52 protein-coding genes and 1 riboswitch (1 of these 53 cut by a window edge) are annotated in these 56085 nt (G+C 72.5%); of the genes, 18 read left to right on the top strand and 34 right to left on the bottom strand.

Features of this window, described 5'->3' with window-relative positions; translation table 11 throughout:
• Positions 1–756: the 5' end (the start) of a VWA domain-containing protein gene (locus ACIBVL_RS12405; RefSeq protein WP_399096186.1), read on the bottom strand. Its footprint begins 1026 nt before the window's first position; only the first 756 of its 1782 coding nucleotides appear in the window; its start codon is at positions 754–756; its stop codon lies beyond the left edge, outside the window.
• Positions 757–1034: 278 nt separating this feature from the next.
• Here ACIBVL_RS12405 and ACIBVL_RS12400 point away from each other — a divergent pair, with 278 nt between their 5' ends.
• Positions 1035–3092, top strand: a complete 2058-nt coding sequence (locus tag ACIBVL_RS12400) for a PhoX family protein (RefSeq protein WP_399096183.1) — start codon at positions 1035–1037, stop codon at positions 3090–3092.
• On the opposite strand, the gene ACIBVL_RS12395 is transcribed toward ACIBVL_RS12400, so the two are convergent.
• The 4 genes from ACIBVL_RS12395 to ACIBVL_RS12380 form a co-directional block, all read right to left on the bottom strand.
• Complete coding sequence (locus ACIBVL_RS12395; protein ID WP_399096180.1) at positions 3093–5045, bottom strand: FUSC family protein; 1953 nt, start codon at positions 5043–5045, stop codon at positions 3093–3095.
• Between the two features lie 7 nt (positions 5046–5052).
• The gene (locus tag ACIBVL_RS12390; RefSeq protein WP_399096177.1) at positions 5053–6090 is read right to left on the bottom strand and encodes an endonuclease/exonuclease/phosphatase family protein; all 1038 of its coding nucleotides are present in this window, start codon (positions 6088–6090) and stop codon (positions 5053–5055) included.
• Complete coding sequence (locus ACIBVL_RS12385) at positions 6035–6382, bottom strand: hypothetical protein (RefSeq protein WP_399096174.1); 348 nt, start codon at positions 6380–6382, stop codon at positions 6035–6037. The genes ACIBVL_RS12390 and ACIBVL_RS12385 overlap by 56 nt, the downstream gene beginning before the upstream one ends.
• A gap of 104 nt (positions 6383–6486) precedes the next feature.
• Positions 6487–7392, bottom strand: coding sequence for a hypothetical protein (locus tag ACIBVL_RS12380; protein WP_399096171.1), 906 nt, complete (start codon positions 7390–7392; stop codon positions 6487–6489).
• A gap of 144 nt (positions 7393–7536) precedes the next feature.
• Between ACIBVL_RS12380 and ACIBVL_RS12375 the strand changes: the two genes are divergently transcribed.
• Positions 7537–8067 carry an SH3 domain-containing protein gene (locus tag ACIBVL_RS12375; RefSeq protein WP_399096168.1) on the top strand — a complete coding sequence of 177 codons (531 nt, stop codon included), beginning with the start codon at positions 7537–7539 and terminating at the stop codon, positions 8065–8067.
• Positions 8068–8284: 217 nt separating this feature from the next.
• On the opposite strand, the gene ACIBVL_RS12370 is transcribed toward ACIBVL_RS12375, so the two are convergent.
• The gene (locus ACIBVL_RS12370; RefSeq protein ID WP_399096166.1) at positions 8285–8731 is read right to left on the bottom strand and encodes a hypothetical protein; all 447 of its coding nucleotides are present in this window, start codon (positions 8729–8731) and stop codon (positions 8285–8287) included.
• A 166-nt stretch (positions 8732–8897) separates the two neighbouring features.
• Between ACIBVL_RS12370 and ACIBVL_RS12365 the strand changes: the two genes are divergently transcribed.
• Positions 8898–9533 carry an NAD(P)-dependent oxidoreductase gene (locus ACIBVL_RS12365; RefSeq protein ID WP_399097201.1) on the top strand — a complete coding sequence of 212 codons (636 nt, stop codon included), beginning with the start codon at positions 8898–8900 and terminating at the stop codon, positions 9531–9533.
• A gap of 111 nt (positions 9534–9644) precedes the next feature.
• Positions 9645–10883 carry a hypothetical protein gene (locus ACIBVL_RS12360; RefSeq protein ID WP_399096163.1) on the top strand — a complete coding sequence of 413 codons (1239 nt, stop codon included), beginning with the start codon at positions 9645–9647 and terminating at the stop codon, positions 10881–10883.
• A gap of 103 nt (positions 10884–10986) precedes the next feature.
• On the opposite strand, the gene ACIBVL_RS12355 is transcribed toward ACIBVL_RS12360, so the two are convergent.
• Positions 10987–11154 carry a hypothetical protein gene (locus tag ACIBVL_RS12355; protein ID WP_399096160.1) on the bottom strand — a complete coding sequence of 56 codons (168 nt, stop codon included), beginning with the start codon at positions 11152–11154 and terminating at the stop codon, positions 10987–10989.
• 131 nt (positions 11155–11285) lie between these two features.
• Between ACIBVL_RS12355 and ACIBVL_RS12350 the strand changes: the two genes are divergently transcribed.
• The 3 genes from ACIBVL_RS12350 (at position 11286) to ACIBVL_RS12340 (ending at position 14464) form a co-directional block, all read left to right on the top strand.
• Positions 11286–12629, top strand: coding sequence for a helix-turn-helix domain-containing protein (locus tag ACIBVL_RS12350; protein WP_399096157.1), 1344 nt, complete (start codon positions 11286–11288; stop codon positions 12627–12629).
• Positions 12630–12693: 64 nt separating this feature from the next.
• Positions 12694–13485, top strand: coding sequence for an inositol monophosphatase family protein (locus ACIBVL_RS12345; protein WP_399096154.1), 792 nt, complete (start codon positions 12694–12696; stop codon positions 13483–13485).
• Positions 13486–13738: 253 nt separating this feature from the next.
• Positions 13739–14464, top strand: a complete 726-nt coding sequence (locus tag ACIBVL_RS12340; protein WP_399096151.1) for a GAF and ANTAR domain-containing protein — start codon at positions 13739–13741, stop codon at positions 14462–14464.
• Positions 14465–14585: 121 nt separating this feature from the next.
• On the opposite strand, the gene ACIBVL_RS12335 is transcribed toward ACIBVL_RS12340, so the two are convergent.
• Entirely contained in the window at positions 14586–15359 is a 774-nt protein-coding gene (locus tag ACIBVL_RS12335) for a hypothetical protein (RefSeq protein WP_399096148.1), read from the bottom strand.
• Between the two features lie 301 nt (positions 15360–15660).
• Here ACIBVL_RS12335 and thrS point away from each other — a divergent pair, with 301 nt between their 5' ends.
• Both thrS and ACIBVL_RS12325 read left to right on the top strand, forming a co-directional pair.
• Complete coding sequence (gene thrS, locus ACIBVL_RS12330) at positions 15661–16869, top strand: threonine--tRNA ligase (protein WP_399096145.1); 1209 nt, start codon at positions 15661–15663, stop codon at positions 16867–16869.
• Positions 16870–16926: 57 nt separating this feature from the next.
• The gene (locus tag ACIBVL_RS12325) at positions 16927–17883 is read left to right on the top strand and encodes a nucleoside hydrolase (RefSeq protein ID WP_399096142.1); all 957 of its coding nucleotides are present in this window, start codon (positions 16927–16929) and stop codon (positions 17881–17883) included.
• A 112-nt stretch (positions 17884–17995) separates the two neighbouring features.
• On the opposite strand, the gene ACIBVL_RS12320 is transcribed toward ACIBVL_RS12325, so the two are convergent.
• Both ACIBVL_RS12320 and ACIBVL_RS12315 read right to left on the bottom strand, forming a co-directional pair.
• Positions 17996–19075, bottom strand: coding sequence for a HoxN/HupN/NixA family nickel/cobalt transporter (locus ACIBVL_RS12320; RefSeq protein ID WP_399096139.1), 1080 nt, complete (start codon positions 19073–19075; stop codon positions 17996–17998).
• 28 nt (positions 19076–19103) lie between these two features.
• Positions 19104–19295, bottom strand: a riboswitch (cobalamin riboswitch).
• A gap of 60 nt (positions 19296–19355) precedes the next feature.
• The gene (locus ACIBVL_RS12315) at positions 19356–20321 is read right to left on the bottom strand and encodes an LAETG motif-containing sortase-dependent surface protein (protein ID WP_399096136.1); all 966 of its coding nucleotides are present in this window, start codon (positions 20319–20321) and stop codon (positions 19356–19358) included.
• 270 nt (positions 20322–20591) lie between these two features.
• Between ACIBVL_RS12315 and ACIBVL_RS12310 the strand changes: the two genes are divergently transcribed.
• Positions 20592–22244: a glycoside hydrolase family 13 protein gene (locus ACIBVL_RS12310; protein ID WP_399097198.1), complete on the top strand. Its 1653-nt coding sequence runs from the start codon at positions 20592–20594 to the stop codon at positions 22242–22244.
• A gap of 29 nt (positions 22245–22273) precedes the next feature.
• Here the strand turns inward: ACIBVL_RS12310 and ACIBVL_RS12305 are convergent, their stop codons facing one another.
• Positions 22274–23029 (bottom strand): DUF4142 domain-containing protein, encoded by a 756-nt coding sequence (locus tag ACIBVL_RS12305; protein ID WP_399096133.1) that lies wholly within the window; start codon positions 23027–23029, stop codon positions 22274–22276.
• A 193-nt stretch (positions 23030–23222) separates the two neighbouring features.
• Here ACIBVL_RS12305 and ACIBVL_RS12300 point away from each other — a divergent pair, with 193 nt between their 5' ends.
• Both ACIBVL_RS12300 and ACIBVL_RS12295 read left to right on the top strand, forming a co-directional pair.
• Positions 23223–23933, top strand: coding sequence for an MOSC domain-containing protein (locus ACIBVL_RS12300; protein ID WP_399096130.1), 711 nt, complete (start codon positions 23223–23225; stop codon positions 23931–23933).
• A gap of 55 nt (positions 23934–23988) precedes the next feature.
• Complete coding sequence (locus ACIBVL_RS12295) at positions 23989–25167, top strand: M24 family metallopeptidase (RefSeq protein WP_399096127.1); 1179 nt, start codon at positions 23989–23991, stop codon at positions 25165–25167.
• Between the two features lies 1 nt (position 25168).
• Here the strand turns inward: ACIBVL_RS12295 and ACIBVL_RS12290 are convergent, their stop codons facing one another.
• From ACIBVL_RS12290 to ACIBVL_RS12255, 8 genes are all read right to left on the bottom strand, one after another.
• Positions 25169–25858 carry a DUF6445 family protein gene (locus ACIBVL_RS12290; RefSeq protein WP_399096124.1) on the bottom strand — a complete coding sequence of 230 codons (690 nt, stop codon included), beginning with the start codon at positions 25856–25858 and terminating at the stop codon, positions 25169–25171.
• A gap of 165 nt (positions 25859–26023) precedes the next feature.
• Entirely contained in the window at positions 26024–26299 is a 276-nt protein-coding gene (locus tag ACIBVL_RS12285; RefSeq protein WP_399096121.1) for a protealysin inhibitor emfourin, read from the bottom strand.
• A 12-nt stretch (positions 26300–26311) separates the two neighbouring features.
• Complete coding sequence (locus ACIBVL_RS12280) at positions 26312–27349, bottom strand: M4 family metallopeptidase (RefSeq protein ID WP_399096118.1); 1038 nt, start codon at positions 27347–27349, stop codon at positions 26312–26314.
• A 168-nt stretch (positions 27350–27517) separates the two neighbouring features.
• Entirely contained in the window at positions 27518–28033 is a 516-nt protein-coding gene (locus tag ACIBVL_RS12275; protein WP_399096115.1) for a hypothetical protein, read from the bottom strand.
• Between the two features lie 240 nt (positions 28034–28273).
• Positions 28274–28798, bottom strand: a complete 525-nt coding sequence (locus tag ACIBVL_RS12270) for a GNAT family N-acetyltransferase (RefSeq protein ID WP_399096112.1) — start codon at positions 28796–28798, stop codon at positions 28274–28276.
• Positions 28799–28862: 64 nt separating this feature from the next.
• Positions 28863–29645: a M23 family metallopeptidase gene (locus ACIBVL_RS12265; RefSeq protein ID WP_399096109.1), complete on the bottom strand. Its 783-nt coding sequence runs from the start codon at positions 29643–29645 to the stop codon at positions 28863–28865.
• 64 nt (positions 29646–29709) lie between these two features.
• Positions 29710–30681 (bottom strand): glycoside hydrolase family 26 protein, encoded by a 972-nt coding sequence (locus ACIBVL_RS12260; protein WP_399096106.1) that lies wholly within the window; start codon positions 30679–30681, stop codon positions 29710–29712.
• 85 nt (positions 30682–30766) lie between these two features.
• Positions 30767–31267 carry a GNAT family N-acetyltransferase gene (locus tag ACIBVL_RS12255; RefSeq protein WP_399096103.1) on the bottom strand — a complete coding sequence of 167 codons (501 nt, stop codon included), beginning with the start codon at positions 31265–31267 and terminating at the stop codon, positions 30767–30769.
• Positions 31268–31364: 97 nt separating this feature from the next.
• Between ACIBVL_RS12255 and ACIBVL_RS12250 the strand changes: the two genes are divergently transcribed.
• Both ACIBVL_RS12250 and ACIBVL_RS12245 read left to right on the top strand, forming a co-directional pair.
• A complete protein-coding gene (locus ACIBVL_RS12250; RefSeq protein ID WP_399096100.1) occupies positions 31365–32219 on the top strand; it encodes a hypothetical protein in 855 nt (284 codons plus the stop codon).
• Positions 32220–32341: 122 nt separating this feature from the next.
• The gene (locus ACIBVL_RS12245; protein ID WP_399096097.1) at positions 32342–34057 is read left to right on the top strand and encodes a lysyl oxidase family protein; all 1716 of its coding nucleotides are present in this window, start codon (positions 32342–32344) and stop codon (positions 34055–34057) included.
• A gap of 63 nt (positions 34058–34120) precedes the next feature.
• Here ACIBVL_RS12245 and ACIBVL_RS12240 read toward each other — a convergent pair whose 3' ends face one another.
• From ACIBVL_RS12240 to ACIBVL_RS12225, 4 genes are all read right to left on the bottom strand, one after another.
• The gene (locus ACIBVL_RS12240) at positions 34121–34555 is read right to left on the bottom strand and encodes a hypothetical protein (RefSeq protein WP_399096094.1); all 435 of its coding nucleotides are present in this window, start codon (positions 34553–34555) and stop codon (positions 34121–34123) included.
• Positions 34556–34574: 19 nt separating this feature from the next.
• Complete coding sequence (locus tag ACIBVL_RS12235; RefSeq protein WP_399096091.1) at positions 34575–36017, bottom strand: tyrosinase family protein; 1443 nt, start codon at positions 36015–36017, stop codon at positions 34575–34577.
• A 206-nt stretch (positions 36018–36223) separates the two neighbouring features.
• A complete protein-coding gene (locus tag ACIBVL_RS12230; protein ID WP_399096088.1) occupies positions 36224–36973 on the bottom strand; it encodes a hypothetical protein in 750 nt (249 codons plus the stop codon).
• A gap of 325 nt (positions 36974–37298) precedes the next feature.
• Positions 37299–37772 carry a carboxymuconolactone decarboxylase family protein gene (locus ACIBVL_RS12225; RefSeq protein WP_399096085.1) on the bottom strand — a complete coding sequence of 158 codons (474 nt, stop codon included), beginning with the start codon at positions 37770–37772 and terminating at the stop codon, positions 37299–37301.
• A gap of 262 nt (positions 37773–38034) precedes the next feature.
• Here ACIBVL_RS12225 and ACIBVL_RS12220 point away from each other — a divergent pair, with 262 nt between their 5' ends.
• Positions 38035–39456, top strand: coding sequence for an LCP family protein (locus ACIBVL_RS12220; protein ID WP_399096082.1), 1422 nt, complete (start codon positions 38035–38037; stop codon positions 39454–39456).
• 204 nt (positions 39457–39660) lie between these two features.
• Here ACIBVL_RS12220 and ACIBVL_RS12215 read toward each other — a convergent pair whose 3' ends face one another.
• Positions 39661–40872 (bottom strand): sensor histidine kinase, encoded by a 1212-nt coding sequence (locus ACIBVL_RS12215; RefSeq protein WP_399096079.1) that lies wholly within the window; start codon positions 40870–40872, stop codon positions 39661–39663.
• A 39-nt stretch (positions 40873–40911) separates the two neighbouring features.
• Positions 40912–41070 (bottom strand): hypothetical protein, encoded by a 159-nt coding sequence (locus ACIBVL_RS12210; RefSeq protein ID WP_399096076.1) that lies wholly within the window; start codon positions 41068–41070, stop codon positions 40912–40914.
• Between the two features lie 137 nt (positions 41071–41207).
• On the opposite strand from ACIBVL_RS12210, the gene ACIBVL_RS12205 reads away from it, so the two are divergent.
• The 3 genes from ACIBVL_RS12205 to ACIBVL_RS12195 all read left to right on the top strand — a co-directional run bounded on the left by ACIBVL_RS12205 (position 41208) and on the right by ACIBVL_RS12195 (position 44927).
• Positions 41208–41708, top strand: a complete 501-nt coding sequence (locus tag ACIBVL_RS12205; RefSeq protein WP_399096073.1) for a MarR family winged helix-turn-helix transcriptional regulator — start codon at positions 41208–41210, stop codon at positions 41706–41708.
• A 262-nt stretch (positions 41709–41970) separates the two neighbouring features.
• On the top strand, positions 41971–42276 hold the full coding sequence (locus ACIBVL_RS12200) for a hypothetical protein (protein WP_399096070.1): 306 nt from the start codon (positions 41971–41973) through the stop codon (positions 42274–42276).
• Between the two features lie 248 nt (positions 42277–42524).
• Positions 42525–44927 carry a hypothetical protein gene (locus ACIBVL_RS12195; protein WP_399096067.1) on the top strand — a complete coding sequence of 801 codons (2403 nt, stop codon included), beginning with the start codon at positions 42525–42527 and terminating at the stop codon, positions 44925–44927.
• 80 nt (positions 44928–45007) lie between these two features.
• Here ACIBVL_RS12195 and ACIBVL_RS12190 read toward each other — a convergent pair whose 3' ends face one another.
• From ACIBVL_RS12190 to ACIBVL_RS12150, 9 genes are all read right to left on the bottom strand, one after another.
• On the bottom strand, positions 45008–45448 hold the full coding sequence (locus tag ACIBVL_RS12190) for a GtrA family protein (protein WP_399096064.1): 441 nt from the start codon (positions 45446–45448) through the stop codon (positions 45008–45010).
• A gap of 169 nt (positions 45449–45617) precedes the next feature.
• The gene (locus ACIBVL_RS12185) at positions 45618–46994 is read right to left on the bottom strand and encodes an NADase-type glycan-binding domain-containing protein (RefSeq protein WP_399096061.1); all 1377 of its coding nucleotides are present in this window, start codon (positions 46992–46994) and stop codon (positions 45618–45620) included.
• On the bottom strand, positions 46991–47548 hold the full coding sequence (locus ACIBVL_RS12180; protein WP_399096058.1) for a phage tail protein: 558 nt from the start codon (positions 47546–47548) through the stop codon (positions 46991–46993). Before ACIBVL_RS12180 ends, ACIBVL_RS12185 begins: the two co-directional genes overlap by 4 nt.
• A gap of 25 nt (positions 47549–47573) precedes the next feature.
• On the bottom strand, positions 47574–49532 hold the full coding sequence (locus tag ACIBVL_RS12175; protein ID WP_399096055.1) for a putative baseplate assembly protein: 1959 nt from the start codon (positions 49530–49532) through the stop codon (positions 47574–47576).
• Positions 49532–49990, bottom strand: a complete 459-nt coding sequence (locus ACIBVL_RS12170; RefSeq protein ID WP_399096052.1) for a GPW/gp25 family protein — start codon at positions 49988–49990, stop codon at positions 49532–49534. Before ACIBVL_RS12170 ends, ACIBVL_RS12175 begins: the two co-directional genes overlap by 1 nt.
• A gap of 34 nt (positions 49991–50024) precedes the next feature.
• The gene (locus tag ACIBVL_RS12165; protein ID WP_399096049.1) at positions 50025–51932 is read right to left on the bottom strand and encodes a VgrG-related protein; all 1908 of its coding nucleotides are present in this window, start codon (positions 51930–51932) and stop codon (positions 50025–50027) included.
• Complete coding sequence (locus ACIBVL_RS12160) at positions 51932–52657, bottom strand: LysM peptidoglycan-binding domain-containing protein (protein ID WP_399096046.1); 726 nt, start codon at positions 52655–52657, stop codon at positions 51932–51934. The genes ACIBVL_RS12165 and ACIBVL_RS12160 overlap by 1 nt, the downstream gene beginning before the upstream one ends.
• A 22-nt stretch (positions 52658–52679) precedes the next feature.
• On the bottom strand, positions 52680–53105 hold the full coding sequence (locus ACIBVL_RS12155; protein WP_390845793.1) for a phage tail protein: 426 nt from the start codon (positions 53103–53105) through the stop codon (positions 52680–52682).
• A 39-nt stretch (positions 53106–53144) separates the two neighbouring features.
• Positions 53145–54488, bottom strand: a complete 1344-nt coding sequence (locus ACIBVL_RS12150) for a hypothetical protein (RefSeq protein ID WP_399096042.1) — start codon at positions 54486–54488, stop codon at positions 53145–53147.
• Positions 54489–56085 lie beyond the last annotated feature (1597 nt).

Raw genomic sequence — 56085 nt, 5'->3', positions numbered from 1 at the left:
GGCCTCAGCCTCGGCCTCCGGCTCTGTCACGGTCTCGGCCGCCGTTTCCGGCTTGGCCTCCTCCGCCAGGGGTTCGGCCTCCGGAGCGGGCTCGGGGTCGGCCGACTCCGCTTCCGCCGCCGCCTCGGTCACCGGCTCCTGGTCCGCAGCCTCGGCCTCGGGCTCCGCCTCGGCCGCCGGCTCCACCGCAGCCTCGGGCTCGTTCTCAGCCACCGGCTCCACCTCGGGCTCGTTCTCAGCCGCCGCCTCTTCCGCGACAGCCGGCTCCGCCTCCGGCGCGGCTTCCTCCACCGCAGTCGGCTCAGCCACCTCGGCCCGGGCCTCGCCCTCCGCCACCGGCCCCGAATCGGCGTCCGCACCCGAATCCGTGACCGAGTCGGCGTCCACACCCGAATCCGTGACCGAGTCGGCGTCCGTGTCCGCACCCGAATCGGTAACCGAGTCCGAGTCCGCGTCCGCGGTCGCCCCCGTCTCCTCCGACCGGGTCGGCCTGGGGACCGTCACGTTGTCGAAGGCGGCCGAGACGAGTTCGTGTTCGTTGTCCCCGGGGGGCGCCGGGCGGGGCTCGGGGATCTGGGCCGTGGGGGAGGGCGGCGTCGGCTCCGGGGCGGGCTCGGCGGGACGTTCGTGATCCCGCCGCTCCTCCTGCGAAGGAGCCGGTTCCTGCGAAGGAACCTGTTCCGCACCCTCTGCCTCGGCGGTGCGCTCCTTGCGTGAGCGGCCGAATGCGTTCCGAAGGCGAGTGAGAATGCCCATGCGCGCAACCCTTCGCGTGAGTTCGAGCCCGTCAATCCCTGGCCAGGACGGACACGTAAGGTTAGCGGCCCGAAGTGGCGATCTTGGGCAGGGGTGAGTAAGGGGACCAGAGGCGTGTCAACACCGCCTCCCGGCCGACGTGGCGACTTTCCGCCGGCCGCCTCAAGAGCCTTGTGGCTGCCGGGGATTCACTCGCCGTTCACTCCGCCGCCGCGCCCGCGCACATACGTACCCCTACCGTCACGTTCACACCAAGGGAACGCAAGGGGAGTGTAAAGGTGCGCAAGCTGCTGCCGCTGATCGGAACGCCGTCCCAGTCCCACCCGGGCGGACGTTCCGCCATGACCTGTCGTTTCCGGTGCGGTGACGCCTGCTTCCACGAGGTGCCCAACACCAGCGACAACGAGTACGTCGGTGACGTCATCGCCGGCGCCCTGAGCCGGCGGAGCATGATGCGGGCAGCCGCCGTCGTGACCGTGGCGGGCGCGGCGGGGGCCACCGCCGCGCTGCCGGCCGCCGCGACCCAGGGGACGGCGCGGAAGGAGAAATGCTCCGCCGGCGCCCGCGGCCTCCGTTTCACCCCCGTCCCGCCGAACACCGCCGACGCCGTCACCGTCCCCGACGGCTACCGGCAGAACGTCGTCGTCCGCTGGGGCGAGCCCATCCTGCGCGGCGCCCCCGCCTTCGACCCGGAGAACCAGACGGCGGCGGCACAGGCCGGGCAGTTCGGTTACAACAACGACTTCCTAGCCCTCCTCCCCCTCCCGGGCGAGCACCGCCGCCAGATCCTCGTCGCCAACCACGAGTACACCGACGAAATCCTCATGTTCCGGGGGTACGACCCCGCCAACCCGACCCGGCAGCAGGTGGAGGTCGCCTGGGCGGCTCATGGGCTCGCCGCCGTGGTCGTCGAGGAGGACCGTCGGACCGGGGCGCTCACCGCCGTGCCCCGGCACCCCCTCAACCGGCGTGTCACCGCCACCACCGAGTTCCGGCTCACCGGGCCCGCCGCCGGGTCGGACCTGCTGAAGACCTCCGTCGACCCGACCGGCCGCAAGGTCCTCGGCACCCTCAACAACTGCTCGGGCGGCACGACCCCCTGGGGCACGACCCTCCACGGTGAAGAGAACTTCAACCAGTACTTCGCCAACAGCAGCCGGGCGACGGACAAGCGGTACGGCATCGGGACAGGCGCCACGGAGCGCAAGTGGGAGCGGTTCGACAAGCGCTTCGACGTCGCACAGGAGCCCAACGAGGTGCACCGGTTCGGGTACGTCGTCGAGTTCGACCCGTACGACCCGACCTCCACGCCCCGCAAGCACACCGCCCTCGGCCGCTTCAAGCACGAGGCCGCGACGGTCCGGCTGACCGAGGACGGCCGTCCCGTCGTCTACTCCGGTGACGACGAGCGCTTCGACTACTTCTACAAGTTCGTCGGCAGCAAGCGCATGAAGAAGGGGTCGGGCAGGGCCGTCCGCGAGCACAACCTGTCGCTGCTCGACGAGGGCACCCTGTATGTCGCCCGCCTCACCGGCGACTCCCCCGCCATCGAGATCGACGGCACCGGCAAGCTGCCCGCCGACGGCGAGTTCGACGGGAGCGGGGAGTGGATCCCGCTGGCCACGGCCACCGCAAGGGGCGCCGTCTCGCACGTCGAGGGGATGAGCGCGGAGGAGGTCTTCGTCTTCACCCGGCTCGCGGGCGACAAGGTCGGCGCCACCAAGATGGACCGGCCCGAGGACATCCAGCCGTCGCCCGTCACCGGCAAGGTGTACGTCGCCCTCACCAACAACTCCAACCGCGGCGTAGGTACGAACGCCAAGGCCGACGAGGCCAATCCGCGCAACGCCAACAAGCACGGGCACATCCTGGAGCTGACCGAGCGCCGCGACCGGCCGGAGAGCACCTCCTTCGCCTGGTCGCTGTTCCTCGTCGCCGGTGACCCGGAGGACCCCGCCACGTACTTCGCCGGGTTCCCCAAGGACGAGGTCAGCCCCATCTCCTGCCCGGACAACGTGGCCTTCGACCCGTACGGCAACCTGTGGATCTCCACCGACGGCAACCAGCTCGGCTCCCACGACGGCCTCTTCGGGGTGGCCACCCGTGGCCCGCGGCGCGGTGAGCTGAAGCAGTTCCTGACCGTGCCGACCGGCGCCGAGACCTGCGGGCCCGTCGTCCAGGACCGGCGGGTGCTGGTCGCCGTACAGCATCCGGGGGAGATCGACGGGGCGTCCGTGGAGAAGCCGGCCAGCACCTGGCCCGACGGGCCGGGGAAGATCGTCCGCCCGGCGGTCGTGGCCGTGTGGCGCGCGGACGGCCGCGACATCGGCGCCTGATCAGGCCGGCTGCGGCGAGGTGATCGCCCTGGCCGCGGCCACCTCCTGGCGCAACGGCTCCAGGACGCTGCCCGAGGGGCCGGTGAGGTCCGTACGGACCGGATAGAGGACCTCCGTGTCCCGCAGACCCTCGGCCAACTCCCGGAGCTGCAGCGTGACACGGGCGACCTCCGGCTGCGACGGCGGTTCGGCTCCGTGCTTGACGCGGACCCGGGCCGCCGTCGTCGCGTCCACGATCCGTTCCACGGCCACGACGAGCGGCCACCAGGCCGCGGCCCGGCGTCCGGTGGGCGGCGGCTCGGTCAGCGCGCGCTGGAACTCCGTACGGACGACGGAGAGATCGCGGTAGAGGCGGCGGCGCATCCGGGCGCGGGCGGCGGGGTCGACGTCCGGGCCGAAGGCCGCGTCCACGTACCGGGCCGTGTCGGCGACCGCGTCGGCCAGCTTGTCGCCGACCCTGGTGTGCCAGCTCTCCGGCCAGAGCAGATAGCCCGCGACCAGCGCGATGCCGCAGCCGATCAGCGAGTCCACCAGACGGGGCAGCAGCAGCCCGGTGCCCTGGTGGTTGAGGATGTCCGACAGGAGCAGGATCACCGGGGTGATCGCCGCCGTCTGGTAGCCGTAGCCGCGCGGGGTGAGGGCCGGGATCAGCGGGGCGAGGACGAGCATCACCGGTACGTCCCACCAGCCGCGCGGGACCTGGGAGAGGACCGCGGCCGCCACCACCAGGCCGGCGACCGTGCCGAGCGCCCGCATCAGTGCCCGGGAGAACACCGAGCCGAAGTCGGGCTTCAGGACGAAGGTGATGGTCAGCGCCACCCAGTACGAGCGCGGCACCGGGACGGTCGACACGAGGACCTGCGCGAGGCCGATGCACAGGGCGAGGCGCAGGCCGTAGCGCCAGGAGGCGGCGGACAGGGCGACGTTGCGGGCGGCCCGGGCGGCGCGGACGCCGAGGTGGGCCGGGCGGCCGAGGCGGTCGTCGTCCGTGCCGCGCGGGTCGATGTCGGGTGCGCTCACGACCTCGGCGGCGTGCCGCAGGGCGTGGTCGACGGCCCGGCCGGTCTCCGAGCCGGGGGTGGGCAGCCGCAGGTCGATCGGCCCGGTGAAGCCGGTGTCCACCGCGCGCGCCAGATGACGTGCGGCAGCGGGGATCTCCGTCGGCAGCGGCTTGCCGTACAGATGGGCCGCGGGGGCCGACTCCACCACCGGCGTGATGGCGTTCAGCTGGGCGAGCAGCCGGGTCAGCTCGGGGCTGCGGCCGTGGTGGCGGGCGCGGCGGGCGAGGACGAGGTCGTAGGACTGGTTCAGGGACTGGGTGACGGTGTGGCGGGCGTCCTCGTACGCGCCGGGCACCTCACTCCCGCAGGCCGCCAGCAGGTCGGCGACCGTACGGTAGGTGGCCGCGACCGCCGTGCGTTCCGGCACCCCGGAGCGCAGCGGCCAGGCCAGCAGGGCGAGCAGGAGCACGAGCAGTCCGCCGCCGGACATCAGCACGGGCGCCAGCCACCAGGGGCCCGGCATGGGCAGCCCCGCGCCCACGACCGAGTTGAGCAGGAGCAGCAGCCCCGACACCGAGGCCACCGCCCCGATCGTCGAGATCATCCCGGAGACCAGCGCCACGCCGGTGACGGCGGCGACCGCCTGCCACCCCTGCCCGTACACGGCGCTGCCGAGGGTGATCCCGACGGCCCCGAACAGCTGAGGGATCGCGATGTTGAGGATCCGCATGCGGTACGCGTCGGCGGTGTCGCCGATGACCCCGGACAGCGCGCCCATCGACGCGAGCGCCCCGTACGTCGGCTGCCCCGCCGCCAGGCCGATCAGCAGCGGGAGGGTCATCGCGACGGCGGCGCGGGCCATGGCGGGCCGGTTGGCGGGGGCCTGCTGGGGCTGAAGGTTCCGCACCAGCCAGTCGGGAGGCGTGAGGCCGACGGGGAACTCGCGGGACATGCGCTCATTATGAGCGCCGTGGCTCCTGCTCCCGGTGGAGCGTGAGATCCACGACCAGGGCCCGGTGGTCGGTGCCGTCGAGGTGGAGGAAGCGGGCGCGGCTCGCCGAGAACTCCTTCGACACGAGCACATGGTCGATCTGCGCGCCGAAGACGGGGGTGGTCCGGCTCGGCCAGCTCGGCTCCCGGCTCTCGCCGGCGAGACGCGCCGCGTCGCGCAGCCCGGTGTCGAGGACGCGGCGGAAGACGGCGTGGTCCTGGGAGGCGTTGAAGTCCCCCGCGAGGACGACAGGACCGTTGTCGCGGTACCGGTCGGCGAAGTCCCGCAGCCGCCCCGACTCCCGCTTCCACAGGTTCACCTGGCCCGGCAACGGTGGCTTGGGATGCGCCAGCTGGACCCGTACGGCATGCCCGTCCACGTCGGCGACGGCTCCCGGCATCCCCATCTCGCCGGGAACGCCCTCGGCGGCCGTGAGCGGGAACCTGCTCAGGATGACGGACCCGACGGAGGTGTCCCCTGCCACGGCCTGCCGATACGGATACTCCTCGGCCAGCTCCCGCCGCGTCGTCGACTGACAGGCGTACTCGCACTCCTCCACGAACACGAGGTCCGGCCTCTCCCGCCGCACGACCTCGATCAGCGCGGCGGTCGCCCACCCGAACTCGACATTGGACGTCAGCACCCGCACCTTCGCGACGGCGGCCCCTTCGGGTTCCTCCCCCTCCCCGTACGGCTGGAGGAACCAGGCGAGCAGCCCGCCGGCCACCACCCCCCAGAGCACCCCCGGCCACCACCGGGCCAGGATCGCGAGCACCACCGCACCCCCTGCGGGCACCAGCAGCCACGGCAGGAACGCCAGCACCTGCGGCACGGGGGTGACCGCGTCGACGTCCGCCGCCCGGCACCCGACGACCACGCTCACGCCGGCCAGCAGCACCCCCGCCGCCCGGACAGCGGCCGGCCGCGCCCACCGCCTCAGGCGCGAGGAGTCAGCGGAACTCCCGGACGACCTCGATACGCCCGACGATGTGCGCGTTGAACTCATCGAGCTCCTCCGCCGGTACCCACAGCTCCAGGATGGTCTCTCCCCCGGCCCGGCGCACCGGATACCGCTCGAGGAACTCCGTCTCCACCTCGAACCGCGTCACGTACCCGACCCCGGAGGCGGGCACGTTCCAGTCCCGCGCGATCCGCACGGCGTAGTCCTCGTTCAGCACCGGATAGAAGATCGGCTGCTCGGGCAACCGAGGCGGCCACGCCACCCATCCGGAGGCCTCCACGAGCGCCAGCTCCTCGGGTCCGGTGGGGCGCCACAGGGTGGTCGTCTTCCTGGTCATGGAGCGAACGTAGGGGTGAACGCGGCTTGCCGGCCACGGAGTTTCGGGCTTCGGGGCGGCTGATCCCGCTCCGGTCGGCCACGTCCGGTGGCCACCGGACGCGGTCAGACTTGGGCTCGGGTCGGCTCCGGCGGGGGAATGGGCGCGGGCGCCGCGGACCCTTGCCGGTGTCGCTGCGGGCGGGTCGTCCTGACGTACCCGGTGAGCCAGGTCACCGCCGCCACCGTCAGGCCGGCGCCGAGGAGGAGCCAGGCCGCGGTGCGCAGGGTGGTGGTGAGGGCGTCGTAGACCGCGGCGGCGGCCGGGCGGTGGGTCGGGTCGGGGAGGTCGGTGAGGGTGAGGTGGCGGCCGATGGCGACGGCGAGGCCGAGGAAGGCGCCGCCGAGGGCGGTGCCGAGGGCGGTCGCCGTGATGGCGCGGCGGCGGCAGGCCGCGACGGCGATGCCGCCGGCCGCGAAGAACACGGCTGCCAGCGGCAGCCAGAAACCGGCTACGTCGAGCACGTGGTAGCCCTTCCGGAGGGTGGCCAGGTCGTCGGGCGGGAGCAGGGCGACCCGGGTGTGTTCGATCGGGATGCGTTCGGCGAACGGGACGTGGTCGAGGGCCATTTGGTGTTTGAGGGGGGTGGTGACCGTTGCCAGGTCCACTGTCACGGGGCCGTTGTCACGGTCGGCGCGCTCGTCGTTCAGCGCTCGCATCACCGCCGTGTGGGCGGCCTCGTTGCCCGCGTCCCACGCGGTGCGGTAGGCGCGGGTCGAGGTGAACGAGCGGACCGCGTCCCGCATGAACAGCGGGCTCATCCCGGCCTCGCGGGCCACACCGTCACCCACGGTGTCCGCCACGGCGTCCCGTACGGCGGGATCGGAGGCGAGCGGCGCCATCGTGGTGACGTAGCTGCGGGTGTCGGTGAGGCCGTACGCCGCCCAGGCCGCGAGCGTGCCGAACGGCACGAGGAGGCAGGACAGGGCGATCAGGACGGCCGAGAGGGCGGTCCGCAGGCTTCGGGACACGCCTCCAGGCAACGGGACGGGTGCGGCGAGCGCGAGCGGACTACGCCCGGACGGGTGCCCCTGGGATTACTGGGTCCGGTGTTGCTCCAGTGGAGGGATCAACCGAACGGGTGTTTCCTGGTTCTGGGGAGAAGGAGGCCGATCATGCGCACCACCTTGACCCAGCGGACTCTGGCCGCGGCCCTGCTCACCGGTGGCACCCTCGCCGTGGCGACGACCGGCACCCCGGCGGCGGCGGCCCCGCAGGCCGCCGGTGGCGACAGTCCGATCCGGGGCACCGTCGTCTCGCGCACCGACCTGCAGGTGCGACAGCAGCCCACCACCCACTCCGCCGTCGTCGCCTCGCTCGCGCCCGGCAGTCACGACCAGGTGCAGTGCAGGGTCAGGGGACAGAGCGTCAACGGCAACCCGGACTGGTACTGGCTCCTCGGCGCCCAGGGCTGGGCGAGCGCGGCCTTCGTGGACACCCGGGGCGCCCGGGTCCCGGCCTGCGCCGACCCGTGCCCGCAGTGGAAGAACGGGGACTGGGCCAACTGGAACGACCCCTTCACCAGCAGTTCCTTCAGCGTCTCGGGCTCCGGCTCGTTCAGCTTCTCGGGCTCCTGGAGCTTCAGCGCCACCGGAACGTCAGAAACCTCGTCGGGTGGCTGGGAGTGGATCCCGGCCGGCCGGTGAGTGGAGGGATGAGGGAACGCATGGGCCCCGGCGCACAACGCCGGGGCCCATGTGCGTACCGGGTACCTAGGGCGTGTTGTGAAAGTCCCGCCTGCCCGGCGGTGCCTGGCACGCACGCTCGCTGCGTTGTCGGGGCGACCCTCCGCCTTGCGATCGCACGCACCAGGCACCGCCGGGCCCGCCCTCCGGGCGGACGACGCTACTTTCACCACACGCCCTAGCGGATGCGGTGGCCCTGCGCGTCCTCGTGCGTGTAGTAGCGGTAGAACAGCGTGACGAAGACGGTCGCCGCGATCACCAGGGCCATGGCCGTCGAACGCAGGACGGTCTTGTCGGTCTGGCTGTACGCGAAGCCGAACGCGCAGCCCGCGAACGCCGTCCACAGCAGGGCGTGCACTTCGCGGGGCATCCGCGGGGCCAGCGCGGCCACGCCCATCCACAGGGCGGCGAACACGAGGGCGCTCGCGAAACCGAGCAGGACGTTCCAGCCGGTGATGGGGCCCCCGGCGCGGCTGTTGGCCGCGACCCAGTAGCCGTAGACGAGTCCGAGGGTGACGGGGACCGCGATCCGCGCGATCCGGTGGGTCCGTTCGCTGAAGACATCGGGCGTCCTGGCCGGTCGGGTCCGGGTCCGCCGTGCGGGTACGGGTGCCGCGTGAGCCATGAGAGTGCTCCTCTCTCTCCTCGCCCCGCCTTCCGGAGCACACCTCGGCCCGGGCGGTGGCAAGTCGTATGCGCCGAGTACCCGGCGGTCGGGCCCGGATGCGGCCGGTCCCGCCCCGTGTTTCGCTGACCTCATGGAGCAGGGTCAGCACGGTCAACGCGGTCGTATGAAGCTCGTCCTCTTCGGCGCCACCGGCATGGTCGGCACCCGTATCGCCACGGAGGCCTCGGAGCGCGGCCATCTGCTGCTGGCGGTCAGCCGGTCGGGTCAGTCGCCGCTCCCCGGGGTGGCGGCCACCGCCGCCGACGCGGCCGACGCGGCCAAGGTGGCGGGCCTGGCGAGGGGCGCCGACGCGATCGCCTCCGCGTGCGTGCCGCCGAGGGACGGCACGGACCCGCGCGAGCCGTTCCTCACCCTGAACAAGGGGCTCGTGGACGGTGCCCGGGAGGCGGGCGTCGGGCGGCTCGTGATCGTCGGCGGGGCGGGCGGCCTGGAGGTCGCGCCCGGGCAGGCCATCGCCGACCAGCCCGGTTTCCCGGAGGCCTACCTGCCGGAGGCCGACGCCCACCGCGCCGCCCTCGCCTTCTACCGCACCGTGGACGACCTGGACTGGACGGTCGTCTCCCCGGCCTCCGAGATCGCCCCCGGCGAGCGCACCGGCCGCTTCCGGCTCGGCGGGGACGAGCTGCTCACCGACGCCGAGGGGCACAGCCGGATCAGCGCCGAGGACTTCGCCGTCGCGTTCGTCGACGAACTGGAGCAGGACGCCCATCCGCGCAGCCGGATGTCCGTCGCGTACTGAGGGCGCCGGGGGCGACGAAGGCCTCGTACGGGGACGTTTGCAGGTCTGAGGCAGACCTTCGCAGCAGCAGCGGTTACCGTGCTGAGGTACTGATCGACAGGGGGAGGGACCATGCCCGGAACCGTGCTGCTGCTCGCGGCCTCGCCCGTGGGCAAGGGGTGTCTGGTGGACGCGGCGTCCGTCCTCCCCGTGCTCGCGGCCGTGCCGCCCGCCGTACTGGCCGGAACCGACACCGCGAACGTCGTGGAGTTGGCGGATCCGCTGGAGCCGCAGGCCGTGCTGACCCGGCTGCGGGCCGCCGCGGCGGCGGGCGGGCCGCTGACCGTGTTCGTCACCGGGCAGCTGCAGCTGGACCGGCGCCAGCACCTGCCGCATCTCGCGCTCGCGCGGACCACGCCGTCGACCGTGCGGTACACCGGGTTTCCCTGGCACTGGTTCCGGGAGGAGCTGCGGTTGCGGGCGGCCGGGACGACGACGGTGGTCGTCGATCTGCACGCCGACGCGGAGGCGTGGGGGTGGTTGCGGGGGCATGCGCTGGAGTGCGGGCCGACGGTGGGTGTGTACGGGCGGGTGGCGCCGCCTCCCGGGCGGCGGACGGTGGCCGCGCCCACGTATATGAAGGCCGTGGCCACCGTTTTGCGGAGTGGGGGCCGGCCGGAGATCGAGCAGTTGCATCAGATGGCGTTGGGGCGGATCGCGGGGGAGGGGGAAGTGGGGGATCTGGTGCTGGGCGGGGTCGCCGCAGTGGGTTTCGCCCCCGCCGCCCCCGCCCTTCCCGTCCCCAGGGGCTCGGCCGCTTCGACCCCGCCGGGGGCTGCCGCCCCGAGGCCCCCGCTTTCCGCCCTGAACGGGCCTCGTCCTCAAACGCCGGACGGACTGGGACGTGCCGGACAGGGCGTGGGAAAGACCACCCCGGCCACCGGGGTGACCGACCCCCACACCGCCATCTCCACCGCCGTCCAAGCCGGGCGGCACGCCGACGCCGACGCTCTTGCCGCGCGGCTGGAGCAGGCCGCCGCCGCCTCGCACGGGGGCGGGTCGGAGGAGGCTCTGCACTGGGCCGAGGTGCGGGCCGATCTGGCGATGTTCGCGGGGGACGCCGAGCGGAGTTGCCGTACCTGGATGGCGGTGGCCGCGGCGCGGCTGGCCGCCGGGCAGGCGGTCGACGCACCCGCGGTGGAAGCGGCCGTGGACCGGGCCCACCACCAGTGGGGGCGGATAGCCGACGTGGTGCGGGCCCGTGAACTGGGGCCCGCGCTCGCGGAGTTGCGAAGCCGGGTGCCGGGGCGACGGCAGGGTGCGCTGGACCATGTGCAGCGGCAGCTGCGGCAGTTGCAGCTTCAGGCCTGAGCCGCCGGACCGGCCCTGTTCCGGTGAACGCCGTAGGTCATCGCACTGACGAACGGCTCACGGTGTGAAGTGGCCGCCGACGGGGGCGGGGCCTTCCGCAGGCCTAACGCTCCTCCGCCCGCTGCTGGGTCGCCGGTGTGGGCGGGGTGGTGGACGTCGCTCTGGCCGGGATCGCGTTCGCCGCGGTGATCAGGGTCGCGGCCGCCAGGACGGCGGCGGCGAGGGCGCGGGCGTAACGGCGTCCGTGATGGGCGGATGTGGGTCCGGGCACGGCAACCTCACAACATCGGCGAACTACGGCTCACGACACTCATGTATTAAGCAGGTTTAATTCGCCGTTTAACCTAGGGCCTGCGATAGTCCAACGGCAAGGGGCACAGGGGAAGTTGGGGGGAGCAAGGCGTGGGAGAAAGGGACGAGCCCGAGGTCATAGGGCGGCGGGTGCAGCGATTGCGGGTCGAGAAGGGGCTGACGCAGCGGCAGTTGGCGGAGCCCGTGTACACACCCGCCTATGTGTCCACGCTGGAGGCCGGCCGGGTGCGGCCCTCCGACGAGGCACTCCGGCACATCGCCGAACGGCTCGGCGTGGACTTCCAGGAGCTCGCGACCGGGCGTTCGGCACGCCTGGTGACCGGCCTGCGGCTCCGGCTGACCGAGGCCCAGCGGGCCCTCGCCACCGGCGAGGCGCACGAGGCGGCCGCCCTGTACGCCGTACTGCTCACCGAGGCCGAGGAGCACGGGCTCGTCGAGGAGCAGGCCACGGCGCTGCTCGGGCTCGGGGAGTGCGAGATCTCCACCGGAGACCTGGAGAAGGCCCGGCTGTACTTCGAACGGGCGGAGGGCCGCCTGGCCGACGCGCCGCTCCCGGTCCGGGTCCCCGCGCTGCGCGGGCGCGCCGTCGCCCACTACCTGGCCGGTGAACTTCGATACGCCGTCTACCTGTTGGAGTCCACCCTCGACGAGCTCAACCGGGGCGGACTGCACGACCCCGACGCGCTCCTGCTCCTCTACGCCTCGGTCATCGGCCCGTACATGGACATGGGCGCCCAGGCCCGCGCCGCCCAGGCCGCCGAATTCGCCCTCGCCCTCGCGCCCCAGGTCGCCGACCCCGCGCTGGTGGCCCGGATGCACCGGTCCGTCGCCCGCACCCTCCTCGCCGAGGGCCGCCTCGCCGAGGCCGACACCTCCCTCGCCAAGGCCGCCGAGCTCTACCGCCACCTCCAGCTGCGCACCGAACTCGCCAACTGCCACTGGATGCGCGGGTACGTCTATGCCCAGAACGGCCAACTGGAGCGGGCGGAAGAGGAATTGAAGCTCGCCACGGAGATGCTCTCCGCCCAGCGGGCCGCCCTGTACAGCAGTCAGGCCGCCGTCGAGCTGGCCGACGTACTGCACCGCAGGGGCAAGTCGGAGGAGGCCGCCGCACTCCTGCACGGCGTCCTCGGGAACCTCTCCTCCGAGCGCGGCGCCGTCCACTCCGCCGCCGCCCACCGGCTGCTCGGCATCATCGCCGAGGACGCGCGGGACACGGAGACGGCCGAGGAGCACTACGTACGGGCGCTGAGCCTGCTGGAGCGGGCGGGTGCGGCGGGTGACCTGGCCGACCTGTGCCGGCTGCTGGGGGATCTGCTGCGGCGTACCGGGAGGGTGGAGGCCGCGCTGGACGCCTACCGGACGGGCCTCGGTCACCGTACGGCCCCGGGCACCACCACCCTCGGCCCGGCCCCCGCCCAGCCCCCGCTGTAGCGCCCCGGACGCACTACGATCACCCCGGCACGGACGGCACACGACGAGCGGTGGTGGTCGACGGATGGACCGGGAACTGGCGATCGCGACGGAACTCGCCGAGTGGGCCTCGGAACGGATCCGCCGGCCGCGCGCCACGGACGACGTGCACGACGTACGCGAGAAGGCCACCCCCGCCGACATCGTGACCGACACGGACGAGGCGGTGGAGACCCACGTCCGCGCCGTCCTGCGCCGCGAGTTCCCCGAGTACGGCATCGAGGGCGAGGAGTACGGCGTCCACGAGGGCACACCGGGCGCCCCGCACTGGCTGATCGACCCGGTGGACGGTACGACGAACTACGCGCACGGTATCGGCTGGTGCTCGTTCTCCCTGGGGCTGGCGACCCCGCAGGGCGCTCCCCTGCTGGGTGTGGTGGCCGACCCCTGGCGCCACGAGATCTTCACGGCGACCCGGGGCGGCGGTGCCCGTCTGAACGGCCGCCCGATCCGCGCGGCCGCCCACGACTCCCTGACCGGCCATGTGTTCCTGACGGAATGGGCCGCACACGCCCACTGGCCAGGCATGGACGACCTGCTCCGCGAACTCGCCGCCCGCCACTGCACGGTACGGGTCATGGGCTCGACCGCCCTGTCCCTGGCCCAGGTCGCGGCCGGCCGCGCGACGGCCGCGGCGATCGGCGAGTTCCACCCGGTGGACGGCCTGCCGCCGCTGCTGATCGCCACGGAGGCCGGAGCGGTGGCGCTCCCCGAACTCCCTCCGTACGACACCCCGCTGCTGCTCACCGCACCAGGTGTCGCCCAGGAGGCGACGGCCCTGTGGCAGAAGACGGTCGCCCGCCGGGGCAGGTCCTGAGCCGGGACCTGGGGCCGGCCCCATGGCGGACCTGAAGCTCCCCGCCCGCGGGCGGGCACCCTTCGGCCGCTCCTTCGCCGTACGGTGCGCGCCGACCGGTGGTACTCGCACACCAGTACGAGCATGGCCGGAAACGGGTGACGACGGCACCTGTGGAGAAGCCGTGGGCCACGCGCTGGTTCCCCCGGGGGCCGGAGGGTACCCGGCGTTCGCAGGCAGGTCGGATCCAGCCCGTTTCGCGGAGGTGGTCGCCGTGCGCTACGGGGAGCGGGAGCGGATCGCGGAGGTGATCGCCGACGCGGTGCGCGGTGCCGAACCCGGTGAGGTGCCGGAGCGGCTGTGCGCCGCCGCGGTGCGGCTGCTGCCGGTGAGCGGGGCCGGCGTGTCGCTGTCCGGCGAGGGGATGCCCGTACCGCTGAGCGCGAGCGGTGAACAGGCCGCGCACCTGATGGAGGTGCAGGCCACCCTGGGCGACGGGCCCTGTCTGCGGGCCGCGGAGACCGGCATGCCCGTGTTCGCCTCCGATCTGACGTCCGGCCGGGACGTCTCCCGCTGGCCGGTCTTCGCCCAGCAGGCGGCCGCCGCGGGGGTGTGCGCGGTGTACGCGCTGCCGCTCGGCGACCGCTCGGTCTGCGTGGGCACCCTCGACCTGTACCGCGACGTCCCCGGGGAACTGGCCGAGGACGAGATACGCACGGCACGGTTCGTCGCGGACGTCCTGATGGCGGCCCTCATGACCCTGCCGCTCGTGGAGGAGGAGGGTCTGCGCCCGCCCGGCGAGGAGCCCTGGCTGAGCAGCCTCGCCACCGACCACGACGTCGTCTACCAGGCCGTCGGGATGGTCATGGCGCAGCTCGGCGTCAGCGCGGACGAGGCGCTCGCCCGGCTGCGCGCCCATGCCTTCGCGCACGGCAACACGGTGCTCGACGAGGGCCGGGACGTGGTCGGCCGCCGCACCCGCCTCGACGAACCGGACTGAACGGCGGCGAGGTGACTCCGCGTCCATCGGCGGGCGTGCCCGGTGTTGGCGTGGCTCGTCGTTCGGCGGTCAGGTCGTGGCCGCGCCCCCACGCGTTTGTGGACTTGTTCCAGGACGGGGCTCAGACCCGCGTCCCTCCGGGCTGCCGGATGTCCGCCAGTCGCCGCACCCCCAGCTGCACGGCCGCCTGCGTCGCCTCGTTCGGTACGTCGCCCAGGCCGCCGTTGGTCAGGGCGAACGCGTCCTCGCCCGCCCGGACGGCGGCCACGTCCAGCGCGAGGACGGTCGGATCCCCGTCGGCGTCGTCCTCGGCGGTCCCCCAGAGCGTCACCGTCACCCGCAGCCCCTGCCGGGCGTCCCCCACCTCCGGCAGCGGCAGGTCGGTCACCCGCACGTCCTCGACCAGGTCCTTCCCCGCCGTGGCAGTGAACTGGCCGCACTTCTGCGGCAGCGACCTGAGCCAGGCCAGCGTCCGGTCCACGTCGGCCGGACGCCGGCCGGTGAGCTGGTAGCGCAGCTGGGCCGCGGCGTCGGGATCGTCGAGCCCGACGACCGCGCGGGCCGGGGCGCCGTACAGCTCCTCGGTGTAGAGGGCGTCGAGCAGCTTCTGGCATTCGGCGACGGACGTGGTCGCCTTCAGCAGCTCGTCCCGCCAGGTCGCCGCCCCCTGGGTCGGGGTCCAGGGCGCGCCGAGGTCGGTGTCGGTGATCAGCGCCGCCTGCGCCTGGGTGTCGGTGAGGCCGGACGGGGCGGTCGGCGTGGCCGGCTTGGACGTGGACGCCTGGACGGTCGGGTCGGCGGGGGCGGCGGTCGGCGGATGCTCCAGACCGAGGGCGGCGCACCCGGTGGCCGTCATGAGCAGTGCGGAGGCGGCGAGGAGGGCGCGGCGGGTCATCGGAAGGTGCCTCCTGAACGGGGGATACGGTCCTCCTCTCACGGCAGCACCACGGCTGCGCCGGGACCAGCGCTGCGGGCCGTACGGGTGATGGGCGTTGCTGCGTGCGGTGGAAAAACGGGTCGTTCCCGGCCTGCGTCCGCTGCTACGGTCCCCGTGTGAAGCGCGCCCAGCCGTCCCTGACGACGACGCCGGAGAGTGTCCCGGCGCGCTGATCCACGACTGGATGTCCGAAGCCCCGGGGCGAGTGCCCCGGGGCTTCGCCGTCGGCCGCTCGCCCGTCACAGCGAGGAGACCGACCATGTACGACCACCGCAGCCTCGGCCGCGCACTCGACCTGTTCGACACCGACCCCCTGATGGGCGCGGGACTGCCCTACTGGCTGCCCGACGGCGCGATCGTGCGCCACACCCTCGAGGAGTACGTCCGTGAGGCCGAGCGGGCCGCCGGCTACCGGCACGTGTACTCGCCGGTCCTCGGCAAACGCGAGCTGTACGAGATCTCCGGCCACTGGTCCCACTACAGCGAGGACATGTTCCCGCCCATGGAACTCGGCGCGGAACAGGTCGTCCTGCGCCCCAGCCTCTGCCCCCATCACGCCCTGATCTACCGCTCCCGCTCCCACAGCTACCGCGAACTTCCCCTCCGGATCGCGGAGTTGGGCGGCATGTACCGCTCCGAGCTGTCAGGTGTGCTCGGCGGTCTCACCCGGGTCCGGGCCATCCAGCTCAACGACGCGCATATCTTCTGCACCCTGGAGCAGGCGGTGGACGAGGCCGGGTCCGCCCTGGAACTGATCGCCCGCGCCTATGCCGACCTCGGCATCCGCGCCTCCCGGTACCGCCTCTCGCTGCCCGGCGAGGGTGGCAAGTACGTCGCCGACGCGGGGCTGTGGAGCCGCGCCACCGCCCTGCTGCGGGAGGTGCTGGACGGCTCGGGCGTCGCGTACGAGGAGGCCGAGGGCGAGGCCGCCTTCTACGGCCCGAAGATCGACGTACAGATCGCGGACCGCGCCGGCCGCGAGGCGACCCTGTCCACCGTGCAGATCGACTTCCACCAGCCCGAACGTTTCGATCTGCACTACATCGGCGCCGACGGGGCGAAACACCGCCCGGTGATGGTGCACCGCAGTGTCATCGGCAGTGTGGAACGGGCGGTGGCCCATCTCGTCGAGGAGCACGGCGGGGCGTTCCCGGTGTGGCTGGCACCCGTCCAGCTGGTGGTGCTGCCGGTGTCGCAGGCGCAGCAGGGGGCCGCGGCGGACCTCGTGCGCAGGGCATCGGCGGCCGGGCTGCGGGCGGAGTCGAGCGGTGAGGGCAGCCTCGGGGCGCGGATCCGGGGGGCGCGGCTGGTGCCGTACCAGGCGGTGATCGGCGAGCGGGAGGAACGGGACGGGCTGGCCGCCGTACGTCTGCGGGACGGCCACCGGCCGGGGCCGCTGCCGGCCGACGAACTGCTCCGCCGGATCGGGGAGCGGGCAGCGGCACGGGGAACCCGACTGTGGGAGTGAGCGGCCCGCATAGGGTCGGGGGTGTCCGGAGCGACGGCGGTGCGTGAGGAGTCCCAGGTGACCGAGCAGCCCATACCCGTGATCATCGACTGCGACACGGGCGTCGACGACGCCCTCGCCCTGCTGCTAGCCGTACGGCATCCGGGACTGGACCTGCGGGCGGTGACCTGTGTCGCGGGGAACACGGACGTCGACGGGGTGGTCCGCAACACGCTGACCGTGCTGGAGATCGCGGGTGCCCGGGACATCCCGGTCGCGCGCGGCGCCGAACGGCCGCTGATCGAGTCCGCCCGCCGCGCGCCCGTCCACGGCCTGGACGGCATGGGCGACATCGCCGGCCTGCCCGCCCCGACCCGCGCCCCCGTCGACGTGGACGCGGTGACGCTCCTGCGCCGCGAGATCCTCGCCTCCCCGCGTCCGGTCACGCTCGTCCCGACCGCGCCGCTGACGAACATCGCACTGCTCCTGCGGACGCATCCGGAGGTGACCGGCAACATCGAGCGGATCGTGTTCATGGGCGGCGCGGTGGCCACCGGGAACGCCACCCCGGTCGCGGAGTTCAACGTGTGGCACGACCCGGAGGCCGCCGCGATCCTGCTGACCGCCGGGGTGCCCATCACCATGTACGGGCTCGACGTGTTCCAGCGGGTGGTGGTCCCGGGGACGGACGTACGACGCCTGCGCGCGAGCGAGGAACCGGGCGCCCGCCTCGCCGGTGAACTCCTCGCCCACCGCCCCTCCGCGCCCGACGCCGACGATTCCGCGGGCGGTCTGGGTGACGCGGGCGCGGTCTGCGCGGTCGCCGACCCGGCCGGCATCACCACGCGACTCCTCCCCGTGGAGGTCTCCCTGACCCCCGGTCCCACTCGCGGCCAGACGATCGTCGACCGCCGCCCGCGCCCGGGCGAGTCGGAACTCCACGGTGGACCCGTCCGCGAACAGGCGCTGGTGGACGTGGCGCTGGACGTGGACGTGGAGCGGTACGTGAAGCTGTACCTGGGGACGGTGGAGTAGGGCGGGAGGCGGCCGTCCGAGCGTGCCGTCCTCCCAGGACGGCCGGAGGGATCGCGGGCGGCGCGGCTCCTCGGCAACGGAGATTCCGCCCGGCGGTGGGGGCCGCGGCCGGTCACCCCTCGGCGGCCGGGACGGCCCACCGCTCCTCCACCTTCGCGATCCGCCAGTAGGCGACGGCCGCCGCCCAGACCGCCACGAAGAGTCCGACGATGACGTAGCCGACGCTGTCCAGGTTCAGCTCGGCGATCCAGCCGGTCACGCCGTCCGTCAGGCCGAACTTCTCGTGCAGCACGCCGACGAGTTCGATCGTGCCGATGAAGAAGGCGACGGCGATGGAGAGTCCGGTGATGGTGAGGTTGTAGAAGACCTTGCGGACAGGGTTGGAGAACGCCCACTGGTAGGCGAAGTTCATGAACGTGCCGTCGAGGGTGTCGAAGAGGCTCATGCCGGCGGCGAAGAGAAGGGGCAGGCAGAGGATCGCGTACCAGGGCAGCCCGGCCGCCGCCCCGGAGCCCGCCATCACCATCAGGGTCACCTCGGTCGCGGTGTCGAAGCCGAGGCCGAAGAGGAAGCCCAGCGGGTACATCTGGCCGGGGCGGCTGATGGACTTGGTGAGGCGGCCCAGGACGCGGTTCATGAACCCCCGGGAGTCCAGGTGCTGTTCCAGCTCCCGCTCGTCGTACGTGCCCGCCCGCATCGCGCGGAAGACGCGCAGGATCCCCATCAGGGCGACGAGGTTGAGGGCGGCGATGAGGTAGAGGAACGTGCCGGAGATGGTCGTACCGAGAAAGCCGAGCACCTGGTGGGTGCGCGAGTCCTCGTCCATCACCTTGCCGGCGAGCCGGGTGCCCCCGGCGATGAGCGCCGCGAGCAGCACCACCACGCTGGAGTGGCCCAGCGCGAACCAGAACCCCACCGACACCGGCCGTCTCCCGTCCGCCATCAGCTTCCGGGTGGTGTTGTCGATCGCGGCGATGTGATCGGCGTCGAAGGCGTGCCGCATGCCGAGGGTGTAGGCGGTGACCCCGAGCCTGATACCGAAGGCCTTGTCGCCCACCTCGTAGTGCCCGGGCACCACGAGCAGGAAGAGGATCCCGAAGGCGAGCACATGCAGGGCGGCTATGGCGGCCATCAGGCCCACCGTCTTGACGGTGTCCTCCCGCCGCCACCGAAAGGAAACGGGCTCGGTCATACCAGTCACGCTCCAGCACCTCGTGGATCTTCTCGTGAGATGCCGTGGCCGGTCTCCTGGCTTACGGGTCGTGCGTCCTTCGTTCCTGCCTTCCCGGCCGTCTCGCGACGCCCAGTGGCTGTCCCCGGCGGGACGCGGAACGGGAACTCCCCGATCTCAGTGGCGAGGGCCGCTCCGGTATCTCACCGGATTCCCGAACACCACGGCCCGCCAACGGTAACGCACGTCCGCCCCGGCACCGTGCGGGTGCCGGGGCGGACGTACCGGAGAAGCGAAAGGGCTACGCGCGGGTTGCCGACTTGCGGCGGCGGGTGGCGAGGACGATGGCCCCGCCGCCGAGGAGGAGGGCGGCCGCGCCGCCCGCGATCAGGGGCGTGTTGCCGCTCGCGCCGGTCTCGGCGAGGTCGCCGCTGCCGCCGTTCGGCGTGGCCGCCGGAGCGGTGGTCGACGCGGAGGCGCTCGGGGTGCTCGACTCCGACTCCGACTCCGACGCGGACGGGGACGGGGCGGTGCTCTCGGAGGACGAGTCCGACGGCGGGGCGGAGGAGACGGGGGCCGACGGCGACTCACCGCCACCGCCCGCCGGCGGGGACGACGGCGGGGACGACGGCGGCTGCTCGGTGGCCGTGCAGTCCTTCGTGCCGCCGTTCCAGGCCGCGATCAGCTTGTCCTTGATGACGGGGCGGTCCGGGCCCTTGGGCAGGTCGCCGTGCTGGTAGCCGTCCTTGGCGTCGAGCTTGCCGTCGAACTTCACCGCGCCCCGGTAGAGGTCGATCTGCGCGTAGCAGCCCGCGTCGGGGACGGCGATGTCGAGCACGTCGGTCTGGCCCGGCTTGACGGTCACCGAGTCGAAGTCGACGAAGACCTGCTCACCGGAGGTGCCGAAGGTGGCGCCGTGGGCGAGGTAGGAGGCCAGGGAGGCGGTGCAGGTGCTCGCGTCGCCGGCCGCGCGGACGGTGATGTGCACCTTGCCGTCCTGGGTCGGCTTGAGGTTCTGGTCGTCGACCCGCACGGAGTCGAAGAAGTTCTTGCCGTCGAGGGAGAACTGGCAGCGGTCGGTGCCGGTCTCGGTGCCCGCGCCCGTGCCGGGCTGGTAGTGGCCGCCGGACTTCCAGCCGTCGCCGCCGGGGGTGCCGGTCTGGGCGAAGGCTCCGGTCGCGGCGGCGACGGAGGCGGTGCACAGGGCGAGCGAAGCGGCGCCCGTCCCCAGCAGGCGGCGCGTGGTGACACGTCTCGCTATGGACATGCGTATCCAATTCTTGGCGAATGCCAGGGCAGAGCCAGGGCTGATTGGTCAGATCAGAGAAACAATGCTCAGAGAACACCGGGCCCCCGGGTCACAGGCGGCACAGTGTCCTTCCATCGTCGTGTGGACGCCAGATCGCTGTCAACCTGCGTCAAACCCTGGGCAGTTCAAAATTCCGTTACGTTTTCCGCACGTGCGGAACGATCCCCTCCGCACGGTGCGGACGTTCGCTTTCCCGGCAATGTGGACAGACTCCCCCACGTGACCCAGATGACCGACTTCTCGTCCCATGACCCCGACTGGTGGCGCCAGGCCGTCGTCTACCAGGTGTATCCGCGCAGCTTCGCCGACGCCGACGGAGACGGCCTCGGCGACCTCCGGGGCGTCACCGACCGGCTGCCCCATCTCGCCTCGCTCGGCGTGGACGCGCTCTGGCTCAGCCCCTTCTACCCCTCCGAGCTCGCCGACGGCGGCTACGACGTCGCCGACCACCGGGACGTCGATCCCCGCCTGGGCACCCTCGCCGACTTCGACGCGCTGGCCGCGGAGGCCCACCGCCTCGGCCTGAAGGTGATCGTGGACCTGGTGCCCAACCACACCTCCCACCGGCACGTCTGGTTCCAGGAGGCGCTGGCCGCCGGCCCCGGCTCCCCGGCCCGCGACCGGTACGTCTTCCGCGACGGGCGCGGCCCGAGCGGCGAACTCCCGCCCACCGACTGGCAGTCCGTCTTCGGCGGCAGCGCATGGGAACGCGTCCCCGACGGCCAGTGGTACCTCCACCTCTTCGCCCGTGAACAGCCCGACCTCAACTGGGACCACGACGAGGTCCGCGCCGACTTCCGCACCACCCTGCGCTTCTGGTCCGACCGGGGCGTCGACGGCTTCCGTGTCGACGTGGCCCACGCCCTCGCCAAGGACCTCACCGAGCCCTTGCGCGACCTAGGGGCCCACGGGCTCGACGGCGAGAGTGCCCTCGCCTCCCTGCCCCCGGGCACCCACCCCTTCTACGACCGCGACGAGGTCCACGAGATCTACCGCGACTGGCGCCGCGTCCTCGACACCTACACCCCGCCCCGCACCGCCGTCGCCGAGGCCTGGGTCATCGGCGCCCGTCGCGCCCTGTACGCCCGGCCCGACGAACTGAACCAGGCCTTCAACTTCGAGTACCTCCAGACACCCTGGGAGGCGGAAGCCCTGCGCCAGGTCATCACCGACTCCCTCGCCACGGCCCGCGCCGTCGGCGCCTCCGCGACCTGGGTGCTGTCCAACCACGACGTCGTACGCCATCCCTCACGTCTCATGCTCCCGCCCGGGACGGACGAGAACACCTGGCTGATGTCCGGCGGCCACGCGCCCGCCGTGGACGAGGAGCGGGGCCTGCGCCGGGCCCGGGCGGCCACGCTCCTGATGCTGGCGCTGCCGGGATCGTCGTACGTCTACCAGGGCGAGGAACTCGGGCTGCCCGAGGTCGCCGACCTGCCCGTTGAGGTCCTCCAGGACCCCCTCTGGGAGCAGACCGGCCGGGTCCGCAAGGGCCGTGACGGATGCCGGGTGCCGCTGCCGTGGACGACCACGGGACCGTCGTACGGCTTCGGCGCGGCCGGCGCCTGGCTGCCGCAGCCGCCGTCCTTCGCGCGGTACGCGGTCCAGGCACAGGACGGTGTGGAGGGGTCCACCCTGGAGCTGTACCGCACGGCCCTGCGGCTGCGCCGCAAGCTGCTCGAGGGCGAGGAGCTGACCTGGCTGCCGGACACCCCGCCCGGCGTGCTGGCCTTCGCCCGCTCGGACGGCTGGCGGTGCGTCACCAACCTGTCGGACGCGCCGGTGCCGCTGCCGCCGGGGGAGGTGCTGCTGAGCAGCGCGCCCTCAGGCGACGACGGCCCGGGGCCGCTGGCCCCGGACACGACGGTCTGGCTGGCCTAGCCCGGGGCCGCTGGCCCCGGGCACACCCGCTAACCCCCGGTGCCGGCGGTCACGTTGCCGTTTCCGGCGGCCTGGCCCGAGATGCCGTCGATGTCCACCGGGGTGGACGTGGCGTTCGGCGGCGGGGTCAGGACGACCTGCGGCTGACCGGCGGGCGGGGCCGGCGGGGTCAGGTCCGACTTGGGCAGCTTCGGCGCGGTGGTCTGCTGGAAGATCGTCGAGTCGAAGTCGACCAGACCGGTCTTCTCCATCACGGTGATGTGGTCGAGGACGGTGTCGTTCGCCTGGTCGGCCAGGGCGCGGACCAGCGAGTTCTTCGTCGTCGACCGGATCTTCGCCACCGTGTTGAAGATGGAACCGTGCGTCATGCGCAGGATGTTGGCGAAGTCGGTGTCGAACTGCTTGCCGGTCTCGCCCTTCAGCTGCGTGACGAAGCCCTCCTGCTGCGGGCTGGCCACGTTGGGAATGGCGATGTTCAGCATCGGTGCGATCTTGCGGCAGGTGGTGTCGAGGGCGGCGTGCCCGTCGACGAGGTGCTCGCTCGCGGTGAGGACCGCCTTGCTCGTCCCCTTCTGCAGGCCGATCTGGCCGAGCGGGTACTCCCACAGACCGGCGGCCCGCACCTTCACCACGAAGTCGCGGTCGCCCTCCGTCAGCGGACCCCACTGGGTGTTGGCGATGACTCTGTCGGTGGACGTCGACACCGTGTCCAACCCCAGCATCGAGGGGTAGGCCAGGGCGCCGAGAGTCAAGGTCAGGGCACCGCCCACGAAGAGAGTTCCCATCGCGTTCCGCGAGAGTTGCACCGTTCCTCCTGCCCGGTCGGGGATCCGCCGGTGGTGGTTCCCCGGCGGGTCGGACGCAGAGGAGTACGGAGGACGGGCCGCCACGACTCTATGAAGTTCGTAAAATCTTTGCGGACATGTGAGTTCCCATAAGAGACTCATTCCTGAACTGGGCACTCGTGAGGGGGAGTCGATGGGAGCGAACGTCGTCGGGATCACGTACTACCCGGTGAAGGGATGCGCGGGGGTCACGCTCACGGAGGCGACGGTCACACCGGCCGGGCTGCTGCACGACCGCGCCTTCGCGGTCACCGACGAGAAGGGCGACTTCCGCTGGCAGGGGGCGGACCCCCGGCTCGCCCTGATCGCCCCCGAACTGCGGGACGGCGAACTGACGTTGAGGGCGCCGGGGAGCGAGCCCCTGAAAGTGGGGGGAGACGGGGCCTGCCCCGGGGCCGACGCCTGGCTGACGGAGGTGCTGGGCAGGCCGAGCCGGCTGGTCCGCCCGCCCGCCGGGAACCACGCCCGGCTGCACGTCGTCTCCCGCGCCAGCCTCGACGCCCTGAACCGGCGCATCGCCGAGCGCGGCGCCCGCACCCTGCCCATGAACCGGTTCCGCCCCAACCTCGTGATCGACGGCTGGACCGCCCCCCACACCGAGGACGACACCTCCCGCCTCACCATCGCCGGCACCGCACTCGCCTTCACCGAGCGCACGGTCCGCTGCGCCATCACCATGGTCGACCAGGAGACGGGCCGCCGAGCGGGCCCGGAACCGCTGCGCACCCTCGCCGGCTACCGCAGGACACCGGAGGGCGGCGGCGGGGTCGTCTTCGGCGCGTACTTCGCGGTGCTGCGTCCGGGGAGGATCGCGGTGGGCGACGAGGTGTCCACCGGCGAGTGACGCCCCCTGCCGGGGCCGAATGGAGGCATGGGCTCCGGCGAGGTCGAATGGAGACATGACCCCCGACCAGGCGGAGAGCGTCGTCCCGCCCCCCGATGACGTGGAGAGTGCCGTCCCCACCCCCTTCGGCCCGCGGGCCTACGCCACCCGGATGCGTCGGGCCGCCGACGAGGCGGCGGCCGCGCGGCTCACCGGTCTTCTCCTCACCCCCGGCCCCGAGCTGACCTGGCTGTGCGGCCACCGGCCCGGGACGTCCGGGGAGCGGCTCACCCTCCTCGTCCTCACCCCCGAATCCGAACCCCGCCTCCTGGTCCCCGCCCGGGACCGCGCCCAGGCCTCGGCCGCCCCCGCCTCGGCCGCCGTACGCATCACCACGTGGGAGGACGGCCAGGACCCGTACGCGGCAGCGGCCGGCCTGCTCCTCCCGCACGGCCACTACGGCATCTCCGACACCACCTGGTCCCTGCACCTGCTCGGCCTCGAGGAGGCACTCCCGCTCAGCACCTACCGCCCCCTGTCCACCGCCCTCCCCCTCCTCCGCGCGGTCAAGGACGACGACGAGACGGCCCGCCTCGCCGCCGCGGCCGCCGCCGCGCACGCGGCCCACGACGACGTCCTGGCCGTCCGTTTCACCGGCCGCCGCGAGTCCGAGCTCGCCGCCGACCTCGCCCGCCTGCTGCGCGTACACGGCCACGACCGGGTCGACGTGGCACGGGTCGCCTCCGGACCCCACAGCGCCCACCCCGGGCACCGGTCCGGGGAGCGCGTGATCGAGCCCGGCGACACGGTCGTCCTGGACCTCGGCGGCCGCAGGGACGGCTACGCCTCCGCCGTCACCCGCACGGTCCACGTGGGCCCGCCGACGGAAGAGGAACGCGGGGTGCACGAGATCGTCCGTACGGCGCAGCGGGCGGCCTTCGAGGCGGTGCGCCCCGGGGTGCCGTGCGCGGAGGTCGACCGGGCGGCCCGGGCGGTCGTCACGGACGCCGGTCACGGCGAGCACGCCGTGCCCGTCACCGGCCACGGCATCGGCATCACGCCGTACGAGCCGCCGTACCTCGTGGCGGGCCGCACCCAGCTCCTCGCGCCGGGCATGTGCGTCACGGTCGGGGCGGGGATCCTGCTGCCGGGGCGCTTCGGGATGCGCGTCCAAGAGGCCGTGACGTGCACGGCGGACGGGGCCAGGTGGCTCGGCGGCGCCGTCCGCGGTCGTGACCTGGTGGTCGTGGACTGACTCAGGCCATCCAGAAGAAGACCGCCGTCATCCGCTTCGACTCCAGCGTCGTACCGGAGTAGCCGGTCGCGCTGTGCACGAGGTTGGCGTTGTAGAGCAGCAGCCGGTTGTACTTGTGCGGTACCCGTACGTCCTCCTCGAAGGCGTCGGGCCTGACGAACCGGGTGCCGAGGGCCTCGACGAGGTTGTTGTGCGGGGCCTGGACGACATTGCCGCCGAGCCGGCGGCCGGGGAGGGACTGGCGGTAGAAGCTCGTGCCGCAGTCCTTGGGCTGGTCCGGGTTGAGATACAGCACGGCCGCGTACCGGCACAGGGCGCGCGAGTCGGAGTGCGGACGCGGGGCGCTCTCCCCCTCGCCCACGACCTGGACGCAGTTGTGGTTGAGGGTGCCGCCGCCGGGCGCCTGCTGCACCCACAGCTGCCGCGCTCCGGTCGCCTTGCGCACCAGCCGCTCCACGCGGGCCAGTTCATCCGGTTCGAGGCCGGGCATGGCGCGCAGTCCCGGCCAGCTCTCCGAGGTGTACGGGTATCCCTCGACCCAGTCGTCCTTGGCCAGGCAGCGCTCGCGGATCGCCATGATGTCGGCCTCGGGGAAGACGTCGTCCAGCACCCAGTAGTCGCGGCCCTTGGTGGGCTTGCGGTAGGGCAGGACGGGGAGGGTCGCGGCGGGCCGTGGCTGTGGCATGGACATGCAGCGAATCTAGGCCCGGGGTTCGTCAGGACTCGCCCGCGTTTTCCCCCGGACTCCGGTCGGAACTGGTCAACGGTTCGTCAATCCCGGTCAAGAGATCGCCTGTTCACTGACCACCGGGTGTCGGCACGATCTTCCCGTTCTCGTCCAGGGTGTGGTCTCGGCTCAGAAGCCCTCCCCGAGTACCCGTTCCACCAGCGAGAGCTGGGCGTCCGTCAGTCCGGGGTCGGTGAACTCGGCCGGGGGCCCGTCGTCCACGGTCAGGGTGTACTGGTAGCCGTCGGGAACGCCGGGAGCGGAGGACGGCCGGGCCTCGGTCTCCGCGAGGACCTCGTGCGCGAGCCGCTCCAGCTCCGCCCCGTCGGACCGGTCGGAGGTGTCCGCCTCGGCCCGGCGGGGCATGCCGAGCAGCCCACCGCTCCTGATCAGCCGGATGCGCATGGCGGTCGGCGCTCAGTGGACGCTGAGCCCCACGTCGGACCACGCCTTGGCCACCGACTCCAGCTCGTGCCGGGTACCGAAGAGGCGTTCCGCCGCGTCCGTCGTCGCCTGCGCGAACTCCTGGAAGTCGCAGGTCTCGGAGAGCTGACCGGAGGTGATCGTCTCGTACCAGATCCGTCCCGCCCGCTCCCAGGCGAAGCCGCCGATGGCGATCGCGGTCAGGTAGAAGGCGTGGTTGGGGATGCCGGAGTTGATGTGGACGCCGCCGCGGTCGAAGCTGCCCCGGACGTAGTGGGTCATGTGGCTGGGCTGGGGGTCCTTGCCGCCCAGCAGCGGGTCGTCGAACGCCGTACCCGGGGCCTTCATCGAGCGCAGCGCCTGTCCGCGCACCTGGGGGGTGAGCAGGCCCGCGCCGATCAGCCAGTCGGCCTGGTCGGCGGTCTGATGGCGGTCGTACTGCTTGACCAGCGCGCCGAAGACATCCGAGATCGACTCGTTCAGCGCGCCGGACTGGTCCTGGTAGACGAGGCCGGCGGTGTACTGGGTGACGCCGTGGGTCAGTTCGTGACCGATGATGTCGGGCGCGATGGTGAAATCGTTGAACACGCGAGCGTCACCGTCGCCGAAGACCATCCGCTCGCCGTCCCAGAAGGCGTTGTTGAACCGGCGACGATAGTGGACCGTCGCGTCCAGCGGCAGATTGGCGTCGTCGATCGAGTGCCTGGCGTAGACGTCCTGGAAGAGCCGGAAGGTCAGACCGAGGTTCTCGAACGCGCGGTTGACGACTCCGTCGAGGGACGGGTCGCCGTCTTCCGGTCTCACCAGGTCGCCGGGCAGGGCCGCCGTGTGGTGCGTGTCGTAGATCGTCCGCTCGAGCACGAACTCCGTGGGCGCGGCCGGCGAGACCAGGCTGGGCGAGTCGATCCGGTTCTCCCGGAAATCGGCGTCCACGGCCAGGGTGTTCCGGGCTGCCTCGCGGATGTGCGGGTTGTCGGCCTCGGTGAGTTTCTCGAGGATGAACGGCGGGAGGATGCCGCAGGCGCAGCGCATGGGGAATCCCTCCTTCGGAGGGCTGTGCGATGAGGTGACCGACGAGTCCCCTGCGGCGGGAACTCGCGGCGGGGGCCGCGTTCTCACGCGAGCCTGACGAGTCCCATGCCTCCATTCTGCGCCGTCAGGTGGTGTCGCGCACGCCGAGACCGTGGAGGTGACAGGGGCTCAGTACCGCAGCGCCCTCGCCACCTCCGCCTTCACCTCGCCGGACAGGTCGCGGTTGCTGCGGGCCGTCGCCGTGCCGTTCCCGCCGGCGGGCACGTCGGAGACGGTGACGACGACCGTGTCGAGGCGGTTGCCGCCGGGATCGGTGAAGTCGACCTGGACGGCGAAGGACTTGGTCGCGTCGGCGGTGTTGGAGGCGGTGACGTCGACGGTGGCGCGGCCGTCCTTGTCCGTGCCCGGGGTGCCGAGGTCGATGTCGGACGTCACGTCGACGCCGTTTCGGATCTCGTCGAGTTCGCGGCCCGCCTTCGCCGTGGCCGAGGCGAGGGCCGAGGAGGCCGCCGAGTCGAGGGAGGACACGGCCGCGGAGGCCCGGCTGCCCAGCGACTCCGCCGCCGAGGCGGCCCTGCTGGCCGCGGACGACACGGACGAAGGGGTGTCGTCGTCCGAGCAGCCGGTCAGGACGGCGGCGCAGCACACCGCCGCCGTCAGCAGCACGCCCTTGGTGCGCGGCATATCGCCTCCTGGTGGTGTCCGCGGTGCCCCTCCCTGTCAAGGGGTGGGCGGATGCCCGCGCATGCCGGGTCACCCGTACGGATGGCCGGCGAGGCCCCCGACCTCCCGTGGACGGAGTGTCGACCCTGCAGTGTGACCCACATCACATTCTTGCCCTGTCGCGTCCCACCCCCGTCGGCTGTCCCATGGGCGTCCACGACGACCTGGTGGACGGCCGGATGTGGGACGTCCGCCTCCCGGTCAGCCCGGAGAAACCGGCCGGCCTGCGGGACCTCGGCCGACCGGCGGCGCCTGCGCGGCCAGGGCGGCGAGGGGCTCGCCGGTGAGGTGACAGACCCGCCAGTCGTCGATGATCTGGACCCCGATCGACTTGTAGAAGGCGATCGTCGGATCGTTCCAGGCCAGCACGCACCACTCGAAACGTTCGTACCCCTTGCTCGTGCAGAGCGCGGCGAGGGCGGCGAGCAGGGCCTTTCCGTGCCCCGCGCCACGGGCCCCCGGGCGGACGAACAGGTCCTCCAGGTGCATGCCGCGCACACCGGTCCAGGTGGAGAAGCTCGGGAACCACAGGGCGAAGCCGACGGTCGCGGCCGTCTCGTCGTCCTGGGCGATCAGGGCGTACGCGGCCGGGAGTTCGCCGAACAGCGCCTCGCGCAGTTGCTCCTCGGTGGCGCGGGCCTGACCGGGCTCCCGGTGGTAGGCGGCGAGTTCGCCGATCATGGCTCGGATCTCGGGGACGTCATGGACGGTGGCGGATCGGATCATGGTGGGGAGCATCGGTCACGGGGGCGGACCGTGTCCACGCGAATACGTTCGGGCCGCGCCTTCGTCAGTGGGCGAGGTGCACGTCCTTCCTGCGCAGCCATGGCAACGGCGGTACCGCCGACCCGAGATACGGCGTGACGCGGACCTCGAAGTGCAGGTGCGGACCGGTGACGTTGCCGGTGCGGCCGGAGAGGCCGACGCGGGTGCCCGGGAAGACACGGTCGCCCCGGCGGACGTCGATGCGGGAGAGGTGGGCGTACTGGGTGAAGTAGCCGTCGGGGTGGCGGATCACCACCTGGTTGCCGAAGCCGTCGCCGCAGGTGACGGCGCTGACGGTGCCGGGGCCGACGGCGTACACGGGGGTGCCGGTGGGCACGGCGAAGTCCTGGCCGGTGTGGCGGTGGGCCCAGCGGGTGCCCCGGGCGGCGTACCCGGCGGACAGCCAGTAGTCGCGGGTCGGCGCGGTCCAGGGGCCGCCGGTGCGGTGGTGCGGGTCGCGGCCCCGCCGGGCCACGGGGCAGTGGCGGTCGCGCCCGGACGGGTCGACGGCGACCGGGTCGCCGAGGCCCCGCCCCGTCGCCCGCAGCAGGTCCCACAGACCGGCGCGGATGTTCTGGCGGCGGCGCTCGGCGGCCTCGACCTGGTCGGGGCGGGCGCCGGACTCCCGGAGCCGGTCGACGAGTGCGCGGGCCTGCTCATGGGCACGCACCGCGCCGCCGACGCCGGTGGTCCTGCCGCTCGATCCGCCGCCGGCGTCGCTTCGGGCGCCGGAGGGCACGGCGGCGAGCAGGACCAGAAGCAAGGACAGGCCGGCGGTCGCCCCGGCCAGGAAACGTTCTCGTCGCATCTTGGGATCATCGGACCGGCGGCGGTGAGGGGGCGCGGCACGCCGCCCGACACGCACCGGGGTTTCAGCCGAACGGCCGCGCCATCAGCCTCCGGTACACACCCGACGACTTCGGGTTCTCGGAACACCGCCACACACCGTGCGGGCAGTAGTCGCTGATCGTCTGGTACAGCGGCCGCTGCCGCGCGAACCAGCCGAGCATGCCGCGTACGTACGCGGGGTTGTCGCCGTTGCGGTACAGCCCCCACTCGGGGTACGCGAACGGCTTGCGGTGCGCCCGCGCGAACCGTACGTGCGCCTGGAGGCCGTACGGCTCACGGACCTGTTCCTTGAAGGACATGCCGTGCGGCTGGTCGTAGGCGTCCATCCCGAGCACGTCCACGTACCGGTCGCCCGGGTAGCAGGCGGTCCACGGCACCGCGTCCCGCCCCCGGTTCGGCGTGAACTCGAACCGGAACCGCTGCCCGTCCACGGACCGCATGGCCCGCACGATCCGCACCCAGTACGCCTTCCAGGCGGTGGGGTCCGGCCCGCACCGGTGGGTGTAGGTGATCCCGTTCATCTCCCACCCGACGACGAGGACCGTGTCCCGCAGCCCCAGCGACACGAGCCGCCGGGCCAGCCTCCGGAAGTGCCCGTCGTACGCGCCGTCCGCACCCCTGTGCAACTGCTCCCGCACCTCTCCGTCGGGCAGGTGCGCCTCCGTGCGCTCCAGCATCGGCACGTTCAGCACGAACAGCCGGTCGGAGCGGGCCCTGCGCCACTGCGCCCAGTGTGCGAGGTCCCCGGGCCCCGCGATGCGGCTCCAGGTGTCGCCCGGCTGGTAGGCGTGCCCGACCCGGGGCGTGGCGGGCCCCAGCCATCCGTCGAGCTCCGAGATCCGCCGCACCCCCTCCGAGCCGTACCCGACGTAGGCCCCGAAGGGCCCGGGCGGCCCACTGGCCGCCTTCCCGTCGGGCACCCCCACCGCCCACTCGTCCCCGGGGGCGCACGCGGGCCCGGCGAGGAGGACGACGGCGGCGAGGAGGAACCTCATGAGCGCACGGACGGAGCGGCGGGCGCGAAGGGGGTGAAAGTCGCGAACGGCGCGAGCGGGGCGGAAAACCGGCTGAAACACCGGTTCATGATGCAGCCCCGCGCCCCTTCCGCGCCCCGGACTCGCCACCGAACCACCCGTACCGGGGACGCGGCTCCCGCACCAGGAAGACATCCACCGCGTCCTCCCGCTCCAGCACGAACCCGTGCCGCTCGTACAGCCGTCGGGCCGGGCTGCCCCGGAGCACGTTGAGGCGGACCCGTCGGCCGTCGCGGTCGGCGGTGTCCAGAAGGGCGGTGAGCACGGCCGTACCGATGCCGCGGCCCTGGGCGTGCGGGGCGAGATAGAAGTGCTCCAGCCAGTGGCCGTCCTCCGCCGGACGCAGCGCCACGCACCCGGCCAAGGCGCCGTCGGCCTCGACGACCAGCGTGTGGGCGGGCTCGAACTGGTCGCGCAGCCGCTGCCGTACCCGGTGCTCGTCGTAACGGCCGAGCCGCTCCAGATCGGCCCGCATCGCCGCCGCCCGCACCTCCATCAGCGCCTCGATGTCCCCCGCCGTGGCCGCCCGTGTCTCCCAGTCCGTCACGGCGGCGATGCTACGGGCCGCGGGGCGGCAACCGGGGACCGGTCCGGCGGCGACGGAGAGACGTACGTGAATCCCGTCCCCACACGAGGAGTTCACCATGCGCAGAAACCTCGCACGACTGCTCACCGTCCTCGCGGCGCTCGCCGCCCTCCTGATCCACGCGACCGGCGTCGCGGCCCCCCGCGCCGAGGCCGCCGACGAGTGGAACCCGCCCACGAACCTCGTCCAGCCCCTCGGCGAGGTCTGGAACCACGTCTCGTCCACCTACCCCGACCTGTACGGCTTCCGCAACTACGGCTGGGACCAGGTCATGGCCAACAAGGGCAGTGTCAACTACTGCGTCCGCTGGGAGTCCGACGCACCCGTCAGCGCCGCCCTGCGCGACCGGATCCACGCGGCCCTGAAGAAGCAGTTCGGCAAGTGGATGGCGGCCCAGGTGGAGAACGGCCGGGGATACGACAACTGGCCGTACACGACCGTCCCGGTCAACATCGTCGGCTGGGCGGTCAAGGACCGCTCCACCCTCCAGTGGACCGACAACTCGGTGGACATCTACACCAACGTCCTGGACGGCGGCGGAGCTCCGCAGTGCGCCCCCGACTGCGGCCGCTTCTTCCACCAGGACGGCAACTACTCCAAGTGCCCCGGCGGCACCGCCCGCCACTACGACCAGTCCCTCTGGCTCACCAAGGGCTTCCAGGGCGGCGCGGGAGGCGACTGGGGCCAGCGGGTCGGCCAGGAGTACTTCACCGCCGCCCTCGACCAGGAGAACATCCACATCTATCTCCACGAGGTCGGCCACACCTTCGGCCTCGACGACTTCTACGACTGGACCCCCACCGGCCAGTGCTGCTTCCTCATGAACGCCGGCAGCGCCACGCAGATCACCGACTTCGACAAGTGGATGCTGCGCGACTTCTGGCGGCATCTGAAGGGGCGATACGGGCTGTAGGAGACCGGCGTTTCTCACTCGGTTCTTCCCAACAGGCAACCCTGGAACGCCTTTTACACCTCTCACAGGGTGCTCACAGCTGCTCACAGCCACTGACCATGGCACTCGCAGATGAGGAACCGATGACCAGACTGCAACACCGCAAGGGCCTCAAGCGCGGCGCGTTCGCGGCGGGGGCCGCGTTCACCGTCGTGGCCGCCGTCGCCGGGTCCGCTCCCGGCGCCGGCGCCGCGCCGGCGAGCCCGGCCGGGACGCCGAAGCTCAAGCTGATCGCCGCGTCGAAGGCCGTGACCATCGACCGGTACGAGTGGGACGGGGGGTTCCAGCTCGACTTCGACCTCGGCACGTATCTGACGGTCGACAACGCGCCTCTGGAGTTCAAGACGACGCGTAAGTCGTACAAGGACCCGATCGTCGTCCAGCAGATCCTGCGCAACGGGTCGAAGGTGACGACGAAGAAGCTGCCCGCCGGGCTCGTCAAGGACTTCAGGGGGCTGCCGGGCTTCCTGGAGATCTCGGTGAAGAACAGCGCAGGGGTGGAGGTGAAGAAGATCAAGAGCAACTTCTGCCCCAACAACGCCGCCGGACGGCTGCGCCCCAACGCCCCGGCCACCTCGCACTATCCGGAGGGCTGCTCCACCAACCCGTTCACGCTCGGCTCGGTGTGGGGCGTGGAGAAGGGCTGGGCGGCCAACACCACCACCCAGGACTACGACAACCCGGTGGACCTGCCGGCCGGTGAGTACACGGCCAAGGTGTCGATCGCGAAGAAGTACCGGGACCTGTTCGGCATCGCCAACGACCAGCCGACCGTCAAGGTGACCGTCCGGCAGTACAGCGGCGGCGGCGGGGAGGGCGGGGCCGGGCTCACCCGCGGCGGCTCCGCCATGTCGCACGGCATGGCCGGCATGGACCACAGCGGCATGGACATGAGCGGCATGGACAAGGGGGGTGCCGGACACCACTACGGTCCCCGCGGGGCGGACGCCCCCGTCCCCTCCGCCCTCTCCCACGCCCTCGAGGACCGCGGTCTCGCCGGCCACCTCGGCGACGGCACCGGCCACACCGACGGCTCGCGCATCGCGCCCGCGCTGAAGGCCAACACCAAGCGGCCCACCGGCCGGGCGGCCGTCCCGGCCAACGCGCCCAAGCCGGACCTGCGTTCGCTGCCCGCCTGGGACATCGCCGTCACCGACGGTGAGGACGGCGACGTCGCCGGCAAGGACTACCTCGCCTTCAGCGCCAACGTCTGGAACGCGGGCCCCGCCCCGCTCGTCGTGGACGGCTTCCGCAAGCCGGGCGCCGACCTGATGGACTCGTACCAGTACTTCTACGACGCCAAGGGCAAGCAGATCGGCTACACCCCCGCCGGCACCATGGAGTGGGACCCGCGCGTCGGTCACGAGCACTGGCACTTCACGGACTTCGCCAGCTACCGGCTGCTCGCCGCCGACAAGCACGAGATCGTCAAGAGCGGCAAGGAGGCGTTCTGCCTCGCCAACACGGACGCGATCGACTACACGGTGAAGAACGCCAACTGGCACCCGTACAACACCGATCTGTCGACCGCCTGCGGTGCGCAGAACTCCATCTCGGTGCGCGAGGTCCTCGACGTCGGCTCCGGCGACACGTACACCCAGTACCGTCCCGGCCAGTCCTTCGACATCACCGACCTGCCGAACGGCACCTACTACATCCAGGTCATCGCCAACCCGGCCAACCGGCTGAAGGAGATGAGCACCAAGAACAACATCTCGTACCGCAAGGTGGTCCTCGGCGGCACCCCGGGCGCCCGCACGGTGAAGGTCCCGCCGTACGACCTGATCAACGCGCCCTGACCGGCTGAGGCAAAAGCGCCGGCGGCGGACCCACCGCGTCCGCCGCCGGCGCCCGTGACAGGCTCAGGCGTCCCGCTTGACCGCGAGGAAGCCGGCCGTCTGGCCGGCCGGGGCCAGGTCGTCACCGCTGCCGTGATCCTCGGCGCGCAGCACGGTCCCGGCCAGGGTCTGCCGCTGGTTCCTCCCCTCGGCCCAGTGCGGGAGGACGATCCCCTCGTACTCGTAGTGGAAGTCCGAGATGGGCGTGTGCGGCTGTCCTCTGCCGGTCAGCGTGAAATGCACGCCGGACCCGCTCGTCGCCTTCCCGGTGATGTCCATCCCGAGAAGCCCGTCGCCGTCTTCGGAGAAGACCAGTATTCCGCTGATCGCCCCGCCCGGCTCGACCGACAGCCTCAGCTCCAGTTGGGCGAACCGGAGCAGGTTGAAGTCGTCAACCGGCTCGGGCACCTCGAAAAAGCTCCGGTAGGTGTAGGTTCCGGCCAGGTCTGCTGTGTCCATTGCGGCCTCCGTGCCTCGGTCAGGTGGTGGTCAGGGAGACGCTGCCGATGCGGGGACGCGACTCGGGCGGTGGGGTCGGGGTGGCCGCGAGGGCGGCTGCCTCGGCCTCGGCGCCGGGCGGCGGCGGGCCGAGCGTGGCCGGCGTCACGACGACCGGCGGGATTCCCTCGCCGTCCCACATGCCCAGCTGGCGCAGCTCGGTCAGGTGCTCGGTGATGTCGAACTTGAAGGACAGCCCCGAACCACCGTGATGGTGGGTGTTTTCGCCGACCGCGCCGAAGAAGTGCAGGTGGCCGATGAAGTACGGGCCTTCCGGGTCGAGGTCCTCCTCGTGGTCCGGGCGGGCGCCGACGAAGACCCGGTAGTTCGTCTGGGGCGGCGCGTCGGCGCGTACGTCGTCCATGGTGAGGATGGCGCGGGCCTCGGTGTCCGGTGAAGCGGCCTCCGGCAGCGCCCCGGCGCGGGCGCTGGGCTCGGGGGTCAGGGGGACGGTGAGGGTGTCCGGGCCCAGGTCGGTCGGACCCGTGGTGGACGCCACCTGCTCCGCCGGGGGATCGCCGCCGGCTGCCACCATGGCGACCAGCCGCTCGGGGGGCTTCAGCCCCACCCCGTCCGCGAGCGACTCGTAGACGTATCCGAGCGCCTCCTCGGACTGCAGATCCTTGGAGGTGAAGCCCACCTTGTTGCCCTGCGCGTCGCGGAAGGTGTGGGTGTATCCGAGCCAGTCCGCGGCCGTCGGGTTCTTGTGCCCGGAGTTGCTCGCGATCCAGGCGGCCCAGAGACGGTCGATCTGGCAGTGGTGGAGCCAGAAGATGGGGTCCCGGGGAGAGAAGAACTGCAGCATCACTCCACCGACGTAACCGTGGAGGAGGTTGTGCGGCTGCATTTCCAGCAGCCCGGACTGCCCGTTGCTGTGGACCAGATGGCCGTCGGTGTACTCGCTGCCGAACTGCCTCACGCCGGTGAACTGCTCCGCCTGCATGGCCCTGTGCGGGTTGACCTCGGTCCACGCGACGGGAGCTCCCAGGGCGGCACCCGGGCTGCGGTCGGGCTCCGCCAGGTACAGCGGGTTGTCGCCCTCGCCGTCGGGCCAGTCCGGGCTGCGGAACGCGCCCGGCAGGCGACGGCATTCCAGGGATTCCGGGCTGTCCGGGTCGCCGTTCGTCACCCGGGTGTAGTTCCAGTACGGCAGTGCCCAGTCGTCGGGGCCGCGCAGCTCGTTCTGGATGACGTCGCGCACGATCTCCTCGAAGCAGAGGAGGTAGGCGCGGTGCCAGGGCAGGAAGAACCAGCCACCGTGCGGGCAGTTGTTCCACTCCGGGTTGGGGCCGGGGGTTTCGCTTTTCTCGCCGTGGATGTTGGCCTGCCAGAGCCAGCTGGTCGGATCCGATTCCGGCCTTTCCTGCATCTTCCGTACTGCCCGGGCGTACCAGAGGAGCTGGCTGTCCCAGGTGTCCGTCATCTTCGTCGTGTCTCGACGCACTCGAGCCGCTTGGGCCATGGTTCTGCCCTTCCGGTGAGGTGAGGCTGCCGCGCGCCACTCGGAATGACCACTGCGCGGCGGGAAGGCGCGGCAGCGAACTGAGGGACATGCCGCGCGTACCCCGATTGGGGTAACCATCTCCAGCATCGCATCGGGTCACGGTCCCGCAACTCAACGGGCGAGGCTCAGCGCAGTACCAGCACGGCGGCCGTGGTGACGACGGCCGCGGAGCCGAGCGCCAGCAGCATGGGCGTCCGTGCGAGTTCCCCGGTCAGGTGCCGGCGCCGGGCCAGTGTCAGGGCCGTGCTCGCGCTCCGCAGCAGCACACCCGCGACCATGGAGAGCAGCAGCACGTGCGTCCACTCCGGCACGGGCGCCACCAGGGTGATCAAGCCGCCCACGAGCGGGCTCACGCAGACGGCGACGAGCCACGGGGTCAGGGGCCGCCGGCCCCGCGCGTCGAGGACCGCCGTCAGGGCGAGTCCCTCACTGACGGAGTGCACGGCCAGCGCCGCCACCACGGGAACCGAGGCGAGCAGGGCCACCGTCATGCCCTCGACCAACCGGTGCAGCACGAGGGCGACCGCCGTTCCGGCACCGAGCAGCTGCCCCGGCTCGCGCCGCCCGCGCAGCGAGTGCCCCGCCGAGGCGAGGACGAAAGCCGTGACGGCGACGACCGGTACGACCCAGCCGGCAAGGCCAAGCTCCTCCGCCTCGTGCAGGGCGTGCGGCACGATGTCGGCCCCGGCCACCGCCAGCAGCACCCCCGACGCGGCCCCTAGCAGCATGGTCGAGCGATGCGACCACCGGCGCCCCAACCAGGCGCCGAGCAGTGTCCCGGCCGCGATCAGCAGCAGCCCCAGGTACTGCCCGAGGCTGAACTCCCCCCAGGGCAGTGCGAATCGAGCTCCAGTCTCGGCAACCGCGACAACCACCGTTGGCCCCTCGTGAGCAGCGGGGAAAAGAGATCGGTGATCACGACGCTTGCACACCCCTTGCCCGCTCGCATGTTCCCGGCCCGCTGCCTGGGCCATCGGTGTGAAGGAGTCCCCCGGAGCGTCGCGGAGGTCATGGGCGTGCCCGCGGGCGTGGACCACCCTTCAGCGCGGCCGACGGGAGCGGGCGGGGCGTGCCCGGACCGGCCGGTGGCGGCCCCCTCGTCGAAGAGGCCGCCGATCCGCCCTGCCTCCGCCCCGCCTCCGTCCCGGGCCGAGCCGGCGCGGGGCGGGGAGGGACGGCGGTCCGGGCGGGTGTGCGCCGTCAGCCGAACATGCCGGGCTGGTAGTCGCCGGCCGGCTGCTGGACGACGACGTTGAGCCGGTTGTAGGCGTTGATGAGGGCGATGAGGGAGACCAGGGCCGCGAGCTGGTCCTCGTCGTAGTGCTTGGCGGCGGCCTCCCAGGCCTCGTCCGTCACACCACCGGCCGCGTCGGCGATCCGGGTGCCCTGTTCCGTCAGCTCCAGGGCGGCCCGCTCGGCGTCGGTGAAGACCTTGGCCTCCCTCCAGGCCGCGACCAGGTGCAGCCGCTGAGCGGTCTCCCCCGCGGCGGCGGCGTCCTTGGTGTGCATGTCGGTGCAGAACCCGCAGCCGTTGATCTGACTGGCCCGGATCTTCACCAGTTCCTGCGTCGCGGCCGGCAGTGCCGAGTCCGAGACCGCCTTCCCCGCCGAGTTGATGTACCGCAGGAACTTGCCGGCGACCGGGTTGCCGAAGAGGTTCAGACGAGCTTCCATCGTGAGCTCCCGTTGCTGTTGTCGGTGGGTTACACCTCTCTGACGGAACAGCCCGCGGAAGTGTGACAGGCGGGCTGGGACTCGTCGGACGGGCTTCTTCTCCGGGGCAACCCTTCTGTGGCTCCGTGAGTCTCCTGAGTCGTCTGTGCTCGCCGGACGTATTCCTACTTGCGTGTAGGGTTCCGGCGTTCGGCGGTGACCACGCCGACGACCCGAGCACGGTGTACGGGGTGAAACGACCGATGCGGAGGGGCGAGCGCCGGTGAGCGGAACGAGAAGGCGTGGGCGTCCTCCGGTGGAGGCGGCCGGCCGGGGGAACCGGGCCAAGGGCAGGGGCACGGGCCGCACCAGGCTCACCCGGCGGGGGCGGATCCTCGTCTGGGGTGCCGGGGTGACCTCGCTGGTCGTCCTCGGTGTCGGCGGGGTCGGCGCCTGGATCTACCAGGACCTCAACGGCAACATCCAGAAGGCCGACGTCGACGACAAGCTGGGCGCGGACCGGCCGCAGAACATCTCCCCCGGCTCGAAGAACATCCTGCTCGTCGGGTCCGACAGCCGTGACGGCGCCAACGCCAAGTACGGCAAGGACCTGACCACCATGCAGTCGGACACGCTGATGGTGCTGCACATCCCGGCGAACCGCGAGTGGGCCTCCGTGGTCTCCTTCCCGCGTGACTCGTGGGTGGAGATACCCTCGTGCGAGACGGGCGACGGCGGTTCGTCCTCCCCGCAGCGTTTCAAGATCAACAAGGCGTTCGCGATCGGCGGCAGCAGCGGCAAGGTCGCCGAGGCCGCCGCGTGCAGCATCAAGACCATCGAGGCCAACACCGGCCTGCGCATCGACAACTTCATGTCGATCGACTTCTCCGGCTTCAAGGGCATGGTCGACGCGCTGGAGGGCATCGAGGTCTGCCCCGAGCAGGCCATCCACGAGAAGAACTCCAAGCTGGACATCGACGCCGGATGCCAGACGGTGAAGGGCGAGACGGCCCTCGCCTACGTCCGCGTCCGCTACGGCGTCGGCGACGGTTCCGACATCGGACGGATCGGCCGTCAGCAGGAGTTCATGGACGCCCTGGTGAAGAAGGCCCGGGCCAAGCTCACGGACGCCGACGCGATGTACGGCTTCCTGAAGTCGGTCACCAAGTCCCTCACGGCGAGCCCCGACCTGGCGGGCATCCAGCCGTTGTACGGGCTCGCCGACGAGCTGAAGGGGATCCCGAGCGATCACCTGAGCTTCCTCACCGTGCCCAACTACGGCCGCGAGGCGGACTATCCCACCGACAAGGCCAACGTCGTCTGGCAGTACCCGCAGGCCGCGGACCTGTTCACCTCCCTGGCCAAGGACAAGGAGGTCACCAAGGCGCAGTTGGACGCCGCGAAGAAGGACGTGGTGTACGCGTCCTCGGTGCGCGTCCAGGTCCTCAACGGCACCGGTGTCGGCGGCCGCGCGGCGGCCGTCGCCGAGCGGCTCACCGAGGCCGGCTACCGCCTCGCCGGCACGGGCAACGCGCCCTCGTCGGTGACGAAGACGACCGTCACCTACCCGGCGGGACTGGAGCGCCAGGCCGCCGTCCTCGCCTCGCGGCTGCCCAACGCCCGCGCGGTGCAGGACGCTTCGGCGGCGGCGGGCGTGGTCACCGTCGTCGTAGGACCGGATCTGAAGGTCGAGGACGTCGCCTGATCGACCGTCTGCTCCATCAGTCGATCATCAGTGGTCGCGATGGCCCCGGAAATGGGGTAAGGTTGATCTTGAGCCGGTCACCGGGAAACAAAGACGGTGAACGACCTCTGCGTTGGTGGTCCAAGGAAAGACGCCCCGCTTCCTGCGGGGAGATGCAGGTGCAAGGCCTGCCCGGCGCTCCAGTCCGACGAGCCCCACCCCGTCTCAGACGGGGTGGGGCTCGTCGTTTCGGTGCTCTTCCCGTGGCGGCAGGGGCAGTTCGGTGACGACCTCGAAGCCGCCGTGCGGGCGGTGGCCGGTCCACACCCGGCCACCCGCCGAACGGGCCCGCTCACGCATCCCGATGAGGCCGTAGCCACCACTGCCGGCGGACCGCGGGCGCCGGGGCGGCACCCCGCCGTCGTCGGTGATCGCGAGCGCGAGCCGGTCGTCGGCGTAGACGAGCCGCACCCGCGCGGTGCCCGCGGCCGCGTGCTTGGTGACGTTGGTGAGGGCCTCCTGCACGATCCGGTACGCCGTGAGGTCCGCGCCGGCGGTCAGCGGGCGGGGCTCGCCCTCGGTGCTGACGGTGACCTCGAGCCCGGCGCCCCGGAAGGACGCGGCGAGTTCGGGGAGCTGGGCGAGACCGGGCCTGGGTTCCCTCGGCTTCCCGGCGGTGTCGTCGTCGGCCTGCCGCAACAGCCCGACCGTCGCCCTGAGCTCGCGCAGGGCCGAGGCCGTGGTGGAGGCCAGGTCGGCGGTGAGCCGGGCGGCCTCGTCAGGACGCGCGGGCAACTGCCGGGCCACCGCGCCCGCTTGGAGATGCGCCAGCACGAGGTGGTGGGCGACGACGTCGTGCAGGTCACGGGCGATGCGCATCCGCTCCTCGGTGACCCGGCGCCGCGCCTCCTCCTCCCGGGTGCGCTCGGCGTGCTCGGCCCGCGCCTGCACGGCGTCCAGGTAGGCGGCGCGCAGCCGGTTCACCGTGCCCAGGGAGGTCGGCAGCAGCAGCCAGGCGGCGGGTCCGAGCAGCTTGAGGACCAGGGGTTCGCCGGGCGGCCCGGCGATCAGCCCGGTACCGACCAGCAGCGCGATCCCGGTGAAGGCGTAGGTGTTGGCGGTCCGGCGGTCGGTGGTGGCGGCGAGGGAGTACAGGGCGAGCATCAGGGGCGCCAGCAGCAGCACGGTGAGCAGATACCCGAGCGCGGAGGCGGCGACCGCGCAGACGAGGGTGGCGAGGACCGCACGGCGAGGGTGCGTACGGCGCGGGATCAGCGCGGCGCAGGCGATCCCGCCGAGGACGACACCGGGCCACCACGGGACGCCCAGCTCCTGGCCGGGGAAGGTGACCACACTGCCGGGAAAAGAACAGGCGAAGAGTACGGCGCCGAGCACGGCATCGGCGGGGCGGGGGAGCCCGGGGGGCTGGGAGCTCATGGAGTGGGGGTCCTGTCGCTCAGGCCGGCAGCGGGGTCGTCACGGGTGGGCCACGTCCGTGGCGAGGGCCTGCCACAGCGGCATGACGGTCCACCTGGGCGGTGCGGCGAGGGACGGCCGTACAGGGGCCGGGCGGTGCTGGTGCGCGGGCCGGCGGCTGCGGGCCCTCCGGGCGGGGGCGATGGTGGCGTGCGACATGGTGGACGCTCCTGCGGGCGGCGACGATCTCTGCGTGTCATTGCTTGAGTTAGGCAACCATATGGGAGTTACTTAAGTCAAGCAACTACTGGCCCTGGATCTTGCTTGAGTTAGGCAAGTATCTGTACTGTGGGGTAATGACACCCTCGCCCTCCACCGCAGCGGTCCCGACCGACGTGATCGCGATCGAACGGGCCCTCACCCGCATCACGTACCTGGCCGGACGCGCGCGCCAGCACGACCGGCTGATGACCGTCGCCGGCCTCCCCCTGGACCGGGCCGCCGTGGCGATCCTGCGCCACCTCGCCGCGGACGAACTCCTGCGCCCCGGCGTGCTGGCCATCCGCCTCTCCGTGGAGGCCTCCCATGTCACCCGTCAGCTCAGGCAGTTGGAGAAGTCCGGCTATGTCAGCCGCGTCCCCGACCCGGAGGACCGACGGGCCCAGCTGATCCGACTCACCGAGGCGGGCCGGACCGCCGTGGACCGCATCCGGGACGCGGGCCTGCGCGGCATCCAGGCGGCCCTGCTGGACTGGGCCCCCGACGATCTGCACCGGCTGGCGGCGCTCTTCGAGCGACTGGTGGACGACTTCGTGACGCATGCGGAGGCCCCGGTCGACGGCTCGCCGACCGTCTGAGGCGGCGCTCGGGTCGAGGCCCATAACGGGCGGCAGTACGCTCGAAGGGCAACGGGAACACGGGAACGCCCGGTTCGAGAGGCGGCCATCATGAGCCGACGAGTTGCCAAGGCCCTGGCGGCGGCCGCCGTACGGGCGGCTACGACACCCGTCCCGGGATCCTCGCCGTGACGCTCGACGTGGACGTGAACCCCGTGACGGAAACCGCGCCGCAGAACGACCCCGCCCCGTTCCTGACGGACGATCACCAGGCGGCGGTGCCATGAGTGAACCCGGTCTGACCATCGCGTTGGAGGGGGGCTTTCGGCACCGGCACGTCGTCGTCTCCGTCGACGGCGGTGTCGTCCTCGACGAGCCCGATGTCCGGACCCGGACCCAGATCGGACTGGCCACGTCCGTCGATGTCGCCCTGCCGGAGGGCGAGCACGCCATCGGCGTCGAGATGGACGGATCCCACCGCCTCGACATCACGATCGACACGGCCGTCACCCGGGCGGTACGTGTCAGCGTCGCCGCCGACGGGAGTCTGAACGCCGTAGCAGGTGCCGACCGTCCCCGCTACCTCTGACCTCGGGTTGCAGCCGGTACCCGCCCGGTTTTGACTGAGGGGGTGGCCGCGTCGGACGGGCTCCCCCGCCTGTTGTCCGCGGCCACAGCACCGCCGGAATCCCGGCGAAGCCGCCATCGACCGTCAGCCGCACGGGGTTTCACCACGTCCGGATGCGTCCGTGACGTCTTCAACCGTTCAACGGTCCAGGTTTTCCGCTCCATCGAGCCTGCCCGTGCATCCCCGGTGAACCCCGACCAGGAGGAAGCATGACCACCCAGGAATCCAGCCGTTCCGGTGACTTCGACCAACTCGTCACCGCCGTCGCGGACCAGCTGTCCCGCCGACTGTCCCACGAGGAACAGGCCGGGTACGCGCAGCAGCCGGCCAGGGAGGCCGAGCTGACGCCACCGAGCCGACGCAGCGGGGTCTACGTCCGCGACAACCGCCCCCTCCCCGGCCCGGGCGGCGGGCAGGGAGCCGAGGAGCTGGCCGCGGTCGGCGAGACCGGAGCGGTCGGGACCGCCCGGGGCGGCCCGGCGGTGATGCCGGGCCTCGCGCCTCTGGGCAACGGAGAGCCCACCGCCCAGCAGCTGACAGCCGGCGAGACCACCCGCCAGCCCGAGACCGTACCGGCCGCCGCCGCATCGGGCGACTTCGAGGAACTGCGCGTCGACGTGGACGGCCCCGCGCCCACCATGACGGTGTCCGGAACCGTCTTCCGGCTCCTCGGCGGCAGGCTCACCTGGATCGCGAAGGTCACCAAGCAGCCGAACGGCTCGTACACCGGACCGATCGGGTATCGCGACGGCAACCCGGTCCTGCGCCCCGGCACCGCGATCAGACTGCGGCTGACCGGCACACCGCCGCTGCAGCAGATGGGCGCCCAGGTGACCTTCGTACGGCCCGACGCCCCCGACGAGGTCGTGCGCTACACCCATTTCACCCCGCACTTCCGCAAGGTGGGGATCGAGTTCGACCGTGTCGCCGGCGCGGTGCAGACCGACACCTACCGACTGCACGACCATCCCGTACGGCCGCCCGACCTGCCGGACGTCACCCTGAGCATCGAGGACGCCTTCACCCGCCAGGGGATCGACGTCAGGCGCACCGGGGGCGGCGACGAGATCCCGCTCTCGGAGGCCGTCAACGGCATCTGGTCCGACATCGAGATGCACGACGCGATGCAGCGGCACTGGTCCGAGTGGAAGCCCGGTCCCGGCGGCGAGGGCGTCGCGCAGTGGCAGGTGTGGACCCTGTTCGCAGGGCAGCACGACATCGGCCACGACCTCGGCGGCATCATGTTCGACGACATCGGCTCGGCTCAGCGCCAGGGCTGCGCGATCTTCACCGACTCCTTCATCTCGGATCCGCCGCAGAACGGCGACCCGGCGCCGGAGGCGTTCGTGCGCCGGATGCGCTTCTGGACGGCCGTGCACGAGATCGGTCACACCTTCAACCTCGCGCACTCCTGGGAGAAGGCGCTCGTCCCCGGCGCATCGTGGGTCCCCCTGGCGGACGAGCCCGACGCGCTCAGCTACATGAACTACCCGTTCATCTTCCCCAACGGCGGCACACAGGGCTTCTTCCGCGACTTCCGGTACTTCTTCTCGGAGGAGGAACTGCGCTTCCTGCGGCACGCCCCCGAACGCTTCGTGGAACAGGGCAACATCCCCTGGTTCGACCACCACGGCTTCCAGCGGGCGCGGAGCGCCGCCGCCGGGGGACCGCTCCAGCTCGCGCTGCGCGTCAGCCGGCAGGCCGACGCGCAGGGTGTGTACCGCTTCGGCATGCTGGAACCGGTGTTCGCCGAACTCAAGCTGACCAATGTCTCGACCACCCCCATGATGGTGGACCGCGACACGCTGGAGGGGGACGAGGTCAGCATCCTCGTCCAGCGCCAGGGTTCGAGCGAGGCCCGCGTCGTCCGGCCGTATCTCAGCTACTGCAGGCGGCCCGTCCCGGTGCTGCTCCAGCCGGGTGAGTCGCTGTACGCACCCGTCGTCCTCTCCTCCGGCCTCGGCGGCTGGCAGATCGACGAGCCCGGCGAGTACCGGGTGTACGCGGCGCTGCGGACCCCGTCCGAGGGGACCGCGCACTCCGCCACCGCCGGCGGGACCGGACAGATCCTCGCCGATCCGCTGCCCGTGCGGGTGCTGCGCCCGGTGAGCCGCGAGCACGAACGCCTGGCGGACGACGTGTACACCGACACCGTCGGACGCGTCCTGGCGCTGGGCGGCAGCCGGGTGCTCGACTACGCCAACGACGTCCTGCGCCAGACGATCGAGCGCGTTCCCGAGGAGCCGGTGGCCAAGCACGCGGCCGCCTGTCTGGCCACGGCCACGGCCATCCCCGGCAAGGTCCTCACCCGCACAGCGGAGGGCGGCGCGCGCATCGAACCCAGGAGCACCGACGTCGACGGCGGCCTCGAAATGGCACAGCGGGCCTACGGCGACCTCGACGCGGCGGCCGACACGTTCGGCCACATCCGCCTGACGCGAAGGATCGAGGCCACCGCCGGCGCCCTCGCCGAACAGGACCGGCACGACCCCGCCACCAACCTGCTGGACAGGCTCACCCAGACCCTGCGGGGCCGTGGGGTCGGACCGCAGTACGTACAGAAGGTGGAGAAGCTGAAGCAGCGCCTCACCCAGGACCGGGGCGCCAGGTAGCACCCCACCCCTGAACCCCGCGGGCCCACGCCGGTACACCGGACGTGGGCCCGCGCCGAGTGGCACTCGGGGACGTGGTGTCACGCCGTCGCCAGGGCGGGGTGCGGCAGGGCCACCCGGGCCGGGGCGGTCTTGTCGGCGGCCGTCGTGAAGACCACCAGGCGCAGGAGCAGGAAGCGGCCGGTTCCGGCCAGGGCCGAGGCGGTCAGGTAGACGAGTTGTTCTGTCAGCAGGGTGGGGGTCGGCTGGAGGGCGTGGAGGGTGAGGACGGCCACGCTGGTCGCCGCGTAGGCGACCGCCGCGGAGCCCGCCGACTGCCAGTGGCGGCGCCAGCCCGCTCGGCCGCCGGTGCGGAAGGTGAAGCGGGCGTGGAGTTCGGTGCACAGGAGCGTCGAGGCGATGGTGATGACGGCGTTCGCCAGGGTCCAGGGCATCAGGGTGGCGAGTCCGGGGACCGCGAGGCCGCACAGGACTCCGGTGCCGCCGCCGAAGACGACGAAGCGGATGAAGGAGGCGAACACGGGGGGTCCTTCCGCAGCGGGTGGGGCTTTCCGGCACTTCCATTGCTTAACTCAGGCAACTATAAATCTATTGCTTGAGTTACGCAAGCAAGTTCCCCGAGGTCGGAAGGAGCCGGGGCATGAAGAAGCCGGCCGCGTCACCCCCTCGCGGCCGGCTGCCCCTCCGTCGTCAGGACGCGTTGGCGCTCGACGGGCCGAAGAACTCGATCTCGGCGATCGCCACCTGCTTGCTGGCGGAGGCCCCGTACGCCGACTCGATCGTGAAGCGGACCTTGGTGACCTCGCCCACCCGGAACTTGCGACGCTGGCCGCCCGCCTGCTGGTCGAGGACGAGGTCGCGGGTCGTGGTCGTGCCGTCCTTCAAGGTGATCGTCGCCTTGACGCGGTGCGGCAGGGCCGACTCGGTGAGCTGGTCGGCGCGGGTAGAGGTGCCCGAGGTGATGATCAGGTCGAGCAGGCGGGTCGGCTCGTTGAAGCGGGCCTCGATCCACTGGCCCTCGCCGCCCTGCGAGACCCCCGGACCCCACCAGGTGTTGTTGATCTTGTCGAAGGTCAGGTCCGGCTTGTGGCCGGGGTAGGAGCGGGACGCCGCGAAGGTGTCCGGGGAGACCGCCGCCCGCTTGGCGAAGTGATCCTTCGTGGCCTGGATGGCGGCCGGGGTCTTCATCCCGACGATGATCAGTCCGGTGAGGACGGCCGCCGCCACCACCCAGGTCAGGATGCGGTCGAAGGTGCGGCGGAGCCGGGGGCGGTCCCCGGCCCACGGGGTCTCGCCGCCCCGGCCGAACAGGCGCCGCCACCACGGCAGACGGACCGAGGAGCGGTCCTCCAGGGTCATCGGCATCGCACAGCGCGCGCAGTAGTGCCGGTCCGGGCGGTTCGGGGTGGCGCACCAGGGGCAGGCGACGCCGTGCTCCTCGCCCTGGACCGGGCCCGGCGCGCGTACCTGCGGGCGGTCCGCCACCGGGACGCCCGGCAGCACCGGGGCCACGGAGGGGGGTGCGGCGGGCGCGGGCGCCTCCGGTTCGGTGACGGGGACGAGGAGGGAACGGGCCCGGGCGGCCATCGTGTCGCCGAGGGCGGGGGTGGGGGTGGTGGGGGCCGTTCCGTCGTCCGCGGCGGCGGCGGCCGGTTCCGGGGTGGGCGTCGTGTCCGGGGGAAGTGCGGGGAGCGGGGTTTCCGTGGTGTCCTCGTCGTCGTCCGAAGTGTCGGTGTCGGTGTCGGTGTCGTCGTCGGCGGTGGGCGCGGGGGCCGGGTCCTCGTCGTCGTCCCGGGCGCGCGTCGAGATGTCCGGCGCCGCCGTCACCACCGGCGTGCCGGAAGACGAGCCGGAGGAGGCACGGGACGCGCCACCCGGTTCCGGTCCCGAACCGCCGGACGCGGGCGCGGAAGAGCCGGCACCGGCACCGGAGGACACCGGAGCCGCTGCCGTCGCGGCCCTCGCCGGGGCCCGGTCCGTCCAGCTCAGTACGGCTCCGCACCCGTCGCAGAAGGACTGGCCGGGTTCCGCCCGGGTGCCGCACTCGGCGCAGTTCTGGGTGGTCATCTCTCCGGGATCCTTTCGGCGACGGTCACCTTGACCGTGTACGGCATGTGGGCGGGGCGGGCGGCGGCCACGAGGGCGTCCAGGCGGTGCTGGTCCGCCGGACCGGGGTCGGGCAGGCGGAGCGTGACGTGCAGGTGGGGGCGGGCGTCGCCGGGGAACGGGCCGAGGGGGCGGGCGCTCCAGGCCGAGCCGCCGCTCTCCTCGATCTCCGGCTCCACACCGAAGGCGAGTCGGATCGCCTCGGACAGGCCTCGGCGGGTCCCGCGCACCCGGTGCAGGTACGCGGCCGCCGCGACCGCGGCCCGCAGCCTCGGCTCCGGTTCCGTGCCGTCGGTCTCCGCGCCGACCCAGCCCGACAGCCAGCGGGTGAAGTCGACCGGGGCGAGGGCCGGGTCGAAGTAGGCGGGCAGACAGTCCAGGACGTTGAGGATGGGCGCGATGACCTCGTCCAGGCCGGCGACGAAGCGCTGCGCCAGGTCGTCGTCGGCGAAGACGGCCGGCAGCATCGCGCCGATCGGGGAGGAGGAGCCGAGCCCGTCGACCGAGCCCCTCATCGGACACCCTCCTTCATACGGACGTTCACGCGCCGTCTCCGATCACGCGCACCCGGTGGTCGTAGGAGAACACCAGGGCCGGCGCGGACAGGTCGATGCGGTCGGTCGCCTCGCCGCGCTTGCCCGTCAGGGGGTCCGCGGGGTGCAGGATGACCTGGTCGACGAGCTCGACCCCGGGGACGCGTTGCAGTACGGCGAAGACCTCGCCGGACTGCACCGGGCGGCCGAACGGCCAGCCCTTGCCGTCCGCGCCGCCGGTCAGCGGGTCGAGGTGGCGGTAGAGGGCGTCGTGGGCCTGGCGGCGGACGCGGTCCGTGTCGACGCCCCGGAAGGCGTGCACCGTCGCCACGACCGTCACGCCCTGGTAGTACGGGGGGCCCACCGCCAGCCTCGTGCCGATCAGGCGGCGTTCGTCCAGGTGGCGCATGATGCGGTCCAACAGGGAGTCGCCGGGGACGAGTTGCTCGAAGCGGAGGCGGCCGCCGGGATCGGGGACGGCCTGGGGGACCACCAGGACCCGTACGGCGTACGAACCGTGCTCGTCGGGCTCGCCCTCCAGGCACGTGATACGGGCCGTCTCCGGAGCCGCGCGGCGGGCCAGCTCCTCGTAGTCGCGCAGGGTCACCGCCCTCTCCTGGGCGCGCAGGGTGATCGGCGCCCGGAGTTTCGCCTCCTCCACCGTCTCGCCGTCGACGCCGCCGCGCGCGGCCTCCCGGTTGACGACCTCCGAGACGTACGGCACCGAGGTGCGGAGCACCTGCACCGCGCCCCTGGCCACATTGCCCGCCCTGCCGCCGCCGGTGCGGTAGCGGCGGGCGCGGATGACCGCGCCCTTGGGGGCCACGGCGCCGTACTGGCGCAGACGGCCGTCGGGTTCGCGGACGGACGGGCCGAAGGCGATCTCACCGGTGGCCGCGTCGAGGGTGACATGGCGGTCGCGCGGGCCGGACGCGGCGAAGTGGGGGACCACCTGCCAGTCGAGCCAGCCCTCGTGCTCGGCGGTCTGCAGCAGCAACGGCGGGTCGTCTCCCACGACCGGCGCGTGGGCGAGGTGGAGGCGCTGGCCGGGCAGGCCCGTCGACTCGCCGAGGGCCTCGTCGTAGATCGTCTCGGCGTGGACGGCGGGGGCGGTGCCGCCGACCGTGAAGGCCTCGGCCGAGCGGAGGGTGGGGGAGAGGGTGTAGAACGGCTGGCCGGGGAGGGGTTCGGTGACGCGGCAGCGCAGCCAGCCGGCCTCCTGGCCGCCGGAGCGGGACAGCACGTGCCCGCCGGGGACGTGCAGGACGACCTCGCCGGGGCGGTTGAGGCCGCCGGTGCCGTCGCGGTCGACCTCGCAGGGCTGCCAGCCGTCCTCCGTCCACGCCTCCCAGACGAGCGGGGGCTGGCGGGGGTCGACGCCGACGCCGTCGACGCGGCTGTCGAGTTCGAGGGCGACCGCGCAGTGCGGGACGGCGGCGCTCAGGCCGAGGAGCATGCAGTCGCCCGGGCGCGGGGCCTCGGCGAAGCAGAGCACGTCCTTGCCCTCGGCGAGATCGGTGGTGACGTCGGTGACCGGCTCGCCCTGGTGCTGGACGACCAGATGTCCCAACGAGGAGGGGACCACGGCGAGTTCGCGTTCCGTCGCGAAGACGACCGCCTCCTCGCTCTCCGTGCGGACCGTCGCCACCTCGGTGCCGGTCGGCAGCAGGATCGTCTCCTCCTGGGGCGCGGACAGCCAGAAGGTCACGTCCGTGCGGGCCGCCGACGGCGGGAAGAGACGGATGCCGACCAGGTCCAGGAAGGCCAGGTGGTTCTTGTCCGGGACGCGGTTGAGGCGGTAGACGATCTGGTCGGCCATGTGGGCGACCGTCTCGACGAGCGTGACACCCGGGTCGGAGACGTTGTGGTCGGTCCACTCCGGAGCGCGCTGCTGGATGTAGCGCTTGGCGTCGTCGACGAACTGCTGGAAGCGGCGGTCGTCCAGGTTGGGGGAGGGCAGGGCCATCAGCGGTCGCTTTCAGGAGCCGGACCGGAGACCGGGCCGGAGGCCGGACCGGAGGAGTCCGGCTCGTCGTGGGACGGGATGACGTAGAAGGGGAAGACGAGACTGCGCGGATTGTTGGTCCCGCGGATCGAGTAGCGGACGTCGATCCAGAGCACGCCCTGCTCGGCGCCGGCCGTGACCTCGACGTCGTTGACCTCGATGCGTGGCTCCCAGCGGTCCAGGCTGGTGTACACCTCGTGCTGGATACGGCCGGCCGTCGCCTCGTTGACCGGGGCGAAGACCAGGTCGTGGATGGCGCAGCCGTACTCCGGGCGCATGGGACGCTCGCCCGGCGCGGTGGCGAGGATCAGCCGGATGGCCTCCTCGATCTCGCGCTCGCCGCTGACCAGGGCGATGCCTCCGGTGGGCCCGATGCGCAGGGGAAACGCCCAGCCGGACCCGACGAACTGTTCGGCCATCAGACGGCCACCCTCCTGAGGAAATGCCCGGCCATCACGGGATCGGGTACGGCTTGTTGTTGACCATCACCACGCCCTGCAGCAGGAGGGTGGCGGCCCGGATGCCGACATTGGCGGTGGCGTTGACCTGGATGGTGCCGCCCGCGTTGACGGTCGCGGCGCCGCCCGCCTTGAGGCTGAGCGCTCCGAGGGCGTCCACGTTCACCACGCTCGACAGCGACTTGACGTTGACCGGGCCAGTGCCACGGATGTCGAGCATGCCGCCGCTCTTGATGGTGAGCTTGCGGCCCGCGCTGAGCGTGAGTTCGGTGCCGGCCTCGACGGACACCGAACGGCTGCCCGTGATCTTGACGGTGCCCTTGCTGTCGACGGTGATCTCCGTCTTCGTACGGTCCAGGTTGATGACGAGCCTGTCGTCGCCGGAGGTGACGCGGACGCCCTGCTTGCGGCCGCCGGTCTTCTGGCTGAGCAGGTCGACGCGGTTGCCGTCGCGGTCGGAGAGGGTGTGCCGGGCCGCGCGGCGGCGGGCGCCGTCGTGCAGCGGCACGTCCTTCACCGGGGTCGGTTTGTCCCTGCCGTTGTAGAGGCCGCCGATGACGTACGGGTGGTCCAGGGCGCCCCGGTCGAAGGCGACCAGCACCTCGTCGCCCACGTCGAGCGGGAAGATGGACCCGCCGTCCTTGCCGCCCCACTGCATGACCCGGGTCCAGTCGCTGACGTAGACGTCGTCGAGCCAGGGGAACTGGAGCTTCACCCGCCCCTGCCTGAGCGGGTCCTGGATGTCGGTGACGAGGGCGTTGGTGGTGCCGGGCAGGCTGAGGCCGTTCTGCGCGCTGCCGCCCCCCGACGCGAGCCCGTAGAGGGACCGCCACTGCCTGCCGCTGACGGTCACCCAGGCCTCGTAGTGCTTTCCGTCGCCGAAGACGTGGCGTACGGAGGTGGCGGTGTACTTGCCCTCGAAGGGCGCGCCGACATCGGCGAGGGTGACGGGCAGGCCCGGGCGGAGCTTCGGCGTGCCGCGCGCGATGACCTCCAGCTCGGCGAAGGAGCCGGTGACGTCGTCGGCGAGGGCCTCGGCGGCGAACCTCACCTCCGACTGACGGTCGTACGGCGTCTGCGCGTCGACCAGTGTGGTGGGCTTGAACTTGGCGGAGGCCTCGCCGGGGGTGGTACCGATCTTGATGCCGGGGTTGGTGGTGGCGGGCGCGGTCGCGGTCAGCGTCTTCTTGGTGGTGACGTCCCAGCCGCGCGCCTCGACACGGGCGACCTGCTCGGCGGAGGTGACGGCGGCGCGCAGCCGGAGGATGTCGGTGCCGGCCTCGAGGACGTACGGGCTCTTCTCACCGGGGGTGGAGGTGGGCGGCGCCCCGGAGGCGGGGTCCGGCTTGACGAACTGGAACTTCCCCTTCGCGTCGACGGACATGACCATCTCGTTCTCGTCGGCGAGACGGGCGAGGAAGTCCCAGTCGGTGACGTTGGCCTGGCTGATGAACTCGTAGACGGTCTTGGTGGACTGGATCTTCCCGACGGGCACGCCCGCCCCCGCGGCCAGTTTGCGGGCGATGTCCGAGGCGCTCTGGTTGCGGTACGCGGCGATACGGCGCTGGCGCATCAGGCGGTGCCCCGCGTCGTAGCCCCGGATCACGGTGAAGGAGCCGGTGCCGTCGTAGTCGGCCTCCAGGCCGCAGACCTCGCCGGTGAGGAGGGGGTCGCCGGCGCCCTGGCCGTCGGCGATGGGCGTGAGGACGACAGGAGTGCCGAACTTGACGCCCAGCTTGCCGAGGACGAGGTGGTAGGGGTCGCGGAAGGTCAGCCGGAAGGAGGCCGGCACACCGAGCCCTTGATCCACCCAGCCCTCCACGAGCATGGGGGCGAAGTCGGGGGGCAGGGGCCTGCCGCCGAGGGTGACCTTGATGATGCTGGAGAAGGCGGTCGCCACCATCAGTAGCGCACCTCCCCGGCGGCCGGGAGGATGAGTTCGATCCCGGTGGGCAGCCGGGTGGGGTCGTCGATGCCGTTGGCCTCGGCGATGGCCCGCCAGGCGGTCGAGTCGCCGTACTCGCGCCAGGCGAGGGACTGCAGCGAGTCGCCCGCCACGACCCGGTGCACACGCTGGGCGGTGAGGGCGCCGGAGGTGGGGTTCTGGCCCTTGGTCTTGCTGGGGATCTCGTGCAGCCGGACCTGACAGGTGGCGCGGATGGGCACACCGGTCGTGCCGAACAGCGAGTACGTCACGTCGACACTGCTGACGTAGGCGGTGAAGTGCACGGTGGAGAAGGAGCCCCACTGGAAGACCACCCAGGGGGGCGAGGGCTGGTTCGCCGCGATGCTGCCGGTGGTGACCTCGCAGCAGTCGAAGAGCGACTCCACCTTCTGCATGACGGTGTTGCTGTCCGGCTCGTCGGAGGAGTCCAGGAAGATCTCCACGCTCATCTCGCGGGGCTCCGGACCCATGAACTCCGGCTTGGATCCGTCGCGGACGGCGGCGGTGGGGGTCACCTTCCACAGGGCCCGGCGGGCGACCTGAAGCTGCGCCGGGTTGAACTCGAACGCGAAGGATTTCCGCAGCCCGCCCGGTGTGGTGCTGGTGCCGACCGGCGGTTCGTGGATCGAGAGCGTCGCGCGGACCAGGCTCTTGCCGGCGCCGCTCCTGCTGCCCTTGGCCATGACGTTGTGTCCTCTCCCCGGCCTAGTCGGTGAATCCGTGGTGGGTGATCTCCAGGACCTCCGTGGCGACGCCCGGGTTCGCGGGGTCGAGGGAGGGGCCCTGCCAGCTGACCGGCAGGACGTCGATCAGGCCCCAGCGGGCGACCTCCGAGCCGTCGGCCCGCAGCGCCGCGATCTGCGCGGTGGGGCGGGTCACGCCGGTCGTGATCGAGGAGATCCACTTGGCGACCTTGGCGGTGTCCGGGGTGAGCGGGCGGGTCAGCCTGATGTTGGAGAACGTGACGCGGGAGGGGAGCGCCCAGACGAAGCCGTTGTTGCCGCCCTCCTGGCGGTGCTCGATCTCCACCTGGGAGGACAGTCCCTCGCACCCGTTGAAGTAACCGAGGCTCTCGCCGTCGATGGTCAGGGTGAAGAAGATGGTGGAGCCCGGGTCGAGATCGCGGGACATCGAGGGGTCTGGCCTTTCTGGGGGCGCCTGTTCGGGGCGTCAGTGACGGGGGTCGCGGAGTCTGCCGATCCGTTCGCGGTCCAGGCGGAGTTCGGTGCGCAGGAGGCGGGTGATGCGGCCGGTCAGGCGGTGGGTCAGTTCGTCCAGTTGGAAGTCGGTGAGGGCGCGGGGGTCGAAGCCGGGGGGCGGTGGGGTCTCCGGGGTGTCGGAGGTGTCGGGGGTGGAGGTGGGGCGGGCGTGGGCGGTGGGGGGCGGCTTGGGTGGGGTCCGGGACGCGGCCGGGAGTGGCGGGGCCTGGCGTCGTTGGACGACGGGGGTCGCTGCGGGTGCCGGCGGCGTGGGGGGTGGTGCCGGGTGTGGCAAGGGTGATGGTGCGGTGGGGGGTTGGGGCGTGGCGAGGGGCGGGGTGCTGAGGGTGGTGGGGCGGGGCTTGACCACGGGGACGGGGTCCGTGCCGGGCGCGGTGCGGCGCAGGGGTACCGGGGTGGTGACCGCGCGGCGCTGGACGGGGGTGGCGGGGGTGGCCGGCCGTGGGGTCGGCAGCGGTGGCACGGGGAGCGGGACGGCTCGCTGAACGACCGCCGGAGCGGGGGCGGTTGGCGTGGACGGCGGTGCGGGGGCGGGGTCGGCGGGGGCGGTGCTTCGGGCGACGTTGAGCAGGGGCGCTTCTGTGGGAAGGGCGGGGAGAGGGGCGCCCAGGAGGGGGCGGGCGGCGGGCGTGGCGGGTTGCGGCGCGCGCTGGACGAGGGGGGCGTGCGGGGTGGTGGTCGTCGGCTTGAGGGGGGCGCCCAGGCCTGTACGACGCCGGGGGGATGCCGGGGTGTCCGCGGGGGCGTCGGTGCGCCGAGGTGAGGACGGCGGGACCGGGGCGGGAGTGGTTGAGGGGGCCGTACTCGCTGCGGGTGCGCGCCGGACGCCGGGCACCGCCGGCGCGGTGGAGGTGTCGGCTGCCGGGGGGACGGGCACGGTGGCGTCGGGGACGGCTCGCTGGATCACGGGCGCGGGCGCGGACGGGGCCGGTGTGGTGGGGGTCTGCCGTTGCGGGGGTGCCTGCCCGGCCGGGCGTGTGGGCGCGGAGGCGGGGCCGCTCGGCATGGTGTCCTGCTGGGGTCCGCGTACGGCTCGCTGGACGGTGTGGCCGGTGGACGCCGCGCTCGTGGGCGCGGGCGTGCCGCCGGGTGTGCCGGTGGTGTTCGCCGTGGCGGTCCTGGCGGGGGTGGAGGGTGCCGTGGCGCGCTGCACCGGGGTCGGGGAAGCGGCTGTGGTCGCGTCCTGTGTACGGGCGTCCTGGTGCCGGGGCGCGGCGGGTGCCGGGGGTGTGGGCTCAGGGGTGGCGTCGGCCTGGGCGGAGGCGTTCTGCCGGCGTGCGGTGGCCCGCTGCACGGGAGGCGTGGGCGCGGGGGTGTTCCGCTGCGGTGGGACGGCTCGCTGGGCGGGGTGTGCGGGACCGACTGCTGTGGACGTGGTGTCGGGCCTGCCCTGGTGCGAGGGCAGGGCTCGCTGGACCGGGTGCGTGGGGGCGGCCGCCCGCGACGTGGCCGTGGACGTGCGGGTGTCCCGGCCCGGGTGTTGGGCCTCGGGCGTCGCGGCCGTGGGCGCGGATGCGTGACCCGGCGTACGCGAAACCGTCCGCTGGACCGGGAGTTCGGGGGAGGGCGGGGCAGACGGCGGGGGCGCGGCGGGGTCGGACACCGACCGTTGGACGGGGTGCCCGCCGGAAGGGGCGGGCACCCCGCCGGCCGCTCCCGGCGGGGGAACCGGGGCGGCCACCGCCACCGGGCCTGGACCCGGCGCGGGTTCCTTGCCGGACGCCGGCCGGTCGCCGTCGGTGTCCGTGCCCCGGGGCGCGGCCGGAGCCGGGGCGGACGGGAGACGGGCGGGCAGCGTACGCCGCTGCACAGGGGCCGGGGCCGATCTGGTCAGGGGAATGGCGGGCGACATCGGACGCGGCGCCGCAGGGGACACGCGGATGCCCCGCGCCGGGGTGGCCGACGGCCGGGACACGGGGTCCGCCGGGCGCCGTTGCGCGACCGCGAGCGGGGTGGGTGACCCGGCCGGGCGCGACGGTGCGGCTCCCGGCCGGGACGGATGTGCGGCTGAGACCGACGGCACGGCTCCCGGCGCGGTCGGGAGCGAGGCCGACGGTGACGCCGGTGGCCGGCTCGGGTGCGACGGCGTGGACACCGGCGACGACGGCGACATGCCCGGACGTGGGGACACGGCCCCGGGCCGGGCCGGAGTGGACACCGGCGGGGTCGGAGTGGATCCCGGCAGGGCCGATACGGCTCGTTGCAGGGTCGGCGCGGCGCCTGGGAGCGTCGGGGCAGCACCCGGAAGGGAAGGCGCGGCGCCGGGCGAGGAGGGTGTGGCTCCCGGCGGGGCGGGTGTGGCTCCAGGCAGGGAGGGTGTGGCTCCCGGCAGGGACGGTCCCGCGCCCGGTACGGCGGGTGCGGCGCCGGGCGGGCTGGTCGCCAGGCCCGGCAGCGCGGAGGTGGCTCGTTGCAGGGTTGGTGTGGCCCCCGCAGGACTCGGCGCGGTCCCCGGCCGGGGCGGCGCGGTTCCCGGTCGGGTCGGAGTGGCGCTCGGCAGGGAAGGCGCGGCGCCCGGCACGGCGGGTGCGGCGGCCTGCGGGCTGGTTGGCAGGCCCGGCAGGGAGGGTGTGGCGCCGGGCAGGGACGCTGGGGCACCCGGTACGGCGGATGTGGCGCCCTGTCCGCCGGTTGCGAGGCCGGGCAGCGCGGAGGTGGCTCGTTGCAGGGTTGGTGTGGCTCCCGCAGGAGTCGACGTGGTCCCGGGCCGGGTCGGCGCGGTTCCCGGTCGGGTCGGAGTGGCGCTCGGCAGGGAAGGCGCGGCGCCGGGCGGGCTGGTCGTCAGGCCGGGCAGGGCGGAGGTGGCTCGTTGCAGGGTTGGTGTGGCTCCCGCAGGAGTCGACGTGGTCCCGGGCCGGGTCGGCGCGGTTCCCGGTCGGGTCGGAGTGGCG

The organism is Streptomyces sp. NPDC049687 (genome assembly GCF_044465285.1).
In the GTDB taxonomy this organism is placed as follows: Bacteria; Actinomycetota; Actinomycetes; order Streptomycetales; family Streptomycetaceae; genus Streptomyces.
Note: the sequence above shows the minus strand (reverse complement) of the source record. Positions and strands in the feature narration are given on the sequence as shown.

Bases quoted from the DNA above. Each gene is read 5' to 3' on its own strand.
- ACIBVL_RS12395 (WP_399096180.1), bottom strand. From the start codon at position 5,045: ATGTCCCGCGAGTTCCCCGTCGGCCTCACGCCTCCCGACTGGCTGGTG.
- ACIBVL_RS12390 (WP_399096177.1), bottom strand. From the start codon at position 6,090: ATGAGTTCAACGCGCACATCGTCGGGCGTATCGAGGTCGTCCGGGAGT.
- ACIBVL_RS12385 (WP_399096174.1), bottom strand. From the start codon at position 6,382: ATGACCAGGAAGACGACCACCCTGTGGCGCCCCACCGGACCCGAGGAG.
- ACIBVL_RS12375 (WP_399096168.1), top strand. From the start codon at position 7,537: ATGCGCACCACCTTGACCCAGCGGACTCTGGCCGCGGCCCTGCTCACC.
- ACIBVL_RS12370 (WP_399096166.1), bottom strand. From the start codon at position 8,731: ATGGCTCACGCGGCACCCGTACCCGCACGGCGGACCCGGACCCGACCG.
- ACIBVL_RS12365 (WP_399097201.1), top strand. From the start codon at position 8,898: ATGAAGCTCGTCCTCTTCGGCGCCACCGGCATGGTCGGCACCCGTATC.
- ACIBVL_RS12360 (WP_399096163.1), top strand. From the start codon at position 9,645: ATGCCCGGAACCGTGCTGCTGCTCGCGGCCTCGCCCGTGGGCAAGGGG.
- ACIBVL_RS12345 (WP_399096154.1), top strand. From the start codon at position 12,694: ATGGACCGGGAACTGGCGATCGCGACGGAACTCGCCGAGTGGGCCTCG.
- ACIBVL_RS12335 (WP_399096148.1), bottom strand. From the start codon at position 15,359: ATGACCCGCCGCGCCCTCCTCGCCGCCTCCGCACTGCTCATGACGGCC.
- thrS (WP_399096145.1), top strand. From the start codon at position 15,661: ATGTACGACCACCGCAGCCTCGGCCGCGCACTCGACCTGTTCGACACC.
- ACIBVL_RS12320 (WP_399096139.1), bottom strand. From the start codon at position 19,075: ATGACCGAGCCCGTTTCCTTTCGGTGGCGGCGGGAGGACACCGTCAAG.
- ACIBVL_RS12315 (WP_399096136.1), bottom strand. From the start codon at position 20,321: ATGTCCATAGCGAGACGTGTCACCACGCGCCGCCTGCTGGGGACGGGC.
- ACIBVL_RS12310 (WP_399097198.1), top strand. From the start codon at position 20,592: ATGACCGACTTCTCGTCCCATGACCCCGACTGGTGGCGCCAGGCCGTC.
- ACIBVL_RS12305 (WP_399096133.1), bottom strand. From the start codon at position 23,029: ATGGGAACTCTCTTCGTGGGCGGTGCCCTGACCTTGACTCTCGGCGCC.
- ACIBVL_RS12300 (WP_399096130.1), top strand. From the start codon at position 23,223: ATGGGAGCGAACGTCGTCGGGATCACGTACTACCCGGTGAAGGGATGC.
- ACIBVL_RS12295 (WP_399096127.1), top strand. From the start codon at position 23,989: ATGACCCCCGACCAGGCGGAGAGCGTCGTCCCGCCCCCCGATGACGTG.
- ACIBVL_RS12290 (WP_399096124.1), bottom strand. From the start codon at position 25,858: ATGTCCATGCCACAGCCACGGCCCGCCGCGACCCTCCCCGTCCTGCCC.
- ACIBVL_RS12285 (WP_399096121.1), bottom strand. From the start codon at position 26,299: ATGCGCATCCGGCTGATCAGGAGCGGTGGGCTGCTCGGCATGCCCCGC.
- ACIBVL_RS12280 (WP_399096118.1), bottom strand. From the start codon at position 27,349: ATGCGCTGCGCCTGCGGCATCCTCCCGCCGTTCATCCTCGAGAAACTC.
- ACIBVL_RS12275 (WP_399096115.1), bottom strand. From the start codon at position 28,033: ATGCCGCGCACCAAGGGCGTGCTGCTGACGGCGGCGGTGTGCTGCGCC.
- ACIBVL_RS12270 (WP_399096112.1), bottom strand. From the start codon at position 28,798: ATGATCCGATCCGCCACCGTCCATGACGTCCCCGAGATCCGAGCCATG.
- ACIBVL_RS12265 (WP_399096109.1), bottom strand. From the start codon at position 29,645: ATGCGACGAGAACGTTTCCTGGCCGGGGCGACCGCCGGCCTGTCCTTG.
- ACIBVL_RS12260 (WP_399096106.1), bottom strand. From the start codon at position 30,681: ATGAGGTTCCTCCTCGCCGCCGTCGTCCTCCTCGCCGGGCCCGCGTGC.
- ACIBVL_RS12250 (WP_399096100.1), top strand. From the start codon at position 31,365: ATGCGCAGAAACCTCGCACGACTGCTCACCGTCCTCGCGGCGCTCGCC.
- ACIBVL_RS12245 (WP_399096097.1), top strand. From the start codon at position 32,342: ATGACCAGACTGCAACACCGCAAGGGCCTCAAGCGCGGCGCGTTCGCG.
- ACIBVL_RS12240 (WP_399096094.1), bottom strand. From the start codon at position 34,555: ATGGACACAGCAGACCTGGCCGGAACCTACACCTACCGGAGCTTTTTC.
- ACIBVL_RS12235 (WP_399096091.1), bottom strand. From the start codon at position 36,017: ATGACGGACACCTGGGACAGCCAGCTCCTCTGGTACGCCCGGGCAGTA.
- ACIBVL_RS12225 (WP_399096085.1), bottom strand. From the start codon at position 37,772: ATGGAAGCTCGTCTGAACCTCTTCGGCAACCCGGTCGCCGGCAAGTTC.
- ACIBVL_RS12215 (WP_399096079.1), bottom strand. From the start codon at position 40,872: ATGAGCTCCCAGCCCCCCGGGCTCCCCCGCCCCGCCGATGCCGTGCTC.
- ACIBVL_RS12210 (WP_399096076.1), bottom strand. From the start codon at position 41,070: ATGTCGCACGCCACCATCGCCCCCGCCCGGAGGGCCCGCAGCCGCCGG.
- ACIBVL_RS12205 (WP_399096073.1), top strand. From the start codon at position 41,208: ATGACACCCTCGCCCTCCACCGCAGCGGTCCCGACCGACGTGATCGCG.
- ACIBVL_RS12200 (WP_399096070.1), top strand. From the start codon at position 41,971: ATGAGTGAACCCGGTCTGACCATCGCGTTGGAGGGGGGCTTTCGGCAC.
- ACIBVL_RS12195 (WP_399096067.1), top strand. From the start codon at position 42,525: ATGACCACCCAGGAATCCAGCCGTTCCGGTGACTTCGACCAACTCGTC.
- ACIBVL_RS12185 (WP_399096061.1), bottom strand. From the start codon at position 46,994: ATGACCACCCAGAACTGCGCCGAGTGCGGCACCCGGGCGGAACCCGGC.
- ACIBVL_RS12180 (WP_399096058.1), bottom strand. From the start codon at position 47,548: ATGAGGGGCTCGGTCGACGGGCTCGGCTCCTCCTCCCCGATCGGCGCG.
- ACIBVL_RS12175 (WP_399096055.1), bottom strand. From the start codon at position 49,532: ATGGCCCTGCCCTCCCCCAACCTGGACGACCGCCGCTTCCAGCAGTTC.
- ACIBVL_RS12170 (WP_399096052.1), bottom strand. From the start codon at position 49,990: ATGGCCGAACAGTTCGTCGGGTCCGGCTGGGCGTTTCCCCTGCGCATC.
- ACIBVL_RS12165 (WP_399096049.1), bottom strand. From the start codon at position 51,932: ATGGTGGCGACCGCCTTCTCCAGCATCATCAAGGTCACCCTCGGCGGC.
- ACIBVL_RS12160 (WP_399096046.1), bottom strand. From the start codon at position 52,657: ATGGCCAAGGGCAGCAGGAGCGGCGCCGGCAAGAGCCTGGTCCGCGCG.
- ACIBVL_RS12155 (WP_390845793.1), bottom strand. From the start codon at position 53,105: ATGTCCCGCGATCTCGACCCGGGCTCCACCATCTTCTTCACCCTGACC.